Origin of the sequence: Shewanella sp. A32, assembly GCF_029167175.1 — a bacterium.
Lineage (GTDB): Bacteria > Pseudomonadota > Gammaproteobacteria > Enterobacterales > Shewanellaceae > Shewanella > Shewanella yunxiaonensis.
The window spans coordinates 229,702-287,372 of record NZ_JARFTS010000001.1; the positions used below are offsets into that span (position 1 = coordinate 229,702).

General features: G+C 50.0%; 45 protein-coding genes and 1 riboswitch (1 of these 46 running past the window's edge). Of the genes, 20 read left to right on the forward strand and 25 right to left on the reverse strand.

Annotation, left to right across the window (positions count from 1 at the left end; translation table 11 throughout):
- Positions 1-586, forward strand: the 3' portion of a protein-coding gene (locus tag PY479_RS01010; RefSeq protein ID WP_275482572.1) for a 2-dehydropantoate 2-reductase. 365 nt of this gene lie to the left of the window's left edge; the window shows 586 of its 951 coding nt (coding positions 366-951); the start codon falls outside the window, past its left edge; its stop codon occupies positions 584-586.
- Between the two features lie 167 nt (positions 587-753).
- Positions 754-3,033: a DPP IV N-terminal domain-containing protein gene (locus tag PY479_RS01015; protein WP_275482573.1), complete on the forward strand. Its 2,280-nt coding sequence runs from the start codon at positions 754-756 to the stop codon at positions 3,031-3,033.
- 74 nt (positions 3,034-3,107) lie between these two features.
- Here the strand turns inward: PY479_RS01015 and PY479_RS01020 are convergent, their stop codons facing one another.
- The 8 genes from PY479_RS01020 to PY479_RS01055 all read right to left on the reverse strand — a co-directional run bounded on the left by PY479_RS01020 (position 3,108) and on the right by PY479_RS01055 (position 16,712).
- The gene (locus PY479_RS01020) at positions 3,108-4,259 is read right to left on the reverse strand and encodes a DUF4340 domain-containing protein (protein ID WP_275482574.1); all 1,152 of its coding nucleotides are present in this window, start codon (positions 4,257-4,259) and stop codon (positions 3,108-3,110) included.
- A gap of 4 nt (positions 4,260-4,263) precedes the next feature.
- Complete coding sequence (locus tag PY479_RS01025) at positions 4,264-7,119, reverse strand: Gldg family protein (RefSeq protein ID WP_275482575.1); 2,856 nt, start codon at positions 7,117-7,119, stop codon at positions 4,264-4,266.
- Entirely contained in the window at positions 7,112-8,026 is a 915-nt protein-coding gene (locus PY479_RS01030; protein ID WP_212595747.1) for an ABC transporter ATP-binding protein, read from the reverse strand. Before PY479_RS01030 ends, PY479_RS01025 begins: the two co-directional genes overlap by 8 nt.
- A gap of 519 nt (positions 8,027-8,545) precedes the next feature.
- On the reverse strand, positions 8,546-9,589 hold the full coding sequence (locus PY479_RS01035; RefSeq protein ID WP_275482576.1) for a GGDEF domain-containing protein: 1,044 nt from the start codon (positions 9,587-9,589) through the stop codon (positions 8,546-8,548).
- Positions 9,590-9,903: 314 nt separating this feature from the next.
- Positions 9,904-11,745 carry a methyl-accepting chemotaxis protein gene (locus PY479_RS01040; RefSeq protein WP_275482577.1) on the reverse strand — a complete coding sequence of 614 codons (1,842 nt, stop codon included), beginning with the start codon at positions 11,743-11,745 and terminating at the stop codon, positions 9,904-9,906.
- A gap of 301 nt (positions 11,746-12,046) precedes the next feature.
- The gene (locus tag PY479_RS01045; protein WP_275482578.1) at positions 12,047-13,435 is read right to left on the reverse strand and encodes an efflux transporter outer membrane subunit; all 1,389 of its coding nucleotides are present in this window, start codon (positions 13,433-13,435) and stop codon (positions 12,047-12,049) included.
- Between the two features lie 4 nt (positions 13,436-13,439).
- A complete protein-coding gene (locus PY479_RS01050) occupies positions 13,440-15,383 on the reverse strand; it encodes a MacB family efflux pump subunit (protein WP_275482579.1) in 1,944 nt (647 codons plus the stop codon).
- Positions 15,384-15,386: 3 nt separating this feature from the next.
- Positions 15,387-16,712 carry an efflux RND transporter periplasmic adaptor subunit gene (locus PY479_RS01055; RefSeq protein WP_275482580.1) on the reverse strand — a complete coding sequence of 442 codons (1,326 nt, stop codon included), beginning with the start codon at positions 16,710-16,712 and terminating at the stop codon, positions 15,387-15,389.
- Between the two features lie 327 nt (positions 16,713-17,039).
- On the opposite strand from PY479_RS01055, the gene PY479_RS01060 reads away from it, so the two are divergent.
- Both PY479_RS01060 and PY479_RS01065 read left to right on the forward strand, forming a co-directional pair.
- A complete protein-coding gene (locus PY479_RS01060) occupies positions 17,040-18,959 on the forward strand; it encodes a methyl-accepting chemotaxis protein (RefSeq protein WP_275482581.1) in 1,920 nt (639 codons plus the stop codon).
- A gap of 122 nt (positions 18,960-19,081) precedes the next feature.
- Positions 19,082-21,523 (forward strand): PepSY domain-containing protein, encoded by a 2,442-nt coding sequence (locus PY479_RS01065; protein WP_275482582.1) that lies wholly within the window; start codon positions 19,082-19,084, stop codon positions 21,521-21,523.
- Positions 21,524-21,543: 20 nt separating this feature from the next.
- Here the strand turns inward: PY479_RS01065 and PY479_RS01070 are convergent, their stop codons facing one another.
- Positions 21,544-22,497 carry an alpha/beta fold hydrolase gene (locus PY479_RS01070; RefSeq protein ID WP_275482583.1) on the reverse strand — a complete coding sequence of 318 codons (954 nt, stop codon included), beginning with the start codon at positions 22,495-22,497 and terminating at the stop codon, positions 21,544-21,546.
- A 231-nt stretch (positions 22,498-22,728) separates the two neighbouring features.
- Here PY479_RS01070 and glyA point away from each other — a divergent pair, with 231 nt between their 5' ends.
- From glyA to PY479_RS01125, 11 genes are all read left to right on the forward strand, one after another.
- Positions 22,729-23,982, forward strand: coding sequence for a serine hydroxymethyltransferase (gene glyA, locus PY479_RS01075; RefSeq protein ID WP_275482584.1), 1,254 nt, complete (start codon positions 22,729-22,731; stop codon positions 23,980-23,982).
- A 106-nt stretch (positions 23,983-24,088) separates the two neighbouring features.
- A complete protein-coding gene (nrdR, locus tag PY479_RS01080) occupies positions 24,089-24,541 on the forward strand; it encodes a transcriptional regulator NrdR (protein WP_133039304.1) in 453 nt (150 codons plus the stop codon).
- Positions 24,542-24,543: 2 nt separating this feature from the next.
- A complete protein-coding gene (gene ribD / locus PY479_RS01085) occupies positions 24,544-25,668 on the forward strand; it encodes a bifunctional diaminohydroxyphosphoribosylaminopyrimidine deaminase/5-amino-6-(5-phosphoribosylamino)uracil reductase RibD (RefSeq protein ID WP_275482585.1) in 1,125 nt (374 codons plus the stop codon).
- 2 nt (positions 25,669-25,670) lie between these two features.
- Entirely contained in the window at positions 25,671-26,327 is a 657-nt protein-coding gene (locus tag PY479_RS01090) for a riboflavin synthase (RefSeq protein ID WP_212595759.1), read from the forward strand.
- 136 nt (positions 26,328-26,463) lie between these two features.
- Positions 26,464-27,582, forward strand: a complete 1,119-nt coding sequence (ribBA, locus tag PY479_RS01095) for a bifunctional 3,4-dihydroxy-2-butanone-4-phosphate synthase/GTP cyclohydrolase II (RefSeq protein ID WP_212595760.1) — start codon at positions 26,464-26,466, stop codon at positions 27,580-27,582.
- A 104-nt stretch (positions 27,583-27,686) separates the two neighbouring features.
- The gene (gene ribE, locus PY479_RS01100; protein WP_275482586.1) at positions 27,687-28,163 is read left to right on the forward strand and encodes a 6,7-dimethyl-8-ribityllumazine synthase; all 477 of its coding nucleotides are present in this window, start codon (positions 27,687-27,689) and stop codon (positions 28,161-28,163) included.
- Positions 28,164-28,174: 11 nt separating this feature from the next.
- Positions 28,175-28,582: a transcription antitermination factor NusB gene (gene nusB / locus PY479_RS01105; RefSeq protein ID WP_212595762.1), complete on the forward strand. Its 408-nt coding sequence runs from the start codon at positions 28,175-28,177 to the stop codon at positions 28,580-28,582.
- Positions 28,583-28,661: 79 nt separating this feature from the next.
- Entirely contained in the window at positions 28,662-29,621 is a 960-nt protein-coding gene (thiL, locus tag PY479_RS01110) for a thiamine-phosphate kinase (RefSeq protein ID WP_212595763.1), read from the forward strand.
- Positions 29,618-30,112 (forward strand): phosphatidylglycerophosphatase A, encoded by a 495-nt coding sequence (locus PY479_RS01115; protein WP_212595764.1) that lies wholly within the window; start codon positions 29,618-29,620, stop codon positions 30,110-30,112. The genes thiL and PY479_RS01115 overlap by 4 nt, the downstream gene beginning before the upstream one ends.
- A gap of 114 nt (positions 30,113-30,226) precedes the next feature.
- Positions 30,227-31,573, forward strand: coding sequence for a nodulation protein NfeD (locus PY479_RS01120; protein WP_275482587.1), 1,347 nt, complete (start codon positions 30,227-30,229; stop codon positions 31,571-31,573).
- Positions 31,570-32,385: a slipin family protein gene (locus PY479_RS01125; protein ID WP_212595766.1), complete on the forward strand. Its 816-nt coding sequence runs from the start codon at positions 31,570-31,572 to the stop codon at positions 32,383-32,385. Before PY479_RS01120 ends, PY479_RS01125 begins: the two co-directional genes overlap by 4 nt.
- A 54-nt stretch (positions 32,386-32,439) precedes the next feature.
- On the opposite strand, the gene PY479_RS01130 is transcribed toward PY479_RS01125, so the two are convergent.
- The 6 genes from PY479_RS01130 to nadK all read right to left on the reverse strand — a co-directional run bounded on the left by PY479_RS01130 (position 32,440) and on the right by nadK (position 41,421).
- Positions 32,440-33,009: an LUD domain-containing protein gene (locus PY479_RS01130; RefSeq protein ID WP_275482588.1), complete on the reverse strand. Its 570-nt coding sequence runs from the start codon at positions 33,007-33,009 to the stop codon at positions 32,440-32,442.
- A gap of 1 nt (position 33,010) precedes the next feature.
- Positions 33,011-34,390: a lactate utilization protein B gene (locus PY479_RS01135; RefSeq protein ID WP_275482589.1), complete on the reverse strand. Its 1,380-nt coding sequence runs from the start codon at positions 34,388-34,390 to the stop codon at positions 33,011-33,013.
- Positions 34,391-34,400: 10 nt separating this feature from the next.
- On the reverse strand, positions 34,401-35,144 hold the full coding sequence (locus PY479_RS01140; protein WP_212595769.1) for a (Fe-S)-binding protein: 744 nt from the start codon (positions 35,142-35,144) through the stop codon (positions 34,401-34,403).
- A gap of 290 nt (positions 35,145-35,434) precedes the next feature.
- Complete coding sequence (locus tag PY479_RS01145) at positions 35,435-38,242, reverse strand: FAD-binding and (Fe-S)-binding domain-containing protein (RefSeq protein ID WP_212595770.1); 2,808 nt, start codon at positions 38,240-38,242, stop codon at positions 35,435-35,437.
- An 81-nt stretch (positions 38,243-38,323) separates the two neighbouring features.
- On the reverse strand, positions 38,324-39,964 hold the full coding sequence (locus PY479_RS01150) for an L-lactate permease (protein WP_212595771.1): 1,641 nt from the start codon (positions 39,962-39,964) through the stop codon (positions 38,324-38,326).
- 575 nt (positions 39,965-40,539) lie between these two features.
- Positions 40,540-41,421, reverse strand: coding sequence for an NAD(+) kinase (nadK, locus tag PY479_RS01155; protein WP_212595772.1), 882 nt, complete (start codon positions 41,419-41,421; stop codon positions 40,540-40,542).
- Positions 41,422-41,522: 101 nt separating this feature from the next.
- Between nadK and grpE the strand changes: the two genes are divergently transcribed.
- The gene (gene grpE / locus PY479_RS01160; protein ID WP_212595773.1) at positions 41,523-42,137 is read left to right on the forward strand and encodes a nucleotide exchange factor GrpE; all 615 of its coding nucleotides are present in this window, start codon (positions 41,523-41,525) and stop codon (positions 42,135-42,137) included.
- Between the two features lie 106 nt (positions 42,138-42,243).
- Here the strand turns inward: grpE and PY479_RS01165 are convergent, their stop codons facing one another.
- From PY479_RS01165 to PY479_RS01195, 7 genes are all read right to left on the reverse strand, one after another.
- Positions 42,244-43,956: a proline--tRNA ligase gene (locus PY479_RS01165; RefSeq protein WP_275482590.1), complete on the reverse strand. Its 1,713-nt coding sequence runs from the start codon at positions 43,954-43,956 to the stop codon at positions 42,244-42,246.
- A gap of 97 nt (positions 43,957-44,053) precedes the next feature.
- Complete coding sequence (locus tag PY479_RS01170; RefSeq protein ID WP_275482591.1) at positions 44,054-44,710, reverse strand: acyltransferase; 657 nt, start codon at positions 44,708-44,710, stop codon at positions 44,054-44,056.
- On the reverse strand, positions 44,697-45,443 hold the full coding sequence (gene tsaA / locus PY479_RS01175) for a tRNA (N6-threonylcarbamoyladenosine(37)-N6)-methyltransferase TrmO (RefSeq protein ID WP_275482592.1): 747 nt from the start codon (positions 45,441-45,443) through the stop codon (positions 44,697-44,699). Before tsaA ends, PY479_RS01170 begins: the two co-directional genes overlap by 14 nt.
- A 10-nt stretch (positions 45,444-45,453) precedes the next feature.
- Positions 45,454-45,831: an Rcs stress response system protein RcsF gene (gene rcsF / locus PY479_RS01180; RefSeq protein WP_212595777.1), complete on the reverse strand. Its 378-nt coding sequence runs from the start codon at positions 45,829-45,831 to the stop codon at positions 45,454-45,456.
- Between the two features lie 174 nt (positions 45,832-46,005).
- Entirely contained in the window at positions 46,006-46,458 is a 453-nt protein-coding gene (locus tag PY479_RS01185; RefSeq protein WP_275482593.1) for a hypothetical protein, read from the reverse strand.
- 74 nt (positions 46,459-46,532) lie between these two features.
- Entirely contained in the window at positions 46,533-46,727 is a 195-nt protein-coding gene (locus PY479_RS01190) for a hypothetical protein (protein ID WP_275482594.1), read from the reverse strand.
- A 713-nt stretch (positions 46,728-47,440) separates the two neighbouring features.
- Positions 47,441-47,836: an H-NS family nucleoid-associated regulatory protein gene (locus PY479_RS01195; protein WP_212595780.1), complete on the reverse strand. Its 396-nt coding sequence runs from the start codon at positions 47,834-47,836 to the stop codon at positions 47,441-47,443.
- Between the two features lie 320 nt (positions 47,837-48,156).
- Here PY479_RS01195 and PY479_RS01200 point away from each other — a divergent pair, with 320 nt between their 5' ends.
- The 3 genes from PY479_RS01200 (at position 48,157) to PY479_RS01210 (ending at position 51,762) form a co-directional block, all read left to right on the forward strand.
- Positions 48,157-48,906, forward strand: a complete 750-nt coding sequence (locus PY479_RS01200) for an electron transfer flavoprotein subunit beta/FixA family protein (RefSeq protein WP_212595781.1) — start codon at positions 48,157-48,159, stop codon at positions 48,904-48,906.
- A gap of 1 nt (position 48,907) precedes the next feature.
- Entirely contained in the window at positions 48,908-49,831 is a 924-nt protein-coding gene (locus tag PY479_RS01205) for an FAD-binding protein (RefSeq protein WP_275482595.1), read from the forward strand.
- An 82-nt stretch (positions 49,832-49,913) separates the two neighbouring features.
- Positions 49,914-50,106: riboswitch (Lysine riboswitch) on the forward strand.
- A gap of 96 nt (positions 50,107-50,202) precedes the next feature.
- The gene (locus PY479_RS01210; protein WP_275482596.1) at positions 50,203-51,762 is read left to right on the forward strand and encodes a Na+/H+ antiporter NhaC family protein; all 1,560 of its coding nucleotides are present in this window, start codon (positions 50,203-50,205) and stop codon (positions 51,760-51,762) included.
- 71 nt (positions 51,763-51,833) lie between these two features.
- On the opposite strand, the gene PY479_RS01215 is transcribed toward PY479_RS01210, so the two are convergent.
- Positions 51,834-53,972: a M3 family metallopeptidase gene (locus PY479_RS01215; RefSeq protein ID WP_275482597.1), complete on the reverse strand. Its 2,139-nt coding sequence runs from the start codon at positions 53,970-53,972 to the stop codon at positions 51,834-51,836.
- Between the two features lie 225 nt (positions 53,973-54,197).
- Between PY479_RS01215 and PY479_RS01220 the strand changes: the two genes are divergently transcribed.
- A complete protein-coding gene (locus PY479_RS01220) occupies positions 54,198-54,776 on the forward strand; it encodes a thymidine kinase (protein WP_212595785.1) in 579 nt (192 codons plus the stop codon).
- 49 nt (positions 54,777-54,825) lie between these two features.
- Here the strand turns inward: PY479_RS01220 and PY479_RS01225 are convergent, their stop codons facing one another.
- The gene (locus PY479_RS01225; RefSeq protein ID WP_212595786.1) at positions 54,826-55,944 is read right to left on the reverse strand and encodes an FUSC family protein; all 1,119 of its coding nucleotides are present in this window, start codon (positions 55,942-55,944) and stop codon (positions 54,826-54,828) included.
- A 238-nt stretch (positions 55,945-56,182) separates the two neighbouring features.
- Positions 56,183-57,589, reverse strand: coding sequence for a M20/M25/M40 family metallo-hydrolase (locus PY479_RS01230; RefSeq protein ID WP_212595787.1), 1,407 nt, complete (start codon positions 57,587-57,589; stop codon positions 56,183-56,185).
- Positions 57,590-57,671: the final 82 nt, after the last annotated feature.

Genomic DNA, 57,671 nt, shown 5'->3' on the forward strand with positions numbered 1-57,671 from the left:
GGAACGCACTGCCGGTGGCTTAGCGGTAAAAATTGGCGCACACATTGTGGCTCCCGGTAAAGTGGAAGCAACCGGCGAAGCGCAGATCGATTTCGGTGCATGGCCATCGGCGGCGGCGAATCCGGGATTGCAGCCCTTACTGGCAGTGTTATCACCGTTGTTCACCGAGGCCGGGATCCCGAACACCTTATATGACAAGGTCAATTATGCATTATGGCGGAAACTGGTGATCAACAATGGTGTAAATCCGTTAACCGCGCTGACCTTAATGGATACCCAAGCGGTCACCAGCGATCCGGTGTTGCGACACACGGTGCACCGGATGATGGAAGAAACTGCCCGTGCAGCCAATATTGCCGGTGTCAGTCTCACCGCTGAAGACGTTGAGCAAATGTTCAGTTTGATCTGCCGTTTTGATGCCATCAAGACATCGATGCAAGTCGATCGTGAGAAAGGTCGGCCCATGGAAATTGAGGATATCTGCGGACCGGTTATCCAATACTGCCGTGAAGGTGGTCAGCCTGCTGAGACGACTGAACTCATCCGTAGCTTGTTGCTCAGAGCCAGCGCATTAGATCATCGGTGAGCGTTAACGCCTCCTTGCATGCCAAGCGGCTAGCGAAGCAATTTGACGGAAACACTAACTAAACTGAACTGTTTCCGTGGTTACGCATTGCAAAAATTTCTACAAATATAGAGCGAATATCGCACCATAAATTCGCCCTGACCATGGCAAATGGAATACCTAAAATAATGAAAAAAATTACCCTACCTTTGCTGGCAACACTGCTGGCGTGCCTGATCACACCGTCACTGATGGCCGCACCTTCAAAAGCAGATATTCAAGCCAGTGTTGATTTGCGCAAACACTGGCAAGGATTAACGCGAGATTTAGCCTTTCCGGCGCGCTGGGTGCCGGATTCTCATGAATTTTATTACCGCCTGACGGTTGCAGGTGGCTTTGCTTTTATCAAAGAGAATGCAGACAGTGGCGAAAAAGGCCCGGCGTTTGACCAAGCCATGGTTGCCAAAGGTATGAGCCAGGCCGAAGGTGAAACTGTCACTGCGCTGAATCTGCCGTTTGACGATTTTTGGTACGAGGATGATGGCATCAGCTTCCTCTTGCACTATGAACCCTGGCACTGCAACCTGAGCACCGCAGTGTGTGCCAAGAAACCACAGCATTCCAGACCGATTGCCGATGACGAAGTGCGTGATTTGCGCATGCCAGCAGACAATCATTTATGCTCTTCGCCCGATGGCAAGCTGCAAGCGCATGTGATTGATCATAACCTGCAGGTCCTCGACCAGGATGGCAAAACACTGCTGTTAAGTCAGGATGGTACCGCCGGAAACTTCTACGATCCGCAAACCATTCAGTGGTCGCCTAATTCTCGTTACTTAGTGATCTTCCGCGTCATCCCCGGTTATCCGCGTTATGTCACAAGAGTATTGTCTTCACCTAAGGCACAACTGCAGCCAGCGGTGATCCAACAGTTGTATCCGAAACCGGGTGACGTGATTGATATGGCGCAACCTGTGTTGTTTGATCTGCACACCGGTAACCATACCGATATTGATGCGGCGCTGTTCCCCAATGCTTATGCGCTTGCCAACTTGAACTGGCGGGCTGACAGCAAAACCTTTGCGTTTGAATATACTCGCCGTGGTCACCAGCAGGCACGCTTAATCGAAGTGAATGCGGCCTCTGGCAAGGGGCGGGTGGTGATAGATGAAACCAGCAACACCTTTATCTACCAGTGGCGTGGGTATCGCCATGATGTCAACAATCTTGGCAACGAGGTCCTCTGGTTGTCTGAGCGGGATGGCTGGGCTCACCTGTATCTGTATGATGGCAAACACGGCAAGGTGAAAAACTTAATCACCGATGGCGATTGGCCGGTGCGCGAAGTGGTGCATGTCGATGACACAAAAAGACAAGTCTGGTTTGCTGCCAGCGGGGTAAACCCCGGCGAAGATCCCTACTTTGTGCATTATTATCGCGTGAATTTTGATGGCTCAGGGCTGACAGAAATCACCCACACTGCTGCCAATCACCATGTGAGTTTCTCCGATGATATGCAGTATTTTGTCGATAACTATTCGCGAGTCGATCTGCCTAACATTGCGGAACTGAAAAAGGCAGATGGCACCTTAGTACGCACCCTTGCCAAAGCGGATATTTCCAGACTCACGGCGGCTGGATTTAAAGCGCCGCAGGTGTTTGTGGCGAAAGGGCGTGATGGCAAAACCGATATCTGGGGCTTGATTGTTAAGCCGCAGCATTTTGATCCCAGCAAACATTATCCGGTAATTGAAAATATTTATGCCGGACCACACGACAGCTTTGTGCCAAAAGATTTTTGGCCCTTTGGCTATCATTCCGGTGGTGACAAAGTCATTGGGATGCAGGCACTTGCAAATCTGGGATTTATCGTGGTGCAGCTGGATGGCATGGGCACAGCAAATCGCTCCAAAGCGTTTCATGATGTGGCATGGAAGAACATAGGCGATTCTGGATTTCCTGATCGTATCTTGTGGCATCAGGCGGCCGCTCATAAATATCCTTGGTATGACATCAGTAACGGTGTTGGCATCTATGGCGCTTCTGCTGGTGGCCAGAGTACGCTCAGTGCTTTGCTGTTCCATCCAGCGTTTTACAAAGTTGGGGTAGCTTTTGCCGGTTGTTATGACAATCGCATGGATAAAATGAGCTGGAATGAGCAATGGATGGGCTGGCCGGTTGATGATAGCTACCTGCGCAGTTCTGCGGTGGTGAATGCCGCTAACTTGCAAGGTGCGCTGATGATTATCTTCGGCGAACAGGACAGCAATGTGGACCCTTCGTCGTCATTGCAGTTGGTCAACGCATTGATTAATGCCGATAAAGACTTTGAGCTGCTGGAAGTTCCCAGTGGGGAGCATACGGTGGGGCGTTCCACCGGGCCGATTGACTATGTACAGCGGCGGCAGTTTATGTTCTTTATCAAGCAGATGCTGCACCAGCAAACGCCTAACTGGAATGCAAAGTAACAGCGAGCATGCTACGTAATAAAAAGGCCACCTTGCGGTGGCCTTTGGCTTCTTTGGTTGGGAGGAAGAAAGTGTTATTTAGCGTTACCCGCTTTGCCTATCACTGCCACCTGGACGGGCTTTGGGGGATTACTGGTGTCTGCTTTAGGCGTTGCCGTTACCAAGGGTTCACTGAAAGCCGCAGGTTTAAAGGCCGCGACAAATGCATCTCCCTGAGCTTGTGGCAGCCGGAAATATTCCTGACTCAGTGACGATTTAAGTACGTAGTCTTTGCTGTCAGTCATCTGTGCCAGGCGATAAGTTACCTCATCCCCTTTATTGCGTTGCACAGAAACCTGCAGCAGCGGTTTATCCAGACCGAAATTCGGTTTTTGCTCTACACCTAGCAAGTCACTGAGCCGCAGTGATGCCAGTTGTTGGAGTGCCTGATTAACCTTGCCGAAGTTAATGCGGCTATTAACGGGTAACGGCGTTAATTGCCATCCGGAATTATCAGATGACTTGCCCGAAACTTGGGTTAACGCCTGTTTGTTACCGTTGTCGTCAATCAGTTTATCGACCATTTTTTGGACTTTGGCGTTGTCGGCAATCGCCGCTGGTGCCTGGTCCTTGTCGGCGGTGGCCGACTTGCTGACATCGGTACGGCGTAATGTGATATCACCGATTTTTAACGCCTGGATGTTAGCCGTTTTCACCTGCAGCAAGTCCTGCTGCATCCAGTCTTTGCTGGTCACTGGCAGACGGTACACAGGCAGATCGGCCAGATACACCTGAGCTTCACCATCCAGTCGGATATGGGTTTCGCGCATACTGGCAGAAGTGCCTACGTACAGCGTGGCCATATCGACGTTTTGTTGGGACAACACTACTTTGCGTTCAAAGGTCTTATTAGCGACTTTGAAACGACGAGCGGCATTGTCACTGTCGGCCACTGCACCCGCATGTTTCAGCGTCAAGATCTGCTGTAGCAACGCGGCCACTTGCTGCTGATTTGCCGGAAATTCATCTTGATCTGACAGCCGCCATTTACCCTCGGTGCGGGTCAGATCAATGGTTTTACCATCGTTATTGCTAATGCTGATATGGTCGATATCGCCATCTTTCAACGCTAACAGTGCTTTGGGCTTGCTTTGTCCCTGAATGCCGTGGTGTTCCAAATTGAGCGTGAATGCCAGCACTAGCTGTAATGCCAACAGCCCACTCAAAATATAAATGAGTTTTTTCATACTGTTATACCTCCGCTAGGATCTGCTGATAACGGCGCAGATCGCTGATCTTCACCTGTCGGCGCCACAACCAGATCAGTACCAATCCCAATAACACCAGACCATAGTTGAGATATTCCCAGTACTGCTGTTGTTCCAGCTTCATTCCTATCAGGGTTCTGGCTAACTGTGTCCGGCCACGTAGGGCCAGCAACGCCGGATCTTCCAGCGACCAATCGATGCTGTTCTGAATGAAATCCATGGGCTTGGTGTAGAAGGTGCTCAATCCCTGTGATTCCAGTTGCAAGCTGCTGTCGCTGGCAAAGCCGTTACTGGCGACCAAAATCAACCGGGCAGATTCAGGCGAGTGTTCAATAACGCCGCCAAAGCTATTGTCGGTAGCTGTTTTGGCCGTTGCTTTAGCGGTCTTAGTCGCGCTGTCATCACCGAGTAAAGGCGAGGGCTTGCCGGCAAAGAAGGAGTCAAAACTACCGGTTTCAGCCACTGCCAGCGGATAAGACTGCGGTTTGCCTTCCTGTTTAAAGCCATTGCGTGGATAACCGCGATAATCCGGCACCATATTCATGTTGGCAGAACTCCAGCTATCGGCAGAACTCAGTAATAATTTGCTGATGTCGCGATTGCCCGCTTTTTTGCTGTCAACAGCGACCGGCGATGCCCAGTTCAATGTCAGTTGCCCCAGTTGCGCGGTGACAGGATTGTCGGGTGACAACTGATTGCCCCGCAAGTCAGGGAAATACGGGTATGGCAGCATGCGTATCTCTCTTAAGGTAATGCCGCCAACATTGCGTTCCACTGGTAGTGGCAGTGCCGCGTTGCGTGGATCCAGTACCATGCGTTTGTCGATAGTCAGGCCGTAATGATTCAACCATTTATCGAGACCACTCTGGTGCTCATGTGCGGTAAGAGATTCGCTGACATTCACGTCATAGGGCGAGGTTGCAATCATCACACTGCCACCACGCATCAGGAATTGGTCTATGGCAAACAACGCCTTATTGCTAAGGTTTTCTGGTGCCATTACCAGCAAGAAGTCAGCATCTTGTGACACTTTGCCATCACTGAGATCCTCATCCACCACTCGTAGGTTTTTGCTGAGACTTTGGCGTAACATGCTATAGCTGGCGCCACCTGGTTGCATATAATTCGGTTTGGGAGCAACCAACGCAACGGTTTTCATAAAGCCCGGCGCTAAACGCTGCAAAGCGGCTTGAATGCTGCGTTTTAATGCATCTTTATCGAGCTTTTCTGGCAATGGGATCTGCACATGGCTGCCACCGTTTTCCAGTGTCATATAGAACCAGAACGGGTGACGATCAGTGAGGCCCATGATCTGTGGTTCAAAGCCATATTGTTGCTTCAGCGTTTTTGCCAATTCACTGTTGTTTTGCGGATCATCAAATTGAGTGAGCAGTTTGCCATCAGCTTGTTTGCCGAGGTCTTTTAATACCTCATCTAACTCACCCCGTAGCTTCTGTAACGGTTGTGGTAAATGATCGGTGGCGGACATATAGCCGTGGAAGGTGACTTTGCCATTAATGGCATCAAAAGGACTGCCGCCTGCCTGCCATTTATGCAGCACATTACGGATCGCGCTGGTCACAGCGTATTCGGGGTTTTTCAGCACCACATCCAGATGGTCACCACGCCCTTTCACTTCAATCAGGTCCTGATAACCCAGCACCTTGTATTGATCGCCATAAGCGATGACGACGTTGAAGTAGGAACTCATGACTCCCGCCGAATATTTACTCGCGGTTTCAAAAGACAAAGGTTTAATGCCATAACGGGATGCGGCTTCCTGTTCGGCTTTCTGGTTCTTTTGTGGATCCACAAATTCCACGCGAACCTTGTTGCCAGACGCTACCGCATATTCCTCAAGTAAGTCTTTTACTTGTGGAACCAGCGGTTCCAGCAGTGGGTGAGTTTTGGCGGAGAAATAACCGCGGATCAGCAGTGGCTCCTGCAGCTGTTGCAGATAATGTTTGCTGGCATCCGACAAGGTGTATTGTTGGCCATGGGTCATATCCAAGCGTGCCCAGCCAACAGGCGCTAACCACAAATTAGCCGCGATGAAGTTCACCACTGCCAAGCCCGTCACCAGCCGCCACTGGCGATGACGAGCATTCGCAGGGTTATTTGCCCAACGCAGTCGTTCCAGCCGCAGCAGGTTAAGTGCTACGAAAATGCCTACCAGCGACAAATAATAATAAAGATCGCGCAGATCCAGCACGCCACGGGTGATGGATTGAAAATGTGCATCGGTACTTAATGAGCGCAGCAGATCACCGGTTTCATAGCCGAACAGATTGGTCAGTTGTGGTGTGCCAATAAGGTAAAATAGTCCACAGACGACTACTGTAAGGATCAAGGCAACGATAGCGTTATCGGTGCGCGAACTCATGTAAAGACCGATAGCGATATAGGCTGCCGCCAGGAACAGCGATGCCACATAACCGCCAATCACTGGTCCCCAATCAAGCGGCCCCATAAAGGAGACGGTGATGGGTAAGGGCAAAGTCAGCAACAGCGCCAGTGCGACCAGGGACAACATTGCCGCAAACTTGCCGAATACCAGTTTTAGTGGCGCTACCGGACTGGTTAACAGTGATTCCAGCGTGCCACTGCGCTGCTCTTCTGACCAGCTGCGCATGGTAAGAGCGGCCACTAAAAAGATCATCAGCAGTGGCATCCACTGAAATAGCGGCCTGATATCGGCAATATTGCGGGCAAAGAATCCTGCCACCCAAAAGACGACGAACAGACATACGGCGAGAAAGGCGCCTAAAAACAGGAATGCTGCCGGTGAATTAAAAAAGCCGCGAAATTCTTTACGGGCTATCTGGCGAATTTCAGCCATGAATGACCTCCCGATTCACATCTGCAAAGACACTTTCCAGGTCACGCTTTTGAATTTCCAATGCATAGAGTTGCAGTCCGGCATTGCAGACGGCCGAGGCTATCATGGGGGCCAACGTCGGGGCGGCATCAATATGGCAATGCCATAAGCCATCATTGGCGGCTTGCGGGGTAATGGCACTGACCCCCTCAATGGCGCGGATAGTTTGGCTGGCATCCTGATTGACGGCTAATTGCAAGCCATGGGCGGTTTGCAACTCTTCAATACGCGAGTCGATCACCAGATGGCCATTGCGCATGATCAACACCCGTTCACACACAGCCTGAACTTCCTGCAGAATATGTGTAGACACAATGACGGTGGCAGTTTTTGCCAACTCTTTGATCAGTTGGCGCATCTGCAAAATTTGTGTTGGGTCCAGACCATTGGTCGGTTCGTCGAGAATGATAATGTCGGGATGGTGCAGCAGCGCCTGTGCAACGCCTACGCGTTGGCGGTAACCACGAGAGAGCGTCTGGATGGAAGCCACGGCCTTTTGTTTGAGCGCACAACGACGGATCACTTCAGCAACGCGACGCGTAATGAGTACCGGCTCCACACCATGTAAGGATGCCTGATATTCGAGATAATCTATTACCGTCATGTCAGGCCATACCGGGCAATTTTCTGGCAGATAACCGATGCGTGCCTGAATTGCTCGAGTGTCTTTGCCTACCTGAAGTTTGTCGATGTAAATATTGCCAGCGGTGGGTTCAAGAAAGCCGGTCAGCATTTTCATAATGGTAGATTTCCCGGCGCCATTATGCCCCAGCAAACCGACCACTTCGCCCCGGCCGATTTGAAAACTCACGTCATTCACCGCGGTAAAAGCGCCGTATCGGCGTGTCAGGTGTTCAACCTGTATCATGTTGTTCTCCGGTGTATGGGTAAAAATTTCCGCGACATCAAATCGCGGTATTCAACGAATAAGAAAATACCCGCCTTGGGGTCAGCGGGTGTCGGGCCAAGGGGTGCCCGCAGAAGGCCGCTGAGATAGGGGGGCAGCGGCATTGATGGAAACTGTTGCAGTTAAACGATGCAGAGTCGTTTGCGCTGTCATCATCTTTTCTCCGTATGCATGAATCTTTCTAGGTTTTTTTATGCATGCCCGAGAGGGGCTTACATTTGCAAGACCGGCAAACTTTTAGAAGAGTTCCTCAAATGAACGGATGTTAATCTGGCGGAAAGGTTTGTGTGGGATGAGTTATTTTATCTATATGATTTTAAATACTATTAATGTTTGTGAATGCCATGTAAATAACAACTCATACTGGCTTGTTTCGCGGAAAATGCTAGGTTGAAAATGTGAAGGAAATTGCCGTGTTGCGCGTTACTACCCTGTGCTTTTTGCCTTGAAGGTGTGGTTAACAACTCGCTGGCTGAAGGATTACTGACCGGCGACAGTTTGGTTACGGCCACGGGCTTTGGCTTGGTAAAGTCGCATATCCGCCTGGCGATATAGCGTGTCAAAGTCTTTGCCATCAAGTGGCCATTCCGCTAGTCCCATGCTGACAGTAAATTGCAACGTCTGTTTGTGAAAGTAGGGCTTCAACTGCTGAATATCATTGCGTAAGCGTTCCGCCAGCTCCATGGCTTGTGCTTTACGGGTTGTGGGTAACAGAATACAAAATTCTTCTCCCCCCACGCGGAACAACCAGTCACTTTGTCTGGTATGAAAAGTCATACGTTGACTCAGTTGGCATAAAATCAGATCACCCGCTTCATGCCCATTTTCATCGTTCAGGTGTTTAAAGTGGTCAATATCCAGCAGTAACAGGGTGAAGGACTGTTTCTCGGAGGCATGAGACTTGACGATTTGCTGGAAGATGTTTTCCAGATGCAACCGGTTATGTAAGCCTGTAAGGGGATCGCGTGCCGCGATTTCTCTTAACCGTTGGACCATCTGCGCTCTTTTAAATTCAAAGATATGGCTCATTGCCCACAGAAACAGATAGCTGACACTGGCGTTAATCAGCAGCGCTGTGTCCAAGGTGCCGTCAATACTGGGTTGCGCCCATACCATGACCGCTACACCCAGAACGCCAAAGCACAGCGTAAAAATGCCACCCAAAACCAACCCCAGCAGTAACATATTGGCGGGGGGCATTAATAGCAGCCAGTAAAAACCATCGGTGTAGAGTCCCTTGCTGTACATCCCGTAGATAATGACGCTGCCGACAATCAGCATTAGCCCGGATGTCCACCAAGTGGTCTTTGTCGTGTGTTGCAGTCGCAACAGAAAGACTAAACAGTAGATGGCAATCGCCGCTTCCATCATGGAAACGGTTTTGTCTGCATGGTGTAGATTACTAAGTGATAAAGCCGAGACCAGTACGGCAACGACCCATAGAATGATTTGCAGCAGCGTTCGCCGATAAGCCGCGTCATCTTCCCACATCGCTGGAGAATGCATAAATGAACGCGATGGCATCCAATAACCTTTGAATTCAGTTTACTACAATAAGCTTTGTGCTTGATATCAACATACCTTGCCCGATGATAGATTCCATGACTTGCTCACTGAAGATATGCGTTGAATCACTCTTCTGAAACCGTTTGGTAAGATAGTTTGCTATTTTTTAACGTAAATTATGCCTAAAACTTCATTTTAACGAAATAAGTCCGCCCTAAAATTATTAAAAAATAATTTTAGGGCGGACTTAAAGTTAAGGTTTACTGTTTAGTAATGCTTAAATTGTGGAGTGGACTTCGTTCGGTAGGCATCCTATCAGTCTTATTGGCGTTCTATATTCGAAATTGTCCTACTTCTGTTGCCAGACGTTGAGCCAAGGATTCCAGCGTTTGTGCCTGTTTCGCTGATTTTTCTGCTTCTGATGACAATCCTCCGGATACCTCTCGGATGGATTCTGTATTGCGGTTAATCTCAGCTGTTACTGATGTTTGCTCTTCCGCCGCAGTTGCTATCTGCCGAGCCATATCAGAAATCTGGCTTATGGCTGCGCTGATTTGTTGCAGACTGGCGTTGGCTGCTTCGACATCGGTAACACTCACATCCGTCATCTGATTGCTTTTATTCATAGTGGTCACTGCACTGGCCGCAATCTCCTGTAGCGTTGCAATCATTACTTGGATTTCTTGTGTAGATGCATGCGTACGCTGTGACAGCACGCGAACTTCATCGGCCACTACGGCAAAACCACGGCCTTGTTCCCCCGCACGCGCCGCTTCAATTGCGGCATTGAGTGCGAGTAAATTGGTTTGTTCTGCAATATCACTGATAGTCAGCAAGATACTGTTGATTTTCCGTGAGTGCTGATCCAGTTCCGCAATAATCGCTGTAGCGTTGCCCACTTCCGTTGCTAATTGTTTAATGGATTGTTGCGACTGTCCTGCCTGCTCTTGCCCTGACTCCGCCAATGTGACTGCTTGTTCGGCAGTATGCGCAGCGGTTTGGGCGTTACTGGAAATTTCCTGAGTAGCTGCTGCCATTTCTGTAACTGCGGTAGCAACCATCGTGACATCATCCAATTGTTTCACAATTTCACCACGATTACCTTCTGCCACTAGGCGACTCGTTCTGGCTTCCTCGGTCAAATTGCATGAGACTTCACCAAGGCGCCCTACCATCTTTGCCAATAATGCTACAAAACGGTTAAAGCCCTGTGCCAATTGACCGATTTCATCATATTTGTGACGAGTATTAATTCGAACAGTTAAATCACCACCACCATTGGCGATTGAATCCAGTGCTTTGGAAACATTTTCTAGATCGCGGAATTGGCTACGGAAGATGAAAATGAGTACCACTGCAAACAAAAAGATGGCGATGATTGCTGTTAACATCATGGTGAACGTTAGCTGGTTCGCTTCTGCCATAATGACATCTTTGTTCATTACAAACAGTAATGACCAATCACTGCCAGGAATATCCGCAAGGTAGAAAAATTTTTGCTTGCCCAGGAAACTGTCTTCATATAAGGAGTTATGTGAGTTCAGTTGCTTTAACCATTGTTGATTGAATCGTGGATCAACATCTGTTAGTGGCTTATTTTCAAAAGATTTGTCTGGATAACTGATCAGATTTCCATCTTGTTCTATTAATGCCGCAAAACCGTTGCCTGGTACCTTGAGTTTTACAAGCTTATCAGTGATTTTTGTCAAGGTAACATTGCTGCCAACTACGCCTTTAGTTTTGCCTGTATTATCCATTACGGCCGCGCAAAAAGTGACCACAATTTTTTGCAATGAACTACTGAGATGCGGTGGTTCGATAATTAATTGGCCAGAGGTCTTGGCCTTTTTGTACCAGTCACGCACTCGTGGATCAAATCCTGCCACGTACAGTGCGGGATCATGTCGATACATTTCTCCCCGCTCATTACCATACATGGACAGACTGTAATCAAGCGCACGCTGAGCATAAGCCAGCAGAAACGTTGGATCCTGATCGTCAGGCATTGCCTCTAAGGAACGCTTCAAGCTCAGTAAGCCATTTTTTTTCTCGTCAAGCCAATTACTAATGTTATAGGCAAATAGTTCCCCAGTTTGCTGAATTTGTTCTTCCGTCTGGTTAAGCGACATTTTCTGGATGGAATTGAAAGAAAGCGCACTAAGGATGATAGACACAATCAATACTGCTGCAAGACTAGCGCCTAAGAGGCGAGTTTTTAGCGTAATCTTCATTTAACGTTATACAGACATTAGAATAATGGGTGCCGATTATAAAAAATTAATTTTTTTATTTAAGCAGGTTAAGAAACTTTTAATCATGATTTAACCTATTTTAAATTAGTTTTTATTTATTAATAAGTTGATTACAACCTTAGGTATTATAAAACCTCGTCAGGCTAATGGTTATTTTAAACTAGAGTGAAAGTTATGCGTCAAAGATGGCATTTAACACCGTTTTTGACGCCAACAGATATAGTTAGGAACGCGGCGGCGCGATATCACTGCCACCAAGCGCTTGAAAAAGCGTCGCTTGTGCCGTCAGCTGATTGTAGTGATTTTGCAGCAAGGATGCTTCGGCGCTACGACGTGTTTCCTGCGCGTCCAGCCAGTTCTGAATCGCTATTGCACCATGGCGATACTGGCTTTCATAAATTTTCTCAGCCGCTGCTGCGGCTGTATATTGCAGCTGTAGTTTTTCCCCTTGATAGGCGTATTGGCGTCGTGCGGATATCGCGTTATCCACATCTTCAAACGCTTGATACAAGGTTTTACGATAGGTGACTACGGCACTCTCGTAGTCCACCTCCGCCATCTGATTATTAAGCGACATCTGCTGCCATTGCAGGAATGGCAATGTTAATCCCGCTCCCAAGGTGCCAACCGGATTACGCAGCAGGTTAGTCAATTCAGTGGATGAATCGCCAACGGCACCCGTCAGGTTCAGTGTCGGAAAATAACTGGCAAAGGTGGCATCTTTGCTCGCCAGCGCTGCACGTAAGGCATACAACGCGGCTTTTACATCCGGGCGCCGCACCAGTAGATCCGCAGGCACGCCCGCGGCGATTTCGGGCACGGGGCCATTCGGTAGCTTATCAATCTGCAGTGACAGTTGAAGCGGCGGTTGATTGAACAATAATGCGAATGCATTCTCAGCTTCCGTCAGCTGTTGCAATAACTCACTATGGCTGGATTCTTGTCCTGCGAGATTGCGCTGGGCTTCCAGCACATTAAGTTTAGACACCGCTCCGGCAGCATATTGATTCTGGGTCAGTTCCAGTGTTTGTTTGGCATAGTCAATACTGTTCTGACTCAGCGTTATGCGTTGCTTAAGATAGCCGATTTGCCAATACAGCGACGCCGTGGTCGCGACTAAACTTTGCGCGGTACTTTCCCGGTCTTCAGCACTGGCCATGGCACTCCAACTGCTGGCGTCGACGTTGGCCGCTACTTTGCCCCACAAATCGGCCTCATAACTGACGGAAACACTGGCACTGTAACTGTTACTGGACGAGCCGCCATCCAGCAATTTACTTTTGCTGGCAGCGGCACTGGCTGACACTTGGGGCCACCTGTCGGTAGCTGTCAGCCCGGCTTCTAACCGGGCTTTTTGTAATGTAAGCGTCGCTAACGTCAACTCATTGTTTTTTTTCAGTACATCAGTAATGAGCTGATTAAGTTCGGGATTATTGAATTTTTGCCACCAGGGGTCGAGACTGACCTGCTGGTTCACCGTGGTTTGCTGCCAGTTTGCCGGAATGATGACTTCGGGTGGCTGAAAAGTCGCGCGGGTAAACACACCGCAGCCACTGAGTAACATCATCGCCGCAGCGATAGCAGAGATTGGGAAAAGTTTTTTAGCTGTCATCACATTACTCCCGGGCCAGAGCATCTACCGGATCCAGCTTGGCTGCATTTCGCGCTGGCAAGAAGCCAAACAGAATGCCAATCAGAGTAGAGCAGGCAAAGGCCGCCACGATTGAAGTGGTGGAATAGATCATTTTGAAATCACTGCTGGCAGAAGAGAAGGCAACGCCAATCATAAACGACAAGGCGATACCGAGCGCGCCACCGCCAAGACACACCAGCACGGCTTCAATGAGGAATTGCCGCAGAATATCGCCTTGGCGAGCCCCCACGGCCATCCGCACGCCGATCTCTCGGGTGCGCTCTGTGACTGACACCAACATGATGTTCATCACGCCGATGCCACCAACAACCAGTGAAATCACCGCAATGGCTGAGATCAGCAGCGTCATGGTGGCGGTGGTCTTCTCAATATTCTGCCGGATAGTGTCGGTATTGATGGTGAAGAAATCCTGCTTGCCATGGCGCATTTTCAACAAGCTGATAATGCCTTGTTCTGCGGCGTTACTTGGCGCGGAAGAGTTGATGCGTACAGAGATGCTATCAAGATAACTCTGGCCAACCATGCGTCCACCGACGGTGGTGTAGGGCACCCAAACCGTCAATGAATCGTTATTGCCAAATGCACTGTCTTTTTTCTGGGTGACCCCGATAATTCGCACCGGCAGGCGCCCGAGAAAGATAATCTGTCCTATCGGATTGCTGTTAGGAAATAACGATTTGTATGTGTTGTTGTCGATCACCGCTGCTTGTGCCAGCGCGTCAACGCTATCGTCATCGAAGAACTGTCCCTGGGCCAATTGGTAGCCACGCACGCGGAAATATTCCGGTCCGACGCCGGAAACTGACGCAGTTACCGCCTGATTACCATAACGAATAGTAACGTTCGAGCTGATCGACGGCGTAACGCTGTCAACGTAGGGCAGATTTTTAAGGGTATTGGCATCGTTAGCCGTGAGCGTTCTGACCCGACCGGAGCGTCGGTCACCAAAACCGCTACCAGGACGAATATCAATGGTATTCGTGCCCATGGAGCTGATATTTTTGAGGATCTGTTGCCGGGAGCCTTCCCCTAGTGCCACAACCGACACCACTGAGGCGATGCCGATAATGATCCCCAACATGGTAAGGAAAGTACGCAAACGGTGGGATGACATGGCTAACAATGCCATTTTCATCGCTTCAGCGAGGCGATCCCAGTGTGCTAACCAGGCGTGTTTGGCAACGCGAGCTTTGGCAGTAAATGGCCGTTCTTGCCGTGGTTGCATACGACTATCGGCAAAAATCACCCCGTCTTTGATTTCGATGATACGCTCGGCGTACTGGGCTACCGACATATCATGGGTAACAATAATAATGGTGTGGCCATCCTGATGCAGTTCTTGCAGCAGCTTCATCATCTCTTCGCCGCTGTGGCTATCCAGTGCCCCGGTCGGTTCATCGGCCAGAATAACGTCGCCGCCATTCATCAGCGCCCGTGCCACACTTACCCTTTGCTGTTGACCACCACTTAATTGGCTGGGCTTATGATGCAGCCGATCATCTAAACCCAGTCGGGTCAAAATCATTTCGGCCCGTTCCCGACGGGTACTGCGATCTTTGCCAGCATAGACCGCGGGCACTTCAACATTACCTACCGCCGTTAAATCTCCCAGCAGGTGATAGCGTTGGAAGATAAAACCAAAGTATTCGCGGCGCAGTGCGGCGAGTTCATCGGCATCCATGGCCGAGGTGTCCTGACCATTGATCAGATAGTTCCCGTTGCTGGGCTTATCCAGACAGCCGAGGATATTCATCAGCGTCGATTTGCCTGAGCCAGAGGCCCCAACAATCGCCACCATTTCGCCCCGTTGAATCGTCAGGTTGACGTCTTGCAGTACCGTGAGTTGCTGCTCTCCCGCGGGAAATGTGCGGTAAACGCCTGAGAGTTCAAGTAACGCTTGTGTCATAACTTAGAACCCCATCGGTGGCCCTGGACGGCGACGATTGCTGGACGCCGTCCCGGATGTTGGCGTCCCGATGACGACTTCCTCGCCTTCTTGCAGCCCTGACAGTATTTGCGCATTGACCTTGTTATTGATGCCCACTTTCACATCACGATACTCGACCTGCCCATTCACAAGAACTGGCACCTGATAGTGAGGACGCATCGGCGCTCTGCCAGCACGGAGTGGCGGGGTATCATTGCCGATTGGCGGCAACTCGCCCTGTGGTTTTGGCATATCGTCTGGCCGTGGGCCTGGTTCACCTCGCATAGCCGAACCGGCATGACCAGTGCCTGCCGTTGGGCCAGTACGTTTGACCAACACCTGGGCAGGTACCAACAGGGCATTGTCAGCCTTATCCAGCACAATGGAAACTTCCGCGGTCATGCCTATCCGTAGGGTGTGGTCGGGGTTTTTCACTTCAAACAAACCGTTGTAATAAATGGCGGTGGAATCGTCAGCGGTCATATCCTTATCGTTGCCATCCATGCTGGTGGGGCCGGGTTCAATCGCTCTTAAAGTGCCACGATATTTGTGATTGGGGTTTCCCAGAATTGTGAAATAGACCTCCTGTCCCGGTTTCACATTCACCACATCGGCTTCGGAGATCTGAGCCTTAACGGTCATCGTATCCAGCTGTGCCATTTCAACAATGGTGGGGGTGGTTTGATTCGCGTTGACGGTCTGACCGACTTCGACGGCGGTATAGACTACCGTGCCGTCCATGGGGGCACTGATGGTGGTATAACCCAAGTCAACTTTCGCGTTATCCACGGTGATTTCTGCCTGTTGCCGCTGTGCTTCCAATTGCTGCAATTCGGCTTTGTAGACCGTCAGATTTGCTTCAGCACTTTCGTAATCAGCTCTGGAACTGGCGTTATCCGCTAGCATGGCTTTCTGGCGATTGTATTCCAGCTGCGCCTGATTGATCTGCGCTTGTTTAGCCGCGTATTGCGCATTGATACTGTTCAGTGATGCTTCGGCTTCTTTCAGATTATTTTGCTGGCTCAGACTGTCGATCTGCGCAATTAAATCACCTTTCTTGACCTGTTGCCCCAGTACAACTGGCAGCACCTTAATCTGGCCAGATACCTGTGCCCCGACGCTTACCAGTTTCGACGCCTGTAACATGCCATTTGCCAGAACGGTATTTTCAATATCTCCGCGATGAACCACTTCAGTGGCATAGGCAACCGGCGGTTCCTGGTGCAGGCTAAAGTACCACACCGCAGCTACCGCTATCAGTGTGACGATCACCAACAACACTAGTTTGCGTTTTGAGGATTTTTTCATATGGGCAGTCTAATCCAGAGGCCTATCAGATCCTTGAAGGCCAAAAATTATTAATGTCGGCAGTATATCGACCTGTATATCGCTGCAAATGGAAAAATTGTAAGGATTATGTAAATTTCCACAAAGCTATCTATAAACCCTTATGGTGCGCATGTAATAGACACATCTTCTTAAAAAATATTAACTTTTTGAAACATTTAACCATAACAATTGGCAACCTGGCGGTGCGTGGTTGTCATTTGGCTGTCATTAAAACGTCTTAAACTCAACCCGGTAAAAAGGCGCCGATTTCGGCCCGTGTGGTTGTACCGGGGAGAGCTGTTATTGATGGCCAGATTTATATCAACACCTTGGAATTCATTGCTCGGACGGCTGCGGTTGTCGATTACGCAGAAGGTAATGCTGGGGCTACTGCTACTGGTGTTATGTCTGTTGTTGGGCAGTGTCGCCAATATCTGGGCCTCTCGCCAAGTTCGGCAACAAGTCACCCGCATGACCGACAACGCCACGCCGTTAGTGTTGAAGGCTAATGCGCTGGCCAAAGTATTGCTCAACGCGGATCGGCAGTTGAAGACAGTTCCTGGGCTCAAAGATGAACATCTGACCATCACCACCATCAACAACTTTGGTGAACTGCAGCAGAATTTTGCTGATGCTCTGGCAGCGCTCAAGCAGATCGCTGGCGACAGTGAAGAGTTACAGTCGTTAATCGCCCCCCTGGATAACCTTGATGAAGACTATTTCAAACAGGGTAAGGCGTTGGGGCAGCAACATCTGGCACAGCTACAGACTCAGCAAAAAATGGACGAGTTACGTCATCAATGGCGCGAAGCGTCGGTTGCTGCCGCCGGGCAGGGCGGTGCCGTGTCACAGCTGCAAAGCCTCATGCTGCAAATCCTCGAAGCTAATGATGATTTTGCTTTGTCCCGCACCCGTGATGCAATACAGCAAGTACCGAACACCGTTACTGAACAGTCACCGTTAACCGCGCTGGCCGCACTACTGATGCAGATGCAGCAGACCCAACAACAGTATGTGACCGCGTCCAATGAGGTGGCCTCGTTGACCGATATGACTGGCGGCAATATCGATTATGCCACTGCCGTGTTAGGGGCTGTCGATGAAGCGGCACATGCGCGTGTCACTCAAGGCGCAGTGCAAGTCCACAATGCGTTGGCACTAGGCTTCTGGTTATCATTGGGATTGCTGGGCTTTTCTCTGCTGTTAGCACTCGTTATCGCGGTGAATACCTATCGTTCGATCAAACGTCCGTTGGCCGAACTGTTGACAGTACAACGGGCGGCGGTCGCCGGCGATGTTACCCGTAATGTTGAATATCAAAGCCATAATGAGTTTGGCTTGCTGGCAGACAGCACCAACCAGTTACTAGCACATATACGACAATTACTGACGCAGTTAAATGACGGTGCCGGGCAGCTAAAACAAGTGGCCACAGAAAATCGCCATCAGGCGGGTGAAGCGCATGCGGCACTGGATCGCCAACGGCAACAGACATTACAAGTGACGGCGGCGATGACCCAGATGGGCGGTGCGGTACAAGACGTTGCCCAATCAGCGTCAGCATCGTTGGAAAGTGTTCTTACTATGGAACAAGCGGTAAATGTGGGTCGGGAACGGGTAAAGGAAACCATTGCCGGTAGCCGAATCCTGGCGCAACACTTACATCAAGCCGCGAACTCACTAGCGACAGTAGATAGTTCCTCGCAGCAGATTGGTGGGGTGCTGGATGTGATCAGAGGTGTGGCGGAGCAGACCAACCTGCTGGCACTCAACGCCGCCATCGAAGCCGCTCGCGCCGGTGAGCATGGACGGGGATTTGCCGTTGTTGCCAGTGAAGTTCGTGTATTGGCTCAACAAACTGCCGAGTCGGCTAACATCATCAAAAACATTATCGAACAGTTGCAGTTGGGGGCGCACAACACCGTTAGCATGATGCAGCTGTGCCAGCAGCAGATGGATACCGATTTGCAACAAAGTGCTAAAGCGGAAGCCAGCATGGAAGCGATCCGGCAGTTAATTGCCACTGTCACTGGTAATAGCCAGCAGATAGCCAGTGCTGCGGTTGAGCAACAGAGTACTACCGAGCATATCACCGATAATCTGCAACAGATTGCCGCCATAACCGAAGAAAACTATCACGGGATCAGTGCCTTCGTTAGTGCTAGCCAGTATTTGGAACAGCTAGTTCAGGCACAGAACGCGCGGGTACAACGGTTTCGTTACTAGTTAACCATTTATTAATATTCCCATGCCATCATCGCTTCCCCCAGATTGCTAGCAATCTGGGGTTGGCAGCCGTTTTTTTATCGGTACAATACACATTAATGAAAATCATTCTCATATAAATTATGTCAGGAAGTTGGAGTCAACGGATAAGTTTCCGTATACATCAGTGGTTGGGGTTAGCGAGTGCCCTGGTATTGCTGATCGTTGGTGCGACAGGCGCTTTATTAGCGTTGGAAGACGAGATTACCGCGATGCTGCCGGGCCCAACGGTGGCGGTCAGTGGTCCAGTGCTGCCGATGCCACAGTTGAGTCGGCAGCTAGCGTTGCCGGGCAAAACTTTGCAACGTATTTATCTGGAAGCAGAGCCCCAGTACCCCGGTCGCGCACAGTATCAAGATCGGCAAACTCAGCAGCGTGAGTGGCGAATCTTCAATCCCTATAATGGCAAAATTCTGGGACCTCTCCCGGCGGTCAGTAACTTTTTCGACGATGTGATGGCATTGCACCGCTGGTTACTGCTGCCTCATTCAGTCGGTAGCGTCATTACCGGCACGGCGGCGTTGATGGCAATTGGTCTGCTGCTTGCCGGGTTTATTCGCCGGGCGCCAGACCGGTTAACCAATATCAAGGACTGGTTATGGTGGAAACGTGGTAGCAAAGGTCGTTTGGCGTTGTGGCAATTCCATGCGCTGATAGGTACCTGGTTGTTTATCCCGATATTTATCATGGCGCTGACCGGTCCTTGGTTTGCTTTTGACTGGTATAAGAATGGTGTAAAGCAGTGGCTTGGATCACCGCAGCCAACGGCGGTGGCGGACGTTGCCGTGACTCCAAATGCGGATGCGGTTTGGCATAACTTCCTGTTGATTAAACCGGATGGGCATTTCGCCCGCTGGTACTTTCCGGCACAAGCTACCGGCAATGTACGGATCCGTTATCTGGAAGCCGATGCTCCCCATCCACAGGCATTTTCGGTCTTGATCTTTGATGCCGCAGGTAAGCTGTTACAGCAGCAGCGATATTCGGATCTGCATGGCGGGGATTATCTGCTGGCAAACATTTATGCACTGCACACCGGATTATTTTTCGGGTTAACCGGTAAATTACTTTGGTCGTTGGCGGGGCTGGCATTTTCTTCATTTGCCGTGACCGGCGTATGGCTGTTCTTTAATCGACGCGCCCGTCCCAAAGAACAAGCCTCCGGCAGTGCTGAAACGCTGATCGCTTACGCCAGTCAGAGTGGTACCGCAGCCGCTCATGGTCAGCGCCTCAAAAACTGGTTGGAACAACAAGGTGCCGGAGTGCATCTGCGCTCTTTGGCCAACATGCAGCCGCAAGACTTAGGCGCTTATCGGCAGGTGCTGGTGCTAGCGTCAACCTATGGTGAGGGGCAGGCGCCCGATAGCGCCATCGCCTTTCAACACCAGTTAGCCACTACCGCATTGGCGCTTAATCATGTGAATGTGGCCGTGTTGGCGTTTGGTGACCGCCAATATCAACATTTCTGTGCATTTGGTCATTGGCTTGCACAGCGTTTCAGTGAGCTGGGGGCTGGCACCTTGCTGCCACTTCAAGAAGTTGACCGCGGCGCCGAGCTAGCTCTGCAACAATGGAATGCGGCGTTGGCACAAAAATTACACTTGGAGCCCTCATCATTAGCGTTAGACAGCTGGCAGCAAGCGACCTTGACCGAACATCGCTGCCTTAATCCTGACAGCGGCAGAGAGGTGTACCATCTTGAATTCAAGGTGGATGGCAACTGGCAAGCAGGCGATATTCTTGAGCTATTACCGCTATGGTCAGAGGCTAAAAGCCGTGAATACCTGCGGCAGATAGGGTTGGACGCGGATGCGATGGTCAGCACGCATACTGGTGTCATGCCGTTATGGCAGGCACAGGCACAGTGTCTGGAAGCGTTATCCGTCACTCAGAACAGTTTATCTCCTCAGCAATATGTGAATGCCGCTGCTGCTTTGGCCCCGCGCAGCTATTCTATTGCCAGCATCGATAGCCAGGTACAGTTGATGGTACGTCGGGTGGCCGGGGCTGATGGCTGGGAAGGGCGTGCTTCCGGGGCGTTGGCAACTGCTGATGTCGGCAGCAACTGGCAAGTACGATTGAAGCCGCACAGCAATTTTCACCTGCCACAGGCCGATGTTCCACTCATTTTGGTCGGGGCAGGTACTGGACTGGCACCTTATCTCGGCTTTTTGCAGCAACGCCGAAAGCTGAATTATCAAACGCCAGTGTGGTTGTTGTTCGGCGAGCGCTACGCGGAGCTGGATAATTACTACGCGGCGGAATTAACCGAATTCGTTGATGCCGGTGTCATCAACCATCTGGATTTTGCCTGGTCACGGCCACAAGGCCGTTATGTGCAGCAGTGTCTGCAGGCAGAAGCCGCGCGACTGCAACAGTACTTGGCTTCTGGCGCCCATATTTATGTCTGTGGTGCTATTGACGGGATCGGCGCGGGTGTGCAGCAAGTGTTGTTACAAATTCTAGGTGATAACCTGTTAGATGAGTTGCAACGTCAGGGACGTTATCACCGGGATCTCTATTAATGCTAGGAAGACGGCTGCCATCAGTTGGCAGCCGGTAACTTCATGGATAAAGACAGTGCCGTCTTAAGCCAGTTGTCCATCAGCTGCTGGGCGTCGCTGTCAGGCTTTAGTACCGCCACATGATTGCCATCACGCTGATGACGTTGCATCTGTAGGCTATTCAATTGTGCTGGCCAGTCGGTAGCGATCACCTCATCTTGCGCCGCACTCACCACCAATGTCGGTTGGGCCCAGCCTGCCAGCATCGCTCGCAAATCTGTATCCACATCGGCAATTTTCAGTTGTTGCAACGCCTGCTGTGTTCCCGCATTAATACTGCTGTTGGGGATCAGCAGACTCAAAAACGGATGAAAGGCTCTGGCTGCACCGGGAGCGGCTTGTTTTAACGGACTGCTGGGGGCTAATAACACCAGCGCGTCTGCATTCAGTGCCTTTGCCAGATAAGTGGCACTGATGGTGCCCATTGAGTGTCCGACGATGATCAGTGGTCGCGGTGCATTTAATCCCTGAAACCAGGGCTTCAGGTAATTAACATCCCGCGTACCATAGCTGAAATCACTGACAGAGGTGCTGGCCTGACCTGGCAGATCTGGCATATAAGTGTGAAAACCGCGGCTCTGAAAATAAAAGCTCCACGGCAGCATGTAACTCCAATTGGCGCCGTAGCCATGCAGCAATACTACCGTCCCTTTGACGGAAAAGGGCGCTGGCGAAATCTCGGTGTTACCACCAAAGACAATATCCATTGCCGCAAAATTGTTCGGGGGCTGGGCAGTCCACGGTGTACCACTGACATAGTGGATACAGGGCGCCTGACAGTTGTCGTGGCGCTGTAAATCCACGTTCTGGTAATAATCCTCTGACGCGACAATTTTACTGGGTTGGCGCTGTGGTTCGGCAATCTGATGCGCCACATAGTTGGCGCAGCCACTTAATAACATTAACAATAACAGCGAAAACAGCCGCACGTTCATCTCGGAAGCAGTTCCTTGAGGTTATTTTAATTTTTTCAGATACTGGCATTGCATTTGGGGTATTGCAAGCAGATGAAGCTGTATCTCGCAGGTGAGCCAGTTGTTCGTAAAGTGAAACACTGTCATCTTTCTGTGGAAGGATTTTCATCCTCCTCTGTGCTGGGATTGTGACGCAGAGCAGAGTAGAATACGCGCAACCCTACCGATAAGACTGTCCAGCTGGAGTAACCAATGCTGAAGAAGAGTATGAACATCGCCGACTATGATGCGGAGCTGTTTCAGGCTATTGAAGATGAGAACCGTCGTCAGGAAGAACACATTGAGCTGATCGCTTCCGAAAACTACACCAGCCCACGGGTCATGCAGGCCCAAGGCTCACAGTTAACCAACAAGTACGCCGAAGGCTATCCTGCCAAGCGTTACTATGGCGGTTGTGAGTATGTGGATGTGGTGGAAAATCTTGCCATTGAGCGTGCTAAGCAGCTGTTTGGTGCGACTTATGCCAACGTGCAACCCCATTCAGGTTCTCAGGCAAACTACGCTGTGTACATGGCGTTGTTGAAACCCGGTGATACTGTGCTGGGGATGAACCTGGCTCATGGTGGTCACCTGACTCACGGCTCACCGGTTAACTTCTCCGGTAAACTGTTTAACATCATTCCTTACGGTGTCGATGATCAGGGTAAGATTGATTACGCTGAATTGGAAACATTGGCGTTGCAACATAAGCCGAAGATGATCATCGGCGGTTTCTCCGCTTATTCTGGTATCGTTGATTGGGCCAAACTGCGTGAAATTGCTGATAAAGTCGGTGCTTTCCTGTTTGTGGATATGGCCCATGTTGCTGGTCTGGTGGCTGCAGGTGTATATCCAAGCCCAATCCCTCACGCACATGTGGTGACGACTACTACGCACAAAACCCTGGCGGGTCCTCGTGGTGGTTTGATCCTCTCTGCTGCCGATGACGAAGAACTGTATAAGAAGCTGAACTCAGCGGTATTCCCGGGCAGTCAGGGCGGTCCACTGATGCACGTGATTGCCGGTAAGGCTGTGGCGTTCAAAGAAGCGTTAGAGCCAGCATTCAAAGCTTATCAGCAGCAGGTTGTGACCAACGCCAAGGCGATGGTAGAAGTGTTCCTGGAACGTGGCTATAAGATCGTTTCTGGCGGCACTGACAACCATCTGATGCTGGTAGATCTTATCGGCCGTGAACTGACTGGTAAGGAAGCCGACGCCGCCCTTGGTCGTGCCAACATTACCGTTAACAAAAACTCTGTGCCTAATGACCCACGTTCACCTTTCGTGACTTCCGGGATCCGTATTGGTACTCCGGCGATCACTCGTCGTGGATTCAAAGAAGCCGAAGCTAAACTGCTCACCGGCTGGATCTGTGATGTGCTGGACAACGCCAGTGATGAAGCCGTTATTGACACAGTGAAAGGCAAAGTGCTGGAACTGTGCGCTCGCTTCCCTGTTTACGGTTAACCTTTTCAGGCAGATCGATTAAACTGGCATGGCCGCTGCATTCAGCGGCCATTTTTGTTTCTGTTCCCCGCTGGAACAGCCCGGTTTGTTTTGCGCAGGAGGCATAATGCATTGTCCATTTTGCAGTGCGACTGATACCAAAGTGATTGATTCCAGATTGGTGGCGGATGGCCATCAGGTGCGTCGTCGTCGCGAATGCACGCTGTGCCATGAACGTTTTACTACGTTTGAAAGCGCGGAATTGGTAATGCCTCGAGTGATTAAACGCGATGGTTCGCGCCAGCCGTTTGACGAGGACAAATTGCGCGGTGGTATGTTGCGTGCTGCTGAAAAGCGTCCGGTTTCCATCGATAAAATCGAAGAAGCCATCAACAAAATTAAATCGGCGCTGCGCGCCACCGGTGAACGAGAAGTCACCTCTGAGATGATCGGTAATCTGATGATGGACCAGCTGATTGAGCTGGATAAAGTGGCCTATATCCGCTTTGCATCGGTATATCGTGCGTTTGAGGATGTCTCAGAGTTTGGCGAAGCTATCGCCAGTCTGCAGAAGAAGTAATCATGTGGTCGACCATTGATATCACAATGATGAGCCGGGCTATCATGCTGGCTCGTCGTGGCCGTTATACCACCCGCCCTAATCCTAATGTCGGTTGCGTTATCGTTGATGCCAACGGCGTGATTGTGGGGGAAGGCTGGCATCAACGTGCGGGCGGGCCGCATGCCGAAGTCCATGCTTGGCGCATGGCGGGTGACAAAGCGCGAGGGGCGACCGCCTATGTCACGCTGGAGCCGTGCAGTCATTATGGCCGGACACCACCCTGTGCCAGCGGTTTAATTGCGCAGGGGCTGAAGCGGGTGGTGATTGCCATGACTGACCCTAATCCCCAGGTCGCCGGGCGTGGCATCGCCATGTTGCAAGCTGCCGGGATTGACGTTTGCTCAGGATTACTCGCTGATGAAGCGCGCAAACTGAATCCGGGGTTTCTGTCGCGAATGGAACGTGGCCGACCATACGTCACGGTGAAACTCGCGGCGAGTCTTGATGGCAAGACCGCGTTGGCAAATGGCGAGTCCAAATGGATTACCGGGCCAGCGGCACGCGAAGATGTACAGCGACTACGGGCGTTAAGCTGCGCTGTCGTTACCGGCATTGATACAGTGTTGGCTGATGATCCCTCAATGAATGTGCGATATCAGCAATTGGGCTACTTACAGCAGCAACTTGATGAAGATGAACTCATACAACCGCTGCGTGTGGTGCTGGATAGCCGCTGCCGGATGCCGGCGACTGCGCGCATGCTGTCTTTGCCGGGGCAAACTCTGCTGGTCAGTTGTCAGGCGTACCCCGCAGAATTTATGAGAACACTGCCAGCAAATGTACAGTGTTTACAATTACCCGATGTGGCCGGACGCGTAGATCTCAGCGCCTTGTTGCAGTATTTGGCAACGAGTTGTAACTCGGTGCTGGTGGAAGCGGGCGCAACTTTGTGTGGTGCATTTATCAGTAATGCGCTGGCGGATGAATTGGTGTTGTATCAGGCACCGAAAATTCTTGGTGCCAGTGGGCGCAACTTGTTGCAACTGCCACAGTATCAACAGCTATCGGACCTCCCATCGCTACAATTAATAGAACAACGTAAAGTCGGTGTCGATAATCGCCTGACGCTGAAACTAGGGGATTAATCATGTTTACCGGAATTATTGAAGCTGTCGGGCACCTCAGCCGCATTGAGCGCCGCGGTGATGACATTCGCCTGACGGTAGCCAGTGGCAAGCTGGATCTCAGTGATGTGCAGTTAGGCGATAGTATCGCCACTAATGGCGTATGTCTGACCGTGGTTGAACGGTTATCGGATGGCTATGTGGCCGACATCTCTGCTGAAACCGTGAGTCTTACCGGGTTTGACCGTTATCAAGTCGGGCAGGCCGTGAATTTGGAAAAAGCGGTCACGCCGAGTACCCGTCTGGGCGGACATCTGGTTAGCGGGCATGTAGACGGACAGGCGCGAGTGCTGGAAATCAGTGCCCGCGGTAAGGCGACTGAATATTGGCTGGAAGCGCCGCAAACATTAGCGCGCTATATTGCGCATAAAGGCTCGATTGCCATTGACGGTGTCAGCCTCACGGTCAATGAAGTCAAGGATAATCGCTTCCGTTTGACCATCGTGCCACATACGTCCGGCGAGACGACATTGCCATTACTCAAAGCGGGCGATTTGGTGAATCTGGAAGTGGATCAGATTGCCCGTTATCTGGAGCGGCTGATGCAGCAATCATCAGCAGAAAAAGCTGCCGGTGGTGTGTCGCTGGAGCAGCTCGCCAGAGCCGGATTTATTCGTTAATCAGTGATAATTTTTAACCAAGCACTGGAGCTTGACCGATTACACGTTAGAATTCATCACACTTACTAAACCACGATTTTGGCGAGCCCAATTGCTGCCAAAGTGTGGCTCCTAAAGTCGTATATGGGGTTGTATCATGGCGTTACACAGTATTGAAGAGATCGTCGAGGATTTCCGTCAGGGTAAAATGGTCATTCTGATGGATGACGAAGACCGGGAAAATGAAGGTGATATCATTATTGCCGCTGAAAAAATCACCCCGGAAGCGATCAACTTTATGGCTCGTTACGGCCGAGGGCTGATCTGTCTGACCTTGACCAAAGCACGTTGTCAGCAGCTGCACTTGCCGTTAATGGTAAAAGATAACAGTGCGCCGTTTTCGACTAACTTCACCGTATCCATTGAAGCGGCCGAAGGTGTTACCACGGGCATCAGTGCCCACGACCGCGCGGTAACCGTTCAGAAAGCCGTTGCCAAGCATGCTGAACCAGCAGATATCGTGCAACCCGGGCATATCTTCCCGTTGATGGCACAAGATGGCGGGGTGCTGGTACGTGCCGGCCATACCGAAGCTGGCTGTGATTTAGCGCGTTTGGCTGGCTTGGAGCCTGCGGCCGTCATTGTTGAAGTGCTTAACGAAGATGGCACTATGGCACGTCGCCCACAGTTGGAAGCATTTGCCGAGACGCATGGTATCAAAGTGGGCACCATTGCCGACTTGATTGAATATCGCAATAACACCGAAACCACCGTGATTTTGGAAGGTAAATGTAAACTGCCAACCCGTTTCGGTGAGTTTGAACTGCACGCGTTTCGCGACACCATTGATAACCAGTTGCACTATGCGATGGTACGTGGGGAAATTACTGATAACCTGCTGGTGCGAGTGCATCTGCAAAACACTTTCCACGATCTGCTGTATTCCGAACGCGATGAAGTCCGCAGTTGGCCGCTCGATAAAGCCATGGCACTCATTGGCAAGGAAGGCGGCGTGATGTTGCTGTTGGGTAATCAGGAACCGATGAGTGATGTGATCGCCAAAGTCAAAGCATTCGAAGCTGAAGATAAAGGCGAACAGGCATTACCTCACCGTTCTCAGAAAACTTCGCAGCGGGTTGGGGTAGGTTCACAGATCCTGGCAACCCTCGGCGTCAAGCGCATGCGCTTATTGAGCTCAGTTAAGCGTTATCATTCGCTGGGGGGGTTTGGTCTGGAAGTCACCGAGTATATTCCGGATGACTCTGACAGTAATTAAGTGATTATTTGTTAAAACTCAGCGGCGCGGGCACGGATTGCATGCTATTATAGCGCCGATTTTTGCCCTTAATCGGGTGCTCTTTAGTTTAGTTAGGTAACGACATGAACGTGGTTCAAGGTAATATCGAAGCAAAAAATGCCAAAGTGGCGATTGTTGTGTCCCGCTTTAACAGCTTTATTGTGGACAGTCTTTTGGACGGTGCGCTGGATACGCTCAAGCGCTTTGGCCAGGTGAGTGAAGACAATATCACTGTGGTTCGGGTTCCAGGAGCTTATGAGTTGCCCTTGACTGCCCGCCGGGTTGCCGCCAGTGGCAAATTTGACGGTATTATAGCGCTGGGTGCTGTGATCCGTGGTGGCACGCCGCACTTTGATTTCGTTGCCGGTGAATGTAACAAGGGCCTAGCACATGTTGCGTTGGAATTTGATATTCCGCTGGCCTTCGGGGTACTGACTACCGACACCATTGAGCAGGCGATTGATCGCGCCGGTGTGAAAGTCGGCAATAAGGGCGGAGAAGCAGCGCTGAGTCTGCTGGAAATGATCAACGTGCTGCAACAGCTTGAACAACATCTGTAACAGGAACCACCATGAAACCTTCTGAACGCCGCAGAGCCCGCCGGTTAGCGGTACAGGCCATGTATTCATGGCAGTTAAGCGGGAACAATGTTGCCGATGTTGAGCACGAATTTCTGACTGAACAGAATATCGATGGGGTCGACGTGCCCTATTTCCGCGAGCTGTTTGTGGGCGCTGCCGGCAAACATATGGAGTTAGATCAACTGATCATCCCGCATCTGGAACAACGTCCGCTGGATGAAGTTGATCCGATAGAAAAAGCGATTCTGCGCTTGGCCACTTTTGAACTGAAATATCGTAAAGATACGCCATTCAAAGTGGTGATTAATGAGGCCATAGAATTGGCCAAGACCTTTGGTGCGGAAGACAGCCATAAGTTCGTTAACGGCATCCTGGATAAGCTGGTTAACAGCAAGTAATTGCGGGACTCGATAAACGGTATCTGCGGGTACCGTTTTTTCATTGCCAGACGGGAGGCCGAAAGCGGCCAGAGTAACAATGAAAGAATTCCAACTAATCGAACATTACTTTACCGGTCAAAGCCAGCACCGCAAGGATGTGAAACTGGGCATTGGCGATGATTGTGCACTGGTAAAACCCACCGAGAATAAATTATTGGCAATTTCTACCGACACCTTGGTAGAAAATGTGCATTTCCTGCCGCAAATGCCTCCCCAGGCATTAGGTTATAAAGCATTAGCCGTTAATCTGTCGGATCTGGCGGCAATGGGCGCCGAGCCCGCCTGGATGACGCTGGCGCTGACCATGCCAACCGCTGATGATGTCTGGCTGCAAGCATTTGCGACCGGGTTGTTTGAAGCCGCTGATTATTACATGATCTCCCTGGTGGGCGGCGATACCACCCGAGGCCCCAAATCTATCACTATTACCGTGCATGGACAGGTGCCGGAAGGCAAAGCGATTACACGTAGTGGTGCTAAGCCAGGCGACTGGATTTATGTTACCGGTAGTCTTGGCGATTCGGCCTTAGGGCTGGATATCTTGCTGGGGAAACGCGAAGTCAGCAGTGAACATCGGGATTATCTCATCAATCGTCATTATCATCCGTCGCCACGCGTGCTGGCCGGGCAATCACTGCGAGGGCTGGCCTCCAGTGCTATCGACCTGTCGGATGGACTCAATTCCGACATTAAGCATATTCTTAAAGCTTCGGGCGTCGGTGCGGTAATTGATGTGGAAAAGTTGCCGCTGTCACCTGCGATGCGTGACAGTGTGGCGCTTGAAACTGCCATCAATTATGCCTTATCAGGCGGTGAAGATTATGAACTGTTGTTCACCGTGCCAGAAGCGCAACGGGGCGCATTGGATACGGCCTTGAGCCATGCCGGTGTGCGTTTTTCGCAGATTGGTCAAATTCAGGCGCTAAATAAGCTTAAATTGCAGTTCCGTGGTGAAGAATTTGTACCTGCCCCTATCGGATTCGAGCATTTTCAATGAATTTCTTTTCAAAAGACAAGGCCTTAGCAGCGTTAAGCTTGCGTAACCCCGTGCACTTTCTGGCGCTCGGGTTTGGCAGTGGGTTGGCGGCAGTAGCTCCGGGGACATTTGGGACTTTGGCGACCGTTCCCTTGTATCTGCTGCTCAGTCTGTTGCCGTTGCCAATGTACGTGATAATCACCATCCTGGTGTGCGTTGCTGGGGTTTATATCTGTGATAAAACCTGTCGCGACTTGGGGGTGCATGACCATAAGGCGATTGTGTGGGATGAAGTCGCCGGTTATCTGCTGACCATGTTAGCGGCACCGCATGGGTGGCAGTGGCCGATTGTGGGATTTGTCCTGTTCCGTTTCTTCGATATTGTGAAGCCCTGGCCAATTCGTTGGTTGGATAGAAATGTCAAAGGCGGCTTGGGCGTGATGGCCGATGACGTATTGGCAGGCATCATTTCCGGTATCATTCTGCAGCTGTTAGTCCGCGCTTTTTCCTGAATTCTCCAGGATGTCTGCTGGCATCACCCTGTCTCCCATTCTCTGAAGATCTCCAGCCAATTGCTGTGTGGCAAAAACTACTATGCTTAGGTTATAGCGTTTGGAGAAGCTGCTATGACCTTGATACGTCTTTTGTTATTGCTGCTGAGCATGACATCTTTATGGCTGGCACCGGTGGCCGTGGCCCAGGTGTCCAATACTCGCCCGCAGGTAGTGTTGTTGCAGGTGCAGGGGGCGATCGGCCCAGGTGTCAGTGATTACCTGCATCGGGCACTGGCCCTGGCAGCCATTCGCCCACAAAAGCCGGAATTGGTGCTGATCACACTGGATACGCCTGGCGGCTTAGTCTCCAGCTTACGCGATATTAATCAGGCCATTTTGGCGTCGCCGGTCCCTGTGGCTTGTCTGGTCTATCCTTCAGGCGCGAGAGCGGCCAGTGCCGGTACTTACATGCTATATGCCTGTCATGTGGCGGCGATGGCACCCGCAACCAATCTTGGTGCGGCTACTCCGATTCAGTTGGGCGGCGCTGAGTCCAAAAAAGATGACGCGACACCTTCCAGTGCTGAGAAAAAGATGCTCAACGATGCTATTGCCTATATTCGCAGTTTGGCGCAGCTGCGGGGGCGTAATGCCGAGTGGGCGGAACAGGCAGTGCGAGAAGCGGCAACACTCACAGCAACTGAAGCATTAAAGCTTGGGGTGATTGATTACATTTCCATATCGCCACAGCAACTGCTGCTCCAACTTGATGGGAAACAGCTACAAACTGCCGCCGGGTCCGTGTTACTGCACACCGCTAACGCTGACCTTATAGATCAGCGTCCCGATTGGCGCACCCGCTTTATCAATGCCATCACCAATCCTAATATCGCCTACATTCTGATGCTGGCAGGCATTTATGGGTTGGTTCTGGAATTTTATCATCCAGGCGTTGGGATCCCCGGGGTGGCCGGTGCCATCTGTTTGTTGTTGGCGTTATACGCGTTCCAGCTATTGCCAGTGAATTATGCCGGGGTGGGGCTGTTGTTACTGGGCATTGCCTTGCTTATTGCTGAATCACTGGTGCCGAGCTTTGGCATACTCGGTTTTGGTGGCGTAGTGTCGTTTGTTCTCGGTTCCATCTTTCTGATAGACAGTGACCTGGAGGCATACCGTATCGCCTGGCCGGTCATATTTGTGCTGGGGCTATTGAGTGTGCTGTTTTTTGTGGTGTTGCTGACGTTCATTCTTCGGGCCAGACGCATGGCCTTAGTCTCTGGCCTGGATGCCATGATTGGCGCTTATGCAAAAGTAGAATCGGGGTTCCCTGGCCGCGGCCAAGTATTGTTTATGGGGGAGCGTTGGCAGGCTGAATGTGACATGCCTTTGCAGCCAGGCCAGCAAGTGAGGGTAGATGGTATCAGGGGTTTGACATTACATCTGTCACCCACGAGCGATAGCCAGAGGAGTCAGCTATGAATGAAATGATTTCCAGTATGAATATTTCCATTGCCGCGAGCTTACTGTTGGTATTGGCCTTGATTCTGTCGATGTTTCGCATTCTGCGGGAATATGAACGAGGCGTAGTTTTTCTGTTAGGGCGCTTTTATAAGGTAAAAGGCCCCGGATTGATCATTCTGATCCCCGTAGTGCAGCAGATGGTCAGAGTGGATTTGCGTACCGTGGTAATGGATGTGCCGTCACAGGATGTGATCAGCCGTGATAACGTGTCGGTACGGGTTAATGCGGTGCTGTATTTCCGCGTAGTGGACCCGCAGAAGGCGATTATCAATGTGGAAGATTTTCTCGATGCGACCAGTCAGCTGGCACAGACAACCTTGCGTTCGGTGCTCGGTCAGCATGAACTGGACGAAATGCTGGCCAACCGCGATATGCTCAATGCCGATATTCAACAGATCCTGGATGCCCATACCGATATCTGGGGCATTAAGGTAGCGAATGTTGAGATCAAACATGTGGATCTCAATGAGACCATGATCCGCGCTATTGCCAGACAGGCAGAGGCGGAACGTGAACGGCGCGCTAAGGTGATTCATGCCTTAGGTGAAAAAGAAGCCTCGCAGAAGCTGGTGGAAGCCGCTCACACTCTTTCTGAAGAACCTAATGCGTTATTACTGCGCTATATGCAAACGTTGACGGAAGTCGCCGGGGAAAATACCAAAACCATTGTGTTTCCCTTGCCGATGGAGTTGCTAACCGGCTTAAGCAAGCATTGGTCACAGTTACAGCAAGTGATTAAACAGCAAACCGACGAGACTAATAAACAGTAAATTAACCCAATGAAAAGCCGCATCACTGCGGCTTTTCAAATCGGTAACTGAAGATTAAATCAGATACACATTCAAAGTGCAGGCCCCATGGGCACCGATAACCAGTGCTTGTTCGATATCAGCAGTCTTTGATGGCCCAGCAATGAACACACCAAAACCGGTATTATCCAGACTGATTTTCGCCAGCGCCTGGTGCATGTTAGCCACAACATCTTCGGCTTTTAGCACCAGCATCAGGTTTTCGCAAATGAACGGTGCGATGCGGATCCCAGCCAGATCTTCGGTTACCCAGATGGAACCATTTTCGGCAACACCTAATTGCCCGGGGATCACCGCGTAGTTGATATCTTTCAGCGCATGCGGATCGCTTGGCACCTCACGGTTACCGGCCACGGCATCTACGCGCGAAATCACCTGCTTGCCTTCCGCTACCAGGCTTGCTACCTGAGACTGTAACGCCTCCATGGCGTTATCTTTGATCAGTGTGCCACCACAGGCTTTGAGGCTGGCTTCATATTGGCCTATCAAATCATCCAGACGCGGCGCAATCTCAATTGCAGGCATTGGATGTTCAGGCAGGGCGACAGACTTAAGTGCTGCCAGCATTTCGGCTTTACTGGACATGTTATTTGCTCCTGTTCTTCTTGTACCAAGCCTCAAAACTGGAGGCGGGCGCTTTTGGCAGCTCACGGTATTTACCCCAAGCCCCGGCAAATGGCTTGAGCAGACTGCCCGGCAGATAACGCAGACTGAAACGGGCCACACTCATGGCACAGTTCAACAAGGTCGGGCTGGACATCACTTTGCCCACCATTGGCATATAGCCAGCTTTGCCATAAGGCAGTTTGCCCGCTTCTGCTTTGAGACGCCGTTGATAAGCGATAATGTTGTGCAGCGGTACCTTGGTCGGGCAGACATAGGTACAGGAGCCACACAGGGTACAAGCCCATGGAATAGTGTTGGTGTCATCGTGTTTTGAACCAACGGCGATACCGATCGGGCCAGGAATAAAGTAGTTGTAGCTGTAACCACCACTGCGACGGTAAACAGGACAGGTATTCATACACCCACCACAGCGGATGCACTTCAGGCTTTCTGCCAGCAGTTTATCCTGCAGCATTTCGCTACGGCCGTTATCCACGATGATGATGTGCATTTCACCACCAGGTTTGGGACCGTGGTAGAAGCTGCTATAGGTAGTGATCAACTGTCCGATGGCATTACGCGCCAGTGTGCGCAGCAATACAGATGCTGCGGCCTTGTTCGGGATCAGTTTATCAATCCCCATGGAGTGCAATGTCAGTTTCGGCAGATTGCAGCCCATGTCGGCGTTACCTTCGTTGGTACACACCACGATGGCGCCTTCTTCAGCAATCCCCATGTTTACCCCGGTCATACCGGCATCCGCCGTCAGAAATTGCTCACGCAGATGGGCACGCGCTGCACGGGTGAGATAGGTCGGGTCACTGGCACCGGCTTCGGTACCAATTTTTTCGTGGAACAGCTGACCCACTTCCTCTTTTTTCAGGTGAATTGCCGGCACCACAATATGTGATGGTGGCTGCTTGTTGAGCTGAATAATACGTTCACCGAGGTCGGTGTCGATAACTTCAATCCCTTTACTTTCCAGATAAGGGTTGAGGTGACATTCTTCTGTCAGCATCGACTTGGATTTCACCAGTTTTTTCACCTGGTGCTGGCTGAGGATCTCATGGACGATGCGGTTGTGTTCATCACCGTCTTTGGCCCAGTGAACGATAATGCCATTCTTCTGGCAGTTGGCTTCAAACTGCTCCAAATACTGGGGCAGGTGGGTCAGCGTGTGCAGTTTGATTTCTGAACCCAGAGTTCGCAGATCTTCCCATTCCGGGACCGCAGCGGCGGCGCGATCGCGTTTCTGGCGCAGTAACCACAATGCTTTGGAGTGCCAGTCTACCCGGGCTTCGTCTTTGCAAAAAATATCGGCCTTGTCGGCGTGGCCAGCGCTGGTTTGTGCTTGTGACATCACGTGGCTCCTAGATGGCGTCGTTGAGGATCTGCGCCAGATGGCGGATTTCAATCGGCAGTTTGCGACGACGGACTAATCCATCCAGGTGCATCAGACAGGATGGGTCAAATCCGACAATATATTCGGCGCCAGTATTTGCGTGTGCCTGGGCTTTATCATTGCCCATCTTGGCCGATACTGCGCCTTCATCCATGGCAAACGTACCGCCAAAACCACAGCATTCATCACGAGGTTCTGGATAGAGGATCTCGACGCCTGGCACTTTTTCCAGCAATGCCGCCATCTTGTTAAAGCCGGGTTTCATGCTTTCGCTCGCGTTAGCCAGTTCCAACATACGCAGACCGTGGCAGGATAACTGCAGGCTGACTTTATGTGGGAATGGGCGTGGGAAGCTAGCTACCGGAGCCACATCATGTAAAAATTCGGTTAGCTCATAGAGCTTATCGATAACAGCCTTGGCTTCAGGGCTGTTGTCATATTCATGGAAGTTTTCCTTGGCGGCCACCAGGCAGGAGGCAGCTGGGCAGACTATGGCGTCACACTCGACACCTTTGAAAGCATTGAGCAACTTCATCACGGTACTGCGCGCTTCGTCAAAGCAACCTGAGTTGGTCATTGGCTGACCACAGCAGGTTTGCCCTTCTGGCAGTATCACGTCATGCCCCAGTTTTTCCAGCAACTCCGTTGTGGCAATCGCTACCTGTGGTAGCAGCTGATTGACCAGACAAGGGATAAATAAAGCTATCTTCATGGCGTTTCCTTAGTGCTTTTATCAACTTTGCTCACATTCGGACAGGTGGCAGTGTGGGTCACTGCTTCAGCTTATGTTGATTGTCGAATGTGCTTGCGAATATATACCTTAGCTCAACAGAGCGACAGTACCTATTCAGTAAATGATGATTTAAATTTTTTCAAAAATGAAAAAATATAAATATTTGATTATTATTATTTTATTTTTATATTTCCGTTGGATTTTTACCACGGAATTTTATTACATCGCATAAATGAAAAAGGGGAGTAATCACTCCCCTTGGTTATCAATTATCCGCGACTACATTCTTCCAGCAGATATGCCAGATGGCGATATGGCACACCACTATGGTGACTTAAGCCCACCTCGCACATGCGGTTGGCATAGTAACCTTCGTGCACTTCCGCTGGCAGCAACTTCTTAATGTTACGCAGCGCGGTTTCATTGATTTCCGGCTTATACAGACCTTTCTCACCTGCATAACCACAGCAATCAATGCCCGCTGGTCTGACAATATGTTCAGCACAGGCCGCAGTAATCGCTTCCATCTTAGGTTCGATGTGCATCTTTCGGGCAGAACAGCCCAGATGCAGCGCCACATTAGCTTTTTTAGTCAGCTTCAGCTTCGGCATCACTTCATCATGGAGGAAGTCCACCAGATCCAGGATCTTGAAGTCTGGGTTGCCAGTCAGCGTGCGGTAGGTACATGACAGCGCATCAATCACAATCGGGATTTCACCGTTGTTGGAGATCTGGCGCAGCACTTCAATCAGCTCATCACGTTTACCGTTAGCATTTTTGAAATCACCTTTGGATTCCCACATCTGACCACAGCACAGGCTACGAGTCTTTGGTGGGGTGATGATGTTGTAACCGGCACGCTCCAGCAGGGTGACAACGACATCCGGTAAGGTGCGATCATCTGGGTCTACTGGTGTCGGACCAAAGGTACGGCCACCACAGGCTGCGAAGTAAACCACAGTAGGCTGGCCTGGTTTTGGTGTCGATGGCTGAGGCAGATTGCCGCCTTTCGGAAAGTCAGGGTTCCAGTATGGCACTTCAGCAGAAATCGCCCGACCAGCTTTCATCATGCCGTTAGTGATGCTGTCGCCAGTCACTTTATGAATGATGTTGAGAATATTGAAGCCACTGCTCAAGGCTGTGTTCACTGCGCCCCAGTGTTTTGCCTGGAAATCCAGCACTTTCTGCTGTGTAGTGGTGATGTATGGCGTACGCAGTTTACGTACCAGTTGTCCCATGCTGTTATCTACTGGACAAGCGATAGTACACAACTGACAGGCGGCACAAGTATCTACCACATCATATTTGGCAGCGGCACGCATTTGCTCTGCAGCGGCTTTGTCGCCAATCTCTTCAAGACGGGCAATTTCACGCAGGGTGGCGATACGTTGACGTGGTGTCAGGTTTAACGCTGAAGTTGGACAGGTCTTTTCACAGAAACCACATTCAATACAACGGTCTACAAAATCATCAACCACTGGGCATGGCTTAATGTTTTTGACGTGTACCTGTTTGTCATCATTGAGGATAACACCAGGGTTCAGCAGGCCTTGTGGATCGAAGATCTGCTTGATGCTCTTCATCAGCGTATAAGCTTCATGACCCCATTCCAGCTCTACAAAGGGGGCTACCGCACGGCCAGTACCGTGTTCTGCTTTCATTGAGCCGTCGTATTTATTGATCACCATGTCAGCGACGGCATCCATGAAGTCATGGAAGCGAGTGATATCTTCTTCAGAATGGAATGTCGGGGTGATGATGAAGTGGAAGTTACCGGCCAATGCGTGACCGTAAATAACTCCTTCATGATATCCAAACTTGTGGAACAGTGCGGTCAGGTCATGCGCACAACTGGCCAGATGTTCGACTTCTACCGCGATGTCTTCGATGATGACTGAAGTGCCTTTTGGACGCGCACCACCGATGATAGGGAACAAGCCGGAACGCATTGCCCAGTATTTGCCATAGACTGCCGGATCGGTACTGAAGGTAATTGGGCGTTCAGTCTCAATGTGTGACAGCTTTTGAATAACATCCTGAGTGTATTTTTCCAGGGTTTCCTGGTCATTGGCACGGGATTCAATCAACAGAATCGCTGCGCCTTCAGGCAGTTCACTCAACCAGTCAGGCATCCCCGGTTTGCCGGTAACCGCTTTAATTGAGGCCCAGTCCAGCAGTTCGCCCGCGGCGACACTTTCACCCTGAATGGGGGGGATTGCGCGGGAAGCGTCTTCCATATTGAAGAATACTGCCAGCGCTGAGGCTTTAAATTTAGCTTCGTCTACCGTGTGGTACGTCACTTCGTTTACGAAGGCCAGAGTTCCTTCGGCACCCACCAATACGTGATTGATGATGTCAAATGGGTCTTCAAAATCCACCAACGAGTTCAGGCTGTAACCTGTGGTGTTTTTGATGGCATATTTTTTACGGATGCGAGCAGCCAGCGTTTCGTTAGCACGCGCCATCTCGCCAAGATTCTTCAACGATTCCAGTAATTCGCCATGAGATTGGCGGAAGGCTTCTTTTGAAGCTTCGGAGCCCGTATCTAATTCAGTGCCATCGGCCAAAACCAGTTTCACTGAAGCGATGGTCTGATAGCTGTTCTGGGCAGTACCACAGCACATGCCTGAGGCGTTGTTGGAGACAATACCGCCAACCATTGCAGAGGCCAGTGTTGCCGGGTCTGGACCGATTTTTTTATTCAAGGGCTTCAGTGCCGCGTTCGCATCGGAGCCGATGACCGCCGCGCCCAGTGTTACTTTGTTGGAGTCAGCACTGATATCAATCGTGCGGAAGCCATCAAAACCCAACATCAACAAGATGCCTTCGCCAATCGCTTGACCAGAAAGGCTGGTACCGGCTGCACGGAAAGTGACCGGCGCTTTATGCTTTCGTGCCACTTCTAAGGTCTTCTTCACATCATCCAGCGTTTCAGCATGAACAACCACTTCCGGCACAATGCGGAAATAACTGGCGTCAGTCGACCAGGCAAAACGTCGTACCGGATCATTGCTAACGGCGCGTTCCCCCAGCAACTGGCGCAGACTTTCAGTTACAGCTTGATAATTGATTGACATAAGACATCTCTTTTGAACATTAGCCACATAAGTTGGCAGGGGCTACATCGGCCCCTGCTTCCAGTCTGTTATAAGTTACGTTTAGTAACCGCCCCATACAAAGGCGATGGTCCCAGCCAGCAGCGCATAGCCCAGCGCTACCGGCATAGTTTTACGAATAATTTCTGATTCGCGGCCAGCCATCCCTACTACAGTCGCAGCAGCAACCACGTTCATAACACACATCATGTTACCAGCGTTTGCGCCCATACCCTGTAACGCAAGGATAAGAGTGTGATTGCCGTTGATATTTTCAGCAACACTGTACTGTAAACCAGAGAACATCATGTTAGAGAAGGTGGCACTGCCTGACAGGAAGGCCCCGAAGATCCCCACGATTGGTGCTATCCATTCCCAGACAGAACCAAGACTGCTACCCAGCAGGTTAGCCAGCGCAACTGGCATAGAAGACAGGCCAGCTTCGTTGGCACCAGAGTTCAGGAAGATTTTCACCATCGGTACTGATGCACCCAGAGAGATGATGGTTGGGATCATGGATTTACAAGAAACGGTGACTGAGTTCTTGATGGCCTCACTGTTCATGCGGAACAGGAAAAAGCCCAAGATACAAACGGCAACGAAGAAGGCACCCGGAGCATACAGCGTAGCAAAACTGGCTTTCAGACTGGTGCCCATGATGCCGGTGATGCTGATGTTAAAGCTGGCTAACCAGGCTTTCAGCGGTGCAACTGTACGTGATAACACCAACAATGCCGCCATAATCAAGTAAGGAGTCCAGGCAGCAAGTTGGCTGAAGTGGGCTTCAGCATGTGCCACTGTCGCACCTTCTTCATTTTCTGCAAAGTCATGCCATGGTTGTTTCGGCAGTAACCAGCCTTTACGGGCAACTGGGATCACCAATGCCATGCCCACCAACGCACCGATAACGGATGGGAATTCTGGGCCGGCGAAGTAGTTGATTAACCAGGCAGGTACGGTAAATGCGAAACCTGCAAACAGGGCAAATTTCCAGATTGCCAAGCCTTCTTTAAAGGACTTCTTACGGCCGAAGAAGCCGGTAAGAATGGACACCATAATCAAGGGGATGATTGAACCGCAAATCAGGTCCATGGTGATCATATGATTGGCAATGAACTGAGCGTAGCCAGTGTAATGACCGCCGTGTTGGGCAATCTGGCTAGCAGCCATGCTAGTACCACCTTGCATCAATCCTTGTTCCATACCGAACAGTACTGGCAGACCGATAGCCCCAAAGGACACGCAGACGGAGTCAGCAATCAATGCCACAACGGCAGCGGCCACTGGCGGGATACCCAATAATACCAGCAGTGGTGCAGCAATAGCGGCAGGTGTCCCAAAGCCGGCAGAACCCTCAATGAAAGAACCGAACAACCAGCAGATGATGATCACCTGTACCCGCGCATCAGCACTGATATTAGTGAAACCAGCCCTGATGGTGTCCATGGCGCCAGAGTATTTCAAGGTGTTCAGCAGAAATACCGCACCAAAGATGATGGTCAGCGGTGTGATCGCTGCCAACAGGCCTTCAACGACTGATGCAGTCAGCAGATGAGTATCCATGTGCCAGATAAACACTGCAGCCAGACCGGTAATCACCATAGAGATCGGCATCGCCTTGGATGCGGGCATACGTAATAACACCAGGAACAGCATTACGCTGATGACTGGACTCAGACTTGCGAGGAGTTGCAGAAAGGTCATGTTTGCCTCTTATTTTCATGTTGCTTGTAGTTGTCATTATTCCGGTCCAAGCCCCCAACGGATCTCGGCCAGTTTTTTTATATGTGGATAATCTTTGTCAATTTGCTCAGCTTAAACATGATCTAGATCATCATGAGAAGGCTGAAGGCCGTCATTTTGCGGCTATGAGAGGTTGCGCAGGAAAGACATTGTATTAATTGTGATTAATATCACAAGTTTTTTTAACAGATAATTCTGTAAGGGAATGAAGTTTTGATTGATTATGTGGCATTTCTATTTATAGGCATTATTTCATCTGTTTTTGAAAGTTGTTGATCTGATTTTTTCACCATTGATTAAAACTTAGGATTTGTTTAGCAATTTCTAATGTGAAGTAGATCACATTAGAAATGGCTAAACATGTACAAAATATAAGCAAATACAAATGTAGCTTAAAAAACAGGTGGTTAAAAAGTGATTCAGGCGGGTTGGTCAGGTAAAGTTGGTGTAGCACTATAATTTCTCTCAAAATCAAATTATGAAAGAAAGTATCAAAAGTGTTATCAATCGTCAGATTTTCTGTTAGAAAACCTTCGTTAAAATAGCTTGCTGCCCCAACCTAATTTGTGTCGAAGCACGTGAAAATAGTTGTAACCTTTCGGATGGATTAGCTTCAATTGTTCGCTGGTATTGCGACGAATGATGATTTCATCACCCGGCATGACCGCCAGCGTTACGTGGCCATCACAACCCACCTCCAGTGTTTCGCCATTATCAGGAGAAACCACTAGCTTGATGGTACTTTTGGCATCGACCACAATCGGTCGGCAGGAGAGGGTATGTGGGAACATTGGCACCAAGATCAGTGCCTCAAGATTAGGGGTCAGAATGGCACCGCCAGCAGAGAGTGCATAAGCGGTTGACCCCGTGGGGGTAGAGACAATCATGCCATCTGCGCGTTGGCTGTACATGAACTGATCGTCAATATACACCTCATATTCAATCATATGGGCAATTTTGCCAGGATGCAGTACCGCCTCGTTCACTGCGGTGTTAGACGCTTTCAGTTCGCCATGACGGTGAACTTCCGCTTCCAACAGAAACCGGTGCTCAGTTTCATATTCGCCTTTGAGGACCTTTGACAGTGATTCCTCAAAAGCATCAGGTGGTAAGTCAGTGAGAAATCCCAGATGACCGCGATTGACACCGATGACGCCAATATCATATTTCGCCAGCACCCGCGCAGCTCCAAGCATGTTGCCATCACCACCAACGACAATGGCTAAATCACAACGTTCGCCGATTTCCAGTAGGTCGACGGCTTCAACTCCTTGGCCTAACTCCGTGGCAACCCGCTCTTCTACCAACACTTGATGGTGCCGAGCCTGCAACCAGTGCATCAAACGCTTTAATGTTTGAGTAGTGCCCTGATGGTGTGGTTTACCAATCAAGCCGATTGTGTGAAATTCTGCGGTCATACTTTTTAGAACCCAAGGGTTGAAACGGCGCAATTGATCCCCATAATATGCGCAGAGCATGCAGAAACAAAGCATTTAAGGCATTTTTAGCTGGAGTGAAAATGAGCAAAGAGTCACATAACGCAGAGCAGGAGCAGGTGGAAAACGTTGCCGCTGCACAGAGCAATAGCACGGAACAAACTGCAGGTGCCAGTGCCATAGATGAACTGACCCAGGCCAATTTCCGTATTGAAGAGCTGGAAAAGGCGTTAGCTGAAGTTCAGGCAAAAGTCCTCGAGCAGCAAGACTCAGTGGTACGTGCCGCTGCCGAAGTGGACAATATCCGTCGTCGTGCGGCATTGGATGTGGAAAAGGCCCATAAGTTTGCTCTGGAGAAGTTCGTTAACGAATTACTGCCAGTCATCGACAACATGGAACGTGCCTTGGTGGGCGCTGATAAAGCCGATGAGACCATGAAGGCGATGTTTGAAGGGGTGGAGCTAACCCAGAAAACCCTGTTGGCTGCCGTGGAAAAATTTGGTGTGAAGCAGGTTGATCCGTTAGGACAGCCATTTAACCCCGAGCAGCATCAGGCCATCGGTATGCAGCCAAGTTCCGAGTATCCTGCTAACAGTGTGATGTTGGTAATGCAGAAAGGTTACATGCTGAATGAGCGTCTGTTGCGCCCAGCCATGGTAATGGTGTCTCAGGGCGGTGGGGTTAATACCCAAGCTTGATTTGAAGTTACCCATAAAAAACGCAGCGTTGCTGCGTTTTTTTATGGGCGTAACCGGCCGACTGTTTTTGACCGAGTACCCTGTCAGACAAGGTACTCAATTCAAGTTAAACGGTGGCGTTTTTGATGAAGTCGACAATCTCTGCCATCGGGATTTCTTGTTTTTCCCCGGTACGGCGGTTCTTGTATTCAAACACCCTGGCATCAATGTTACGGTCACCAATCACAATGGCGTGAGGGATCCCCAGCAGTTCCATATCAGCAAACATCACACCAGGACGTTCTTTACGATCATCAAACAGCACTTCGATACCCGCGGCTTGCAGATCTTTATAAAGCTGTTCCGCAATATCGGTAACGCGATGAGACTTGTGCATATTCATTGGCAGAATGCCTACTTTGAACGGCGCAATCGCATCTGGCCAGATAATGCCGCGATCATCATGATTCTGTTCAATTGCAGCGGCCACGATACGACTGACGCCGACACCATAACAACCCATTAGCATGATTTGCGCCTTGCCGTTTTCATCCAGCACGCTCGCATTCATCGCTTGTGAATAACGAGTACCTAACTGGAAGATATGGCCCACTTCAATACCACGGGCGAAGGCATAAATGCCCTTACCGTCTGGAGTGGCTTCACCTTCAACCACATTACGGATATCAAATGCCTGTGGCAGTGCGACATCGCGTTCCCAGTTGATGTTGAAATAGTGCTTACCATCGACATTCGCGCCTGCGCCAAAATCACTCATCACCGCAACCGCATGGTCAATATACAGCGGCATTTTCAGGCCAACTGGGCCTAGCGAACCCGGACCGGCACCAATGGCGGCGCGAATTTCTGCTTCAGTGGCAAATTCCAGCGGTGCCAGCACGCCTGGCAGCTTGCTGGCTTTGACTTCGTTCAGCTCGTGATCGCCACGTACCATCACTGCAACCAATGGCGTGTCTTCGCTGTCGCCGCGAACAATCAGTGTTTTAGCGGTTTTTTCGATGGCAAGACCAAACTGACTGACCAGTTCGTCAATGGTTTTGGCATCGGGGGTATCTACCAATTGCATGACCGCAGTGGCTGCCGCGCGAGTGGTGGTTGGCATTGGGGACTCAGCTTTCTCAATATTGGCGGCGTAATCGCTGCCAGTGGCGTAGGCGATCAAGTCTTCACCACTCTGGGCCAGCACATGGAACTCATGGGACATGCTGCCACCGATAGAACCGGTATCAGCCAGTACCGGGCGAAATTCCAGTCCCATACGTGACATGATGTTGCAATAAGCGGTGTACATGGCGTGATAGGTATCATCCATGGTCTGCTGATCCAGATGGAAAGAGTAGGCATCTTTCATCAGGAACTCACGCGCACGCATCACGCCGAAACGTGGGCGCACTTCATCGCGGAATTTGGTCTGGATCTGGAACAGGGTCAGCGGTAACTGTTTGTATGAGCTGATCTCTTTGCGGATCAGGTCAGTGATCACTTCTTCGTGAGTTGGCCCCAATACGAAATCGCGGTTATTGCGATCAACAAAGCGCAGCAGTTCCGGACCAAACTTGTCCCAACGACCACTTTCTACCCACAGATCGCCTGGCTGTACCATTGGCATCAGGATTTCGATGGCGCCAGCTTTTTCCATCTCTTCGCGCACGATGGCTTCTACTTTACGTAGAACACGCAAACCGGATGGCAACCAGCTGTATAGACCAGAAGCATTGCGACGGATCATCCCGGCGCGCAGCATAAGTTGATGACTAACCACTTCTGCGTTGGCAGGAGTTTCCTTTTGAGTTGATAGCAGGTATTGGCTGATTCGCATTTACCCAGGACCCCATGAAATTGAATGGGCGACATTTTATCACCTGCTTTGATGATGTCACGCTACCACTGCGGGGAAATCCACAATTTTATGCTGGTCAGTCCGATGGCAAATCGATATTACTGCCTGAGAGCGGCTTTTCCCGCCGATCACCAATGATAACGGCCGGATTACCCGCAACAATTGCCCATGCTGGCACGTCCTTAGTCACAATGGCACCCATGCCGATAACGGCACCATCTCCAATCGTCACGCCATCGACAATCCCCACCTGCGCACCAATCCATACGTCACAGCCGATCACAATCCCGCGGGATTGGCTGCTTTGACGATACACCGGCATATCCGGTGCCATGCCGTGATTGAACGCATAGATGGTGACATTATTGGCAATGCGCGTCTGGTTACCGATGACAATGCCTTTGCTGCCGCCGTCCAGTGAGCAATTGTGGTTGATACTGATTTCATCGCCTAGGGTGATGGGACCATGAAGAAAGCAGTTGGCGGCAATCATGCATTGTCTGCCGATGGTGATCGCGCGGCCGGGTTCAGCAAACAGCGCCGCCTCAGGCGCGATAAAACAGTTGTCGCCAATAGTGATGGTTTCCAGTTGCGAGAGTTGTTGCTGGACTTGTTGTTGCCAGGGGGTTGCCCACAGCAGGTGTTTAGGTTTTAAGCGATACCAAAGCCAGGGCATCCACGACAGCCGCTTTTTGTGCTGCTCTTGTAACGCTTCAGCACTAGGCGTCGGCATCGCGTTGCTGCTCTTGTCGTTGTGAGGGGGCCGGTTGCAGCTCCACCACTTCAATACCTGATGGGGTGGCGTACCAGAAGATATCCAGATCGTATAACGCCACCTGATAACGTTTAGGGTCATCTTTCGCCTTTTTGTAGGCGGGGCGCGGATCCTGCGCCAGCACCGCGATTATCAGTTGCTTAAGGCCGGGATACTGTGCGCTGATCTTAGCAATCTGTGCCTCTGCGGCATCGGTAAAACCGACATCTACCTGTTCCGGGGCTTGCTGGGCAATACCACCAAGTGCATCAGGAATAGCATCGGAAAATGGAATGTAGGGTTTGATATCGATAACCGGTGTGCCGTCCAGCAGATCCATACCCGAAATCTCCAATACCACTTTGCCTTTTTGCTGATGGACTGCGTGCAGTTTCACTACCGACTGACCGATACCATTGGGGCGGAAGGTCGAGCGAGTGGCAAATACCCCGAGTTTTTCATTGCCACCCAGCCTTGGCGGGCGCACCGTGGTTTTCCAGCCTTGAGCCAGATTTTCGTGGAAACAAAACAACAGCCAGAGATGGGAATACTGTTCCAGTCCTCTTACTGCATCAATGTGGTTGTATGGGGGAATGAGCTCGACATAGCCGCGGACAAAATCCACCAGTCCAGGCTGTCTGGGGATGCCGAACTTCTGTTTATAAGGCGTTCGGCATACAGCAACGGCTTCAATTCGGTTTTCAAATTGCATAAAGGAAAGATCAGTTCTTCTGGTGCAGACGGATAGCTTGTCCTACACAAATGGCACTGCTATAGCAGCCTTTGCCGGGTTCTTTTAGCTCCGTGCAACTTTTGATAATCAGGCCGTTGGCCTTGATATCAGCGGCCTTACGGCGAGCATCCGTGCGGGCATCTGCTAAACTGACGGGCGCGCCATTTTCTTCCATCTGGCAAGCATTACCCTCTACCATGCCCAGCGTGTCATAAGGCACTGTTGGCTGAGTATGATCAAACAGCTGCACTTCAGAAGGCTTAAAATATTCTTTAAATGCCTTGCGATCGAGATTGGAGTTAAAACTGTAGTCGCTGCCACAGGCGCAAATAATTGCAGCGAGTGGAATAATAACCAGTTGTTTCATGGTCGGACCTTATGAATAGAGGGGCGGATTACGCCCTGCGACAAAGCAGAACGCTTATGTCAATTCTATCGCTTGAGATACATTTGATAAAGCTGACGATAACGATAATTCAGATCAATCTGATGCCCATCTATATATATTACTTCAATTTTACGGGGCATTGGGTCGAGAACATCAGCCATCGCTGACTACCAGACTGACATCATAGCCCTCAGTCATGGCGTCATGCCCGGTGGCACCAACTAACTCGCATCGTCGGTTATGGCTTTTAGGGCTGCTTCCGGTGTTAAAACCCCTTGAGACAGCCTGTGCGGCTGAGGGCAGGTTACGGCTGTCCCCGTCATCGCTAAGATCAATAACAAAGGGAATACCGACTTCTTTCCGTAGTTCTGCCACCTTGAATGCCTGACCAATCGGTTCATCGGCTCGCTGAGGCTGCGACCAGCGCTGGACTTTTCGGAGCGCTCGTTCCCGGTGGTGCAGTTGCGATAAGGATACATTGGCAGCCGAGGACTCATCTCTGACCTCTGGCGCTGCAGGAAAATTTAACGGCAATCCCCGTTGTGGTCGATAGCTTGCCAGTGCGTTGATGCGTGCAAATTCCTGCACCGATCCTAATAGCTGCATAGCCGGGTTTTGTCGCTTAATAACTGCGCTGCTCTTAATTTATTGTTAAGAATGCCACCATTAAATATTACCGCTTATGCTCTTATATTATTTAACTGTTTAAGTGCGATATTAACTGCTGCGGCTGGAATGTCTTCTGAATAATCCTTGGCTTTGGTAACGCGGTCATTATACCAACGGGCAACACTAACCGCCTGGCAGATAAGGGCGATAACGCCCATTAAAGCCGTCGGATAATCCTGAGCCGATTTACCTTTATTAAAGGCCATAAATTGCTTAGTTCGGGATTTATATACCACCTCATTTACGTTTTATCTACCAGTGATAAAGACTCTGCTGCACCCTGAAATATTCCATCTAAGTAAGCACTTTGTACGGCAGTAAAGCCATTCTTTATGCTCTTTTATCGGGATATATCTGAGAAATCCATTCCTTTTCTGTGTGATTAGTGCCAATTAGCTGCATTACCTTCGATAGGTTTTATTTTATATATCGGCGGCGAAAATGTGTTTAGCTTTTGCGTTTGTACAAGCGCCTATTCTGCATAGTGGTCAATAAATTTTGGGTAAATTCGATAACCGGATAGATTAATTTCATAGCCATTTATCGGGATGTCATTTCCTGCAACGATTTTGATAAATTTATTATTTTCTATTAGCCGGATGGCATCATGCAGTGCACTGGCTGACTACCGCAACAGGGCAGATAGCTTAACGCGGTTATCCGCTGAGTTGTCATTGAGTTGGCGGGGTTTAGCCTGAGAGGCCATATAGGCTAGGGCGCAAAGCGTCACAGTGAACATCTGCAGTTCATCAATGGAATGACCTTTTTAAGTGAATATGACAGCAGTACTGTTATTGCGCAAACGATGTAAAAAACAATGACTAATTGTAAGTATTATAAATATATAATGTTTTATTAAAGTACGGGCATTAGATATAAAAAAACCCCGATTAGCGGGGCTTTTAAATACTTGGCGCTGTTAGTCGATGAGAAAATCATCCATTGAGCGACCTTTTTCAACTTCAGTTTTAAAGACAGTTGGCATACGGCCTTGACCGGTCCAAGTAATAGTTTCGCCAGCAACTTCAATTTTATACTTTGCCGGACGCGGTGCACGTTTTTTAGTCGGTTTAACTGCAGTTACAACACCTAAATCTTCAACAGAAAGACCAACGGATTCCATCTGCTGACGGATTTCTTCAATTTTAGCCAGACGATCTGCCTGAGCTTTGGCTTCTTCAGCAGCTTCTTCTTCGCGTTCAGTTACGATTTTTTCCAGTTTACTGGCAAGATCACGTAGTTCTTCAACGCTAAGATCTTTAACCGCTGCCTTAAAACGACGTGCGTGAGTCAATATTTCAAGAAATTCGCTCATATTTATTTTGATTCCACTTCTTATAAAACTTGGGATTTAAAAAGACACCATTGCGAATAATAGAAACATTACTTAAATGGATCAAATGAAATTCTGTTAATTGGCGATTTTTTTTAATTCCCATATTTTTTAGACTTAAATTCAGCACGTATTTTTCAGCGATTAGAAATTACCTTCAATAAATTGAAAATAAAACACCTGTTTAAATTATATTGACGTGAACGTAAACGTAGCATAGAGTTGCTGCAAACAGGAGGCACCCTGACGGGAACTCCGGTATTATCAAAACATTTGTTACGAGTGCAGCGAAGGACGTTCCTATGAAAGTAATGGTACCCGTAAAACGTGTGGTAGATGCCAACGTTAACATTCGAGTCAATGCCGAGCATACAGCGGTAGACACCGCCAATGTTAAAATGGCGCTCAATCCTTTTTGTGAAATTGCCGTAGAAGAAGCGGTCCGTCTTAAAGAAGCCGGAAAAGCCGACGAAGTGTTGGTTGTGAGTATCGGTCCCAAAGTGGCTCAAGAACAATTACGTACCGCAATGGCTTTGGGGGCTGACCGCGCTATTTTGGTTGAAACTGATGAAGTGTTATCACCTTTATCCGTCGCTAAAGTGCTCCAGGCAGTACAGTTACGGGAACAGGCAGACCTTATTTTGCTGGGCAAGCAGTCCATTGATGGTGATAACAATCAGACTGGTCAGATGCTGGCGGCTTTACTGGATGTGCCGCAGGCCACCTTTGCTTCAGAACTCCATGTCGATGGTGGACAACTGACCGTGAACCGTGAAATTGATGGTGGCGTACAAACATTGACATTACCGCTGCCCGCCATAGTGACCGCCGATTTGCGTCTCAATGAGCCACGCTATGCATCGCTGCCAAATATTATGAAAGCCAAACGGAAACCATTGGACACCGTTACTGCCGCTGAACTGGGCGTAACACTAAAACAACACCAGCAGATACTGTCAGTGACTCCGCCTGCTGAACGCAAAGCTGGGGTGATGGTGTCCTCTGTCGAGGAACTGGTAGATAAGCTGAAACATGAAGCAAAGGTGATCTGAGATGACCGTATTAGTAATTGCCGAACATGATAATGTCAGCCTGAAAGCTGAGACTGCCAAGGTGGTGGCTGCCGCCATAAATCTGGCTGATGAAATTGAAGTATTGGTTGCCGGCAGTGATTGCGCGACGGTCGTCGATACGGCGGCCAAATTGCACGGTGTTAAGCGGGTATTAGTCGCAGATAATGCGGTTTATCAAGCACAGTTTGCGGATAATCTGGCCAAGCTGGTCGCCAATATTGCCGTTGGGCATAGCCATGTGTTGGCGGCGGCCTCTTCGGCAGGCAAAGATCTGTTACCTCGAGTCGCAGCATTGCTGGATGTCGCGATGGTGTCCGAAATCATTAAAGTTGTTGATGCTGATACTTTCGTGCGCCCGATATATGCAGGTAATGCGTTGGAAACCGTGAAAAGCCTAGATGCGGTGAAGGTTGCGACTGTTCGCGTCAGTGCTTTTGATGCCATAACCAGCGACGCAAATGCCGATGTAGTGGTAATCGATCAGGTGGTGGCATCTGTGTGCCATGAGTTATCCCATACCATGGCGGTATCCGAACGACCAGAACTTGGTAATGCCAGAGTCGTCATCTCCGGTGGTCGTGCGCTGGGAAGTGCCGAAAATTTTGCTATGTTAGAAACGCTTGCCGATAAACTCGGTGGTGCAGTGGGGGCTTCTCGTGCTGCCGTGGACGCGGGTTATATCAGCAATGATCTACAGGTCGGACAAACCGGTAAGATTGTCGCTCCTGAACTGTATATTGCGGTTGGAATTTCCGGGGCTATTCAGCACTTGGCGGGTATGAAGGACTCGAAAGTTATTGTCGCCATCAACAAGGATCCACAAGCGCCAATTTTCCAGGTTGCGGATTATGGTCTGGAGGCTGACTTGTTTGAGGCGTTGCCAAGATTGGCAGAGTTGATTTAATTCAATATCTGCGTCAGGATAGGCAGCAACGGGCAGCACCCTTGCTGCCTTTTTTATTATCTGCCTCACGCCTGCTGGCGATCTGAGAAGTAGAGGCGCACCTGATATAAGTAACGGCAAGCTGGGTGATACCGTTTAATGTGCCGCGAAAGGATCCGGTGCCGAAACAGCTGGAACGATCAATTCCGCTGTTGGGGCTGTTCCCGAATAGGGGCAGCACTGCCATGGTAGGCTAGCAATAGTCGAATTAACTGCCGTGGAGCGCTACTGAAAAGACGTCGATCATCTATGATCGGCCAGGTATTCAACACAGTAATGTCTGTGACCTACCTTTTTGTGCCTCCCGCCGGTCACACAAGAATATATTAAAAATGACAGTACTCAGTTATGCCGATTCGGCACTTTCTCTTTTGCCCCCAGTGGTGGCAATCATCCTGGCGATCATGACGCGTAAGGTGTTGTTATCGCTTGGCGTTGGTATTCTTATTGGTACGCTTTTACTGAATCAATGGTCAGTGACTGACTCTGCTATTTATCTCAGTGACAAGGTGTCTGGCTTATTCTGGAGCAATGGTGCACCGAATAGCTGGAACCTGTATATCTTAGGTTTTCTGATTGTGCTGGGAATGATCACGGCGCTGATCACCGTCAGTGGTTCTGCCCGTGCTTTCGCAAACTGGGCTAAACAGCACATTCGCAAACGCCGCGACGCTAAGTTACTCACGATGTTTCTCGGATGTGTGGTGTTTATTGATGATTACTTCAATAGTCTGGTGGTTGGCAGTATCTGCAAACCGCTGACTGACCGTTATTATATTTCCCGGGCTAAATTGGCCTATTTGCTGGATTCGACAGCAGCACCGGTATGTGTGATCTCCCCGGTATCCAGTTGGGGGGCTTATATCATCGCGTTGATTGGTGGCATTCTGACGACGCATGGTGTGACTTCGATGGGACATCTAACCGCTTTTGTCGAGATGATCCCGATGAATTTCTATCCTTTATTTGCATTGTTGCTGTTGTTGTTTGTGGCGATGTTTGAGTTGGATGTTGGTCCGATGCGACGCCATGAACTCAGTGCGCGCAAGGGCCAACTCTATGATGAAGCCAAAGGCGTGCCTCCTGGCGCCACCGCGGAACTGGCAGAAGCCGAAACCGGTAAAGTGGGCGGTTTGTTTATTCCAATTTCGGTACTGGTTGTTGCTACGCTGTATTTTATGATTGCCAGCGGTGCTGATGTGCTCTCAAGCGAAGGCAAACCTTTTTCGGTGATTGGTGCCTTTGAAAAAACCGACGTGAGTTCGTCATTGTTTTTTGGTGCCTTGCTTGGTTTGTTCACCACCTTGGTATTAGCGGTGCGACAGAAACTGTCATTTAAAGAAATCGCTCTGGGCATATATGTGGGGGCTAAGTCGATGCTGCCAGCGATCTATATTCTGCTGTTCGCATGGACAATTTCCGGCATTATTGGTCAGTTGGAAACCGGTAAATTTATGGCGAGTCTGGCGGGCGGTAATATTCCGTTTGCGCTGCTGCCAGCGGTATTGTTTGTGCTGGCTGGGTTTACGGCTTTTGCTACTGGCACCAGTTGGGGCACCTTTGGCATTATGTTGCCCATCGCGGCAGATATGGCGATGGGAACGCATCAGGGGATGATGTTGCCAATGATGGCAGCCGTATTGTCAGGTTCGGTATTTGGCGATCATTGCTCACCAATTTCAGACACGACTATTTTGTCTTCTACCGGCGCGAGCTGCCACCATATTGACCATGTTATGACGCAATTGCCTTATGCATTATTAGTCGCCGTTATCTCGCTGGGAGGCTATCTGGTGATGGGCTATACCGAGTCGGTCGCATTGGGCTTGTTATCTTGTTTAGTGTTATTTTTTATTGGGTTGTTCTGGTTCCGCTTAAAATCCGATAACTAGTCATACCGCATAAAAAAACGCAGCGACTGCTGCGTTTTTTATCACGATAACTGCTCAATGCTAACCATTGATTACATCAATCCCCGGCGTTTCAACAGTCCATCGGTGGTGGGTTGTTGCCCGCGGAAATTCTCATAAGCTTCCATTGGTGGCACGCTGTTGCCAACTTCACGAATTGCCTTACGGAACTTCATGCCGATATCACGATTGAGTCCCCCTTGTGTCTGCACATAAGCAAAGGCATCTGCCGCGAGGATCTCACTCCACATATAGGCGTAATAACTGGCGCTGTAGCCGCCTGGGAATGAATGCGCAAAATAGCTGGAACGATAACGTGGTGGTACTGCTGCTAAATTCACCCCATGTTTTGCCAATGCTTTAGCTTCAAACTGTTCAACATTTTGCAGGGGCGCATCTGCACTCAGGCTATGCCATTCCAGATCCAGTAACGCAGCGGACATATACTCAAGCGTATCAAAGCCCATGTTGAAGCTACGGGAGCGCAATAGTTTGTCCAGCATATCTTTCGGCAGCGGCTCACCAGTCTGATAGTGCTTGGCATAGTTGGCTAACACCTGCGGATGACCGGCCCAATCTTCTTCAAAGGTGGATGGAAACTCGACAAAGTCTCTTGAAACAGCGGTACCAGAGAGGCTAGGGTAGGTGACATTAGAAAACATGCCGTGGGTGCCATGACCAAGTTCATGGAACATAGTGGTGACCTGGTCATAACTGACAAACGTTGGTTCGCCATCAGGTGCTTTCTGGATATTCATGACATTGACCACCACTGGTTTTTGCCCCAGTAGCGTGCTTTGCCGGACAAAAGAACTCATCCAGGCCCCGCCACGTTTGCCTTCTCGGGCAAAATAGTCACCGTAGAATATCGCCAAGCTAGTGCCATCAGCATCAAACACTTCCCAGGCTTTTACATCTGGATGATATACCGGCAGATCGGGTCTTGGTTTAAACGTCACGCCGTAAAGTTGATTAAGGGTGTAGAATACGCCGTCCTGCAGTACCCGATTGAATTCAAAATAGGGTTTCAGGCTGTTCTCATCCAAGTCGTATTGCTGTTGTCGCACTTTTTCAGCGTAATAAGCCCAATCCCACGGCTGCAGGGTGAAGTTGCCGCCGGTCTTGGTGATCATCGCCTGAATGGCGTTAGCTTCTTGCTGCGTATTTGCTACCACCGCTGGCACCATCGAGCCAAACATCTCAAATACTGCTTGTGGCGTTTTCGCCATTTGTGGTGCCAAACGATAGCTGGCCCAATTATCAAATCCGAGCAATTGCGCTTTTTCGGCGCGCAGTTGGGCCAAACGGGCAACCAGTGATACCGTTTCATCTGCGCCGCTGAGCCCTCGGTTCGCCGATGCCTGCCAGATTTTCTGACGCAGTTCGCGGTTATGCAGTTGTGCTAACACCGGTTGTCGCGTGGTATTAGTGATATTCAGCAGGTATTTACCTTCATAGCCTGCGTCTTTGGCATCTTTGGCGGCATTGCGGATGGCGGAATCAGACAAACCATCAAGTTGCGCCACATCATCTATCACCACGGCGCTAGCTTTGGTAAGTCTTAGCAGTCGCTGCTGGAATTCGTTGGTAAGCTTGGACTGTTCTTCATTGAGGACTCGAATTTGCAGTTTCTGTGCTTCGCTCAACTGTGCGCCGGCCAAGACAAAGCGCTGGTGATAGTCTTCAATGAGCCTTATCTGCTCGGCATTCAGCCCCAACTGTTGCCTTTGTTGATAGAGCGTATCAATACGGGCGAATAGTGTAGGATTAAGGTTGATATTGTCGGTGTGTGCCGCCATTTTGGGCGCCATTTCGCTCTGAATACGACGGATTTCTGGGGTACTGTTGGAACCGCTCAGATTGTAAAAAACAGCAGAAACGCGACCCAGGAGTGCACCTGATTTTTCCAGTGCCACAATGGTGTTGTCAAAGGTAGGTAGTGCTTCCTGATTGGCAATCGTCTGGACTTCTCTGTCATGCGCGGCAATCCCAGCTTCCAACGCGGGCTGAAAGTGCTGCGTGTGGATCTGGCTGAAATCTGGGGCTTGATACTGCAATACGCTGGGACTAAAGAAGGGATTCTGCTGCACTGCGTCAGTGACTACTGCAACCTGCGATTTATTGTCATGACCGACACAGCCGGTCAGTAACAAGGCTTGTCCCAGTGCCAATGCTAAAAGAGTTTTGTGCATATTATACGGTTCCATTGTCGTTAGCAGATGAACGCTGCACGCTAACAATCACGACTTAATCCAAACTGAAACACTCGGTTTTGAAGGCGTTACCTCGGACTGAAATTGTAACAATTTGATTAACTTTATCCCGTGGCATATGCGCTCAGACACAGTGCTGGGCGCTGATTTTTGGGTGTAAACAGGGTAATATGAGCCTCATCCAATACTCAGGGAGCAGCGGTTTTGGCTCAGCTTTACTTTTACTATTCGGCGATGAATGCCGGGAAATCCACGTCTTTACTGCAATCCTCATATAACTATCGTGAGCGTGGTATGAACACCTTGGTGATGACCCCGGCGATTGATAATCGCTTCGGTACCGGCAAGGTGGCATCTCGTATTGGTCTGGAAAGTGATGCACTGATATTTCATGGTGATGACGACCTGGTGAAAATTATTGAGTCTGAGCACCAGCAAACGTTTATTCATTGTGTGCTGGTGGATGAGTCCCAATTTTTAAGCAAAGAACAGGTTAAGCAGTTAGCTTATGTCGTCGATAAGCTCGATATTCCCGTGCTGTGTTATGGCCTGCGTACTGACTTTCAGGGAGAACTTTTCAGTGGCAGTCAGTATTTGCTCGCATGGGCCGACAAACTGGTAGAGCTTAAAACTATCTGTTTCTGTGGGCGCAAAGCCAATATGGTGGTGCGCCGTGATAGTGAAGGTCATCCGGTAAGAGAAGGGGTGCAGGTTGCGATTGGTGGCAATGAAAGTTATGAATCTGTGTGCCGTAAACACTTCCGCGAACTGATTTGGGACTGATGATTTCAACTAGCCATTAAGCCGTTACCCATTAACGGCTTAACTGTGCTTATTCACCGATGATGTTCGCTAACAGTAGCTTCTGATTAGCATAAGCTTGTTCCAGTTTATCCAGCTCGTTATCAATCGCCAATAATGCCAACGCCAGCTGATAGATAAGCCAGCTATAGCCGCTATATGCAAAGTGTTGATAGTCTGCCTGCGTACTATCGGTAGCAATAGTGCCATGTTGGGCTGACAACAGCTGTTGTTGTAGTTGTTGTTCAAGTCCTGCCGGTAGTTTCGGGCGCTCATTGGTTTTGCTATTTACGTAGTCTGCCAGTGCGGCAAAGTCTTGCTGCAGATGAACGGCAATCTGTTTGATACGGCTGTATGCTTCATTCTCTTCCTCGCTCCAATGAGTCATCAGCAGCAGTTCCAGTAAGGTAATTACCCGTACTTGTTCGTTTGCCAATTCCGTGAGGATTTGAGGGTGTTTTTTCAGCGTCTGACTTTCCCACTCTAAGGAGAACAGCAGCTTCTTCTGGGCGAGTACCGCTTTCATGGCATTTTCCAGTTTGCTGCGTTCGGCCGGTAATTCAGAATCAGAGCTGGCCTTGACATGGTTGTCCAGCACGCTCGCCATCAGGGAGAATGATTTACCTAACTGGGCGCGCCAGTCCTGCTTGGCTTTAATCGGCAGCACAAACAGCGAAACCAGCACCGCGATAACGCATCCGATAAGGATGTTGGCACTGCGCCACAATGCTTCAGAGGTATCGTGATTGGCGTCGCCAATCACAATGATCATGGTAAAACCGGTCACCAGATAGGCGTAGCTGTATCGCCCGGCGTTGAGCAAAACCACCACACACACACCAAGGATCAGTAACCCCATCAGGTTCCAGTAACTGTCGATCGCGACCACCAGAAACACCCCATAGGCCGAGCCTATCAAGGTCCCAATGGCACGTTGTAAGGATTTTTCGATGGCACCACCGACCTGTGGCAGACCCATCATAATGATCACAATGGTTACCATGGCCCAAATGAAGTGCGGCACTGGTTTGATCCAGTTTCCCAGGGCAACGATAGACAGAGCTAACGCAATTTTCAGCGTGTGGATAATGCGGGCGTGGCGATAAATGAAACTGGCAAAAACGCTGGGTTTTTCGAATAAGGGGATCATTGGGTTAATTTTGAAACTTTCGTAACTAAAGTGAATTATCGCAGAAATTATGTTTTCTCTCGCTCATTTCCAGTTTAAAAAACTGAAAAATGAGACCTAAGTAGAGAGTTTACTACATAAATGGTGATGAGTGTCACAAATGAAATGGTGTTCGGGAGAATGTTGCGCTGTTTTTGAACATGTGTGTTACAGGGTATTCACAGGGAAGCCGCAACGGTTACAACTTCCCCACTGATTATTACTTAGAACCGCTGGTTAATGGTCTTAACGGCAGTATTGATTGTGCCATCTGATAGGCAAATGACGCATAGACCGCAACGTTTTGTGCTAACGCCGCCGGTTCAATCTTATCTAACGTATCATTGGGCGTATGGTGATAATCAAAGTAGTCTTCACCATCCTGGCGCAGTGAGGCAACCGGAACCCCGTAGGCAGGTAACAATGATACTTCTGAGCCTCCTCGAGCCTGGTTATCACCATTAGTGACACCTTGTGCCGCCAATACTGATAACTGTTGCTGTACCGCAGACAACGCTGCACTATTTACCTTAACGTCTGCGCGATAAATTCGTCCCGCGCCGAAATCGGATTCGGCGGCAATGTAATGGTCATTCATTTCTGCTTGATGTTGCGCCGCATAAGCTTTACCACCGATCAACCCAATCTCTTCGGCAGCAAAGAGCACCACCCGCACAGTCCTGGCCGGACGTTTTGGCTGATCGCCTATTAACTTTGCCGCTGCCGTGACAATAGCAACGCCAGCAGCATCATCTATCGCGCCAGTGCCCTCATCCCATGAGTCCAGATGTGCACCCAGTAATACAATCTCTTTTGGCTTGCTGCTGCCGGTAACTTCACCAATAACGTTGTAAGTGGTAGTGGTGCCAAGATCTTTTGGCGTCATCTTCAGAGCTAAGGTCACTTCATGACCGCGAGTTAACATGGCGTCCAGTTGGGTCGCATCTGGGTTCGTTAATGCCGCCGCAGGGATTTTGGGCACACCATCCTGATAATGCATCAGCCCTGTATGTGCCATACGATCATGGTCGGTACCGATTGAACGGATGAGCACTGCCACTGCGCCTTTGCGGGCGGCCTCAACTGCGCCGTTAGCTCGGCCGCCAACGCTTTTACCATAGCCGCTACCATTTTTATGGCGTTCAGTCTTTTGGTCGATGAACACTATTTTTCCCGCGACTAAGGAAGGCTCGGCGGCAATAAGGGACTGCAAATCGTTGAAACGGATTACTGTTGCCTGCAACCCTTGTGTTGGCGTGGCAACACTTCCGCCTAATGCGGTGATTATCAGTTTTTGCGGATATGGCGCTATTACAGCGGCACTGGCTTCTCCGCGTTGCCATACTGGAACCGTGACTGGTTCGCGGTAAACTTTATCAAACCCGAGTGATTTCAGCTTGGCTTCGGCCCAATCCACTGCCAGGGCATTTTCATGGCTGCCAGCAAGTCTGGGACCGACTTCGACAGTAAGGGATTCGGCAATTTTGTATGCCAAATCTGATTTCAGGGCATTGTGCTGTAAATTGCTGACAACTTCTTGATTTGTATACTCAGTTGCTGAAACTTTTAGGAGTGATAAATTGCATAGCAGCGTTACAGCGCATAATAGCAGGGTAGGCTTTTTCATCAATTTCCTTCTTTTTTATAACGTGTGTCCCATTTTTAAAAACAATCTAACAAAAAATGTGCTTTGCGTCCCGACTAACTGC

Excerpts from the sequence above, each read along its gene's own strand:
- PY479_RS01125 (WP_212595766.1), top strand. The coding sequence starts at position 31,570 with ATGAATGAAATGATTTCCAGTATGAATATTTCCATTGCCGCGAGCTTA.
- PY479_RS01015 (WP_275482573.1), top strand. The coding sequence starts at position 754 with ATGAAAAAAATTACCCTACCTTTGCTGGCAACACTGCTGGCGTGCCTG.
- PY479_RS01070 (WP_275482583.1), bottom strand. The coding sequence starts at position 22,497 with ATGAACGTGCGGCTGTTTTCGCTGTTATTGTTAATGTTATTAAGTGGC.
- PY479_RS01115 (WP_212595764.1), top strand. The coding sequence starts at position 29,618 with ATGAATTTCTTTTCAAAAGACAAGGCCTTAGCAGCGTTAAGCTTGCGT.
- ribE (WP_275482586.1), top strand. The coding sequence starts at position 27,687 with ATGAACGTGGTTCAAGGTAATATCGAAGCAAAAAATGCCAAAGTGGCG.
- nrdR (WP_133039304.1), top strand. The coding sequence starts at position 24,089 with ATGCATTGTCCATTTTGCAGTGCGACTGATACCAAAGTGATTGATTCC.
- PY479_RS01135 (WP_275482589.1), bottom strand. The coding sequence starts at position 34,390 with ATGTCACAAGCACAAACCAGCGCTGGCCACGCCGACAAGGCCGATATT.
- PY479_RS01030 (WP_212595747.1), bottom strand. The coding sequence starts at position 8,026 with ATGATACAGGTTGAACACCTGACACGCCGATACGGCGCTTTTACCGCG.
- PY479_RS01140 (WP_212595769.1), bottom strand. The coding sequence starts at position 35,144 with ATGAAGATAGCTTTATTTATCCCTTGTCTGGTCAATCAGCTGCTACCA.
- PY479_RS01200 (WP_212595781.1), top strand. The coding sequence starts at position 48,157 with ATGAAAGTAATGGTACCCGTAAAACGTGTGGTAGATGCCAACGTTAAC.
- tsaA (WP_275482592.1), bottom strand. The coding sequence starts at position 45,443 with ATGCAATTTGAAAACCGAATTGAAGCCGTTGCTGTATGCCGAACGCCT.
- grpE (WP_212595773.1), top strand. The coding sequence starts at position 41,523 with ATGAGCAAAGAGTCACATAACGCAGAGCAGGAGCAGGTGGAAAACGTT.
- PY479_RS01065 (WP_275482582.1), top strand. The coding sequence starts at position 19,082 with ATGTCAGGAAGTTGGAGTCAACGGATAAGTTTCCGTATACATCAGTGG.
- PY479_RS01130 (WP_275482588.1), bottom strand. The coding sequence starts at position 33,009 with ATGTCCAGTAAAGCCGAAATGCTGGCAGCACTTAAGTCTGTCGCCCTG.
- PY479_RS01210 (WP_275482596.1), top strand. The coding sequence starts at position 50,203 with ATGACAGTACTCAGTTATGCCGATTCGGCACTTTCTCTTTTGCCCCCA.
- PY479_RS01185 (WP_275482593.1), bottom strand. The coding sequence starts at position 46,458 with ATGCAGCTATTAGGATCGGTGCAGGAATTTGCACGCATCAACGCACTG.
- PY479_RS01035 (WP_275482576.1), bottom strand. The coding sequence starts at position 9,589 with ATGCCATCGCGTTCATTTATGCATTCTCCAGCGATGTGGGAAGATGAC.
- glyA (WP_275482584.1), top strand. The coding sequence starts at position 22,729 with ATGCTGAAGAAGAGTATGAACATCGCCGACTATGATGCGGAGCTGTTT.
- thiL (WP_212595763.1), top strand. The coding sequence starts at position 28,662 with ATGAAAGAATTCCAACTAATCGAACATTACTTTACCGGTCAAAGCCAG.
- PY479_RS01225 (WP_212595786.1), bottom strand. The coding sequence starts at position 55,944 with ATGATCCCCTTATTCGAAAAACCCAGCGTTTTTGCCAGTTTCATTTAT.
- PY479_RS01215 (WP_275482597.1), bottom strand. The coding sequence starts at position 53,972 with ATGCACAAAACTCTTTTAGCATTGGCACTGGGACAAGCCTTGTTACTG.
- PY479_RS01145 (WP_212595770.1), bottom strand. The coding sequence starts at position 38,242 with ATGTCAATCAATTATCAAGCTGTAACTGAAAGTCTGCGCCAGTTGCTG.
- PY479_RS01150 (WP_212595771.1), bottom strand. The coding sequence starts at position 39,964 with ATGACCTTTCTGCAACTCCTCGCAAGTCTGAGTCCAGTCATCAGCGTA.
- ribD (WP_275482585.1), top strand. The coding sequence starts at position 24,544 with ATGTGGTCGACCATTGATATCACAATGATGAGCCGGGCTATCATGCTG.
- PY479_RS01190 (WP_275482594.1), bottom strand. The coding sequence starts at position 46,727 with ATGGCCTTTAATAAAGGTAAATCGGCTCAGGATTATCCGACGGCTTTA.
- ribBA (WP_212595760.1), top strand. The coding sequence starts at position 26,464 with ATGGCGTTACACAGTATTGAAGAGATCGTCGAGGATTTCCGTCAGGGT.
- PY479_RS01020 (WP_275482574.1), bottom strand. The coding sequence starts at position 4,259 with ATGAAAAAACTCATTTATATTTTGAGTGGGCTGTTGGCATTACAGCTA.
- PY479_RS01205 (WP_275482595.1), top strand. The coding sequence starts at position 48,908 with ATGACCGTATTAGTAATTGCCGAACATGATAATGTCAGCCTGAAAGCT.
- PY479_RS01165 (WP_275482590.1), bottom strand. The coding sequence starts at position 43,956 with ATGCGAATCAGCCAATACCTGCTATCAACTCAAAAGGAAACTCCTGCC.
- nusB (WP_212595762.1), top strand. The coding sequence starts at position 28,175 with ATGAAACCTTCTGAACGCCGCAGAGCCCGCCGGTTAGCGGTACAGGCC.
- PY479_RS01195 (WP_212595780.1), bottom strand. The coding sequence starts at position 47,836 with ATGAGCGAATTTCTTGAAATATTGACTCACGCACGTCGTTTTAAGGCA.
- PY479_RS01120 (WP_275482587.1), top strand. The coding sequence starts at position 30,227 with ATGACCTTGATACGTCTTTTGTTATTGCTGCTGAGCATGACATCTTTA.
- PY479_RS01090 (WP_212595759.1), top strand. The coding sequence starts at position 25,671 with ATGTTTACCGGAATTATTGAAGCTGTCGGGCACCTCAGCCGCATTGAG.
- PY479_RS01230 (WP_212595787.1), bottom strand. The coding sequence starts at position 57,589 with ATGAAAAAGCCTACCCTGCTATTATGCGCTGTAACGCTGCTATGCAAT.
- PY479_RS01050 (WP_275482579.1), bottom strand. The coding sequence starts at position 15,383 with ATGACACAAGCGTTACTTGAACTCTCAGGCGTTTACCGCACATTTCCC.
- PY479_RS01025 (WP_275482575.1), bottom strand. The coding sequence starts at position 7,119 with ATGGCTGAAATTCGCCAGATAGCCCGTAAAGAATTTCGCGGCTTTTTT.
- PY479_RS01060 (WP_275482581.1), top strand. The coding sequence starts at position 17,040 with ATGGCCAGATTTATATCAACACCTTGGAATTCATTGCTCGGACGGCTG.
- nadK (WP_212595772.1), bottom strand. The coding sequence starts at position 41,421 with ATGACCGCAGAATTTCACACAATCGGCTTGATTGGTAAACCACACCAT.
- PY479_RS01045 (WP_275482578.1), bottom strand. The coding sequence starts at position 13,435 with ATGACAGCTAAAAAACTTTTCCCAATCTCTGCTATCGCTGCGGCGATG.
- PY479_RS01170 (WP_275482591.1), bottom strand. The coding sequence starts at position 44,710 with ATGCCGACGCCTAGTGCTGAAGCGTTACAAGAGCAGCACAAAAAGCGG.
- rcsF (WP_212595777.1), bottom strand. The coding sequence starts at position 45,831 with ATGAAACAACTGGTTATTATTCCACTCGCTGCAATTATTTGCGCCTGT.
- PY479_RS01055 (WP_275482580.1), bottom strand. The coding sequence starts at position 16,712 with ATGAAAAAATCCTCAAAACGCAAACTAGTGTTGTTGGTGATCGTCACA.